Raw genomic sequence first — 57671 nt, forward strand, 5'->3', positions numbered from 1 at the left:
AAGTACTGAAAGAACTTAGGCGACTTTTCCGTTGAAACGTTTATTACTCTTTTATTATATCGTTTATCAGGTTGTTGATTTTGCCAATAGGGTGATTGCATTCTGGGAAATCAAATAATTCCATTCTTTACGCAAGTTTCATTCTTTGTGTGATTTATTTTGTGTCCATACCGAGGGATTCTATCGTTTGGTTGATGTCTTTTTCGATCTCGAAGCGGGGAGTACTTATCAGAATGATAGTTATGTCTTTGAAAAATCAAGGGATGATATCTTTCAGGAATGAGGTTCTTCTTTATCTGATGTATTGAAAATCAGTAAGATGGAGAATATGGATTTTGTTGTTGAAATACTCGTTTTAACATGGCTTTAAAACAACTGTTTGGATAATAGGTAACAAATCTTTTAGACGCAAAAGACTTGTTGTTTGCATATAAGGAAGAAAGTGATATGCAAGCGGCATTAACAATGTTAATTGAGAAGAGATTTCTTAGTCGGCAGGTTCTTGTGCGGTACAGGACAAAAAAGAAAGGCAACCCTTTTCAGAGTCGCCTTTCGATTATTTAAAGTTGTTAACTTTGTCTGATTAGAGTTTCGGTCCAGCAGCAACCAACTTCTTACCAGCTTCGTTTCCAGTGAATTTAGCGAAGTTCTTGATGAAACGACCTGCAAGATCTTTTGCTTTTTCGTCCCACTGTGCTGAATCAGCATAAGTATCGCGAGGATCAAGGATCTTCGGATCAACACCCGGAAGTTCTGTCGGAACAACAAAATCGAAGAAAGGAATAACCTTAGTCGGGGCTTTGTCGATAGAACCGTCAAGGATAGCGTCGATAATACCACGAGTATCTTTGATAGAAATACGCTTGCCGCTTCCGTTCCATCCTGTGTTAACCAAGTATGCTTTAGCACCGGTCATTTCCATCTTCTTAACCAATTCTTCTGCATATTTGGTTGGGTGCAATGATAAGAATGCAGCACCGAAGCAAGCAGAGAATGTCGGAGTCGGTTCAGTGATACCACGTTCTGTACCAGCCAATTTAGCTGTAAACCCAGACAGGAAGTAATACTGAGCTTGTTCCGGGTTCAAGATAGATACCGGAGGCAATACACCGAAGGCATCAGCTGACAAGAAGATAACTTGTTTAGCGTGAGGACCTTTAGACACCGGTTTAACGATGTTTTCGATGTGGTAGATAGGATAAGAAACACGAGTGTTTTCTGTTACAGATTTGTCAGCGAAATTGATTTTACCATCAGCAGCTACTGTTACGTTCTCCAACAGAGCGTCACGTTTGATAGCGTTGAAGATGTCCGGTTCGCTTTCTTTATCCAGGTTGATAACCTTAGCGTAGCAACCACCTTCGTAGTTGAATACACCTTCGTTGTCCCATCCGTGTTCGTCGTCACCGATCAATTTACGTTTCGGGTCAGTAGACAAAGTAGTTTTACCTGTACCAGACAAACCGAAGAAGATAGCAGAGCTAGTTCCTTCCATATCTGTGTTAGCAGAGCAGTGCATAGAAGCGATACCACGAAGCGGGTTCATGTAGTTCATGATTGAGAACATACCTTTCTTCATTTCACCACCGTACCAAGTATTCAGGATAACTTGTTCTTTAGTCTTCAGGTTGAAAACTGTAGCAGTTTCTGAGTTCAGACCCAGTTCTTTGTAGTTGTCAACTTTTGCTTTAGAAGCGTTGAAGCATACGAAATCAGGTTCTCCGTAGTTAGCAAGTTCTTCAGCTGTCGGGCGGATGAACATGTTAGTTACGAAGTGTGCCTGCCAAGCTACTTCCATGATGAAACGTACTTTCATGCGAGTACCTTCGTTAGCACCACAGAAAGTATCAACAACAAACAGGCGTTTGTTAGAAAGTTCTTTAACGGCTTTAGCTTTCAGGTCAGCCCAAGCTTCTTCTGAACAAGGTTTGTTGTCGTTTTTGTATTCTTCAGAAGTCCACCATACTGAATTTTCAGAAGCTTCATTCTTAACGAAGAATTTATCTTTAGGAGAACGGCCTGTGTAAACGCCAGTCATTACGTTTACGGCACCCAATTCTGTTACTTGACCTTTTTCAAAGCCTTCCAGACCTGGTTTTGTTTCTTCAGCGAACAAAACATCGTAAGACGGGTTGTGCAGGATTTCAGTAACACCTGTAATACCGTACTTGCTTAAATCTAAATTTGCCATTTTCTTTTGAATTAATTAAAATTGGTATATTGTTTATTATCTCTTTCTGGCATTTGGAGAGGAATGTTTTTAAACATACCCTTGTAAATCGACTACAAAAGTAATGCTTTCTTTGGAAACAAAGAATATATTAGAGAAATTTTTCTTTAATAGAAACCGTTTTATATTTACGTAACAATATCTGCAAACTGAACGTTGCAAATTGAAAGATTATCACTTACTTTGCACCGTATAAAACCTGAATATTAAAACGCAGTTGAAAAGATGAAGATTATTAATTTAAGTGAGACAAACTCAATATTGAATCAGTATGTATCAGAGATAAGGAACGTTGAGGTTCAAAACGACCGCTTGCGTTTTCGCCGTAATATTGAACGTATCGGCGAGGTAATGGCTTATGAAATGAGCAAGACGTTCGCTTATTCGGTAAAGGAGATACAGACACCGTTGGGAATAGCACCTGTTAGTACACCGGACAATCAGTTAGTTATCAGTACGATACTTCGTGCCGGCCTGCCTTTCCACCAGGGTTTCCTGAGTTACTTCGATTATGCTGAGAATGCGTTCGTTTCAGCTTATCGCAAGTACAAAGATACGCTGAAATTTGACATACATATTGAATATATCGCTTCACCGCGTATTGACGGAAAAACTCTTATCATTACAGACCCGATGCTTGCCACAGGTGGCAGTATGGAGCTGAGTTATCAGGCTATGCTGACCAAGGGGCATCCTTCTGAGATTCATGTCGCTTCGATTATTGCCAGCCAGAGGGCTGTAGACCATATAGCCTCTATTCTGCCAGAAGATAAAACTACGATCTGGTGTGCCGCTATCGATCCTGAGATTAATGAGCATTCGTATATTGTTCCCGGTTTGGGCGATGCGGGCGATCTTGCTTTCGGTGAGAAAGAGTAAAAAAGATAGAAAAGGTGATGACCGGACAGCCTGCCTTCTTGCTCTCTGATTATGGATCGGGGAGAAGAAGGCAGGCTGTTTTTTTATAAAATGGTTTCTGATGGCAAGCAAGAAAGAAGAGATTTATGTATCTTTGTCACCACTATAATGAAACGTGGAAAGATATAATTAAAGTGAAAAATAAATTTTCTAAAATATTCTCAATAGCTGTTTATACGTCTTTTGCTTTATCGGTCGGGGCTTGTAAGAGTGATCCCGTCCGGCTGCCGGAACTGAGCGGGCACCGGGGAGCCGATTGCATCGCGCCGGAAAATACGTTGGCTTCAGCGGATTCTTGTATAAAGTATAAGATTGACTTTATGGAGTGTGATGTCTGTATCAGCAAGGACAGTGTATTTTATTTGTTACACGACTCTACTTTAGACCGTACGACGAATGGAACAGGACCGATTTCCGGATGGCTTTCGGCGGATATTGATACGCTGGACGCAGGTTCGTGGTTCGGAGAAGAGTTCAGGGGGCAGCGTGTACCCCGGTTGGAGGTTTTATTGCGCAAGGCTAAACAGAACGGATTAAAACTGACCCTCGATTATCGTTCGGGGGACTTCGGACAATTGCTCGGCCTGGTGCGCAGAGAAGGAATGCTGGAAAATTGTACATTCACTTTTTGGTCGGACAAACAAGCAAAAGCATTTCGTGAGGCGGCTCCTGAAGTACGGACTTTGCAAGCGTATGTGGGAGGTGGTGCCGAACTTGATAAGGTTATAGCGGAAATAAACCCTGATATTGCAGTTATCCGGATCGATTCATTGGATAAGCATTTGGTGGAGCGTTGCCATAAAAAAGGATTGAGGGTGCTTGCGTTGGCATTGGGCACCGACAATGTGGAAGAGTCCGACCGGAAAGCTATTGAACTTGGGGTGGATGTGTTGGCTACGGACAGACCGGAATTGTTTGTGAAGAAATACAGACCAGAGCATACATGGAAGGAATGAAACGATGCTGGGACAGATATGATCTAAAAATAAGGGGTATCGTTCAACGATACCCCTTATTTTTAGATCATATGAATTAACGGGAAGGGTGTTTTATTTTACTTCCCATGTTTCATTGGTCATCAGTAACTCCTTGAAGTTGTGATACTTCTTTTTGCCTTTCACTTCGTCGATCTGTTCAACGATTGCATCGTTATAGGTTGGAGCTTCCACGTCACGAATCACACCGAGTGCAATCGGGAAATCCGGTCCTTCCATCAGTGCTAACTTCAGTTGCAAAGTGTTGTCTTGGCTGTGGGCATCGTGAACCAGGATGTCTTTTTCCGTAATGCCGTTTTCGCCTACTTTCACCACTTTCAGTCCGAAACCTTCCTGCATCAGTCCGAATTCTTTGTTCTCACCGAAGAGCATCGGTTTGCCATGCTCCAGATAGATTGCATTCTTAGAACGTCCCTCTTTGGTTGCTACCGATTCGTGTGTGCCGTCGTTGAAGATGACACAGTTTTGTAAAACTTCTACGACTGATGCTCCTTTATGGTTGGCGGCAGCTTTCAGGACTTCGACAGATGCCGGTCCGTCTACTGCTACACAACGCGCAAAGAAGCGTCCGCGCGCTCCGAAGCAGAGTTCTGCCGGATGGAACGGGTCTTCTACGGTTCCGTAAGGAGACGATTTGCTGACGAAACCACGGTCGGAAGTCGGAGAATATTGACCTTTAGTCAGACCGTAGATACGGTTGTTCAACAAAATCATATTCAGGTCGATATTGCGACGTACCGCATGGATGAAGTGATTGCCGCCAATGGCCAGCCCGTCACCGTCACCGGAAATCTGCCAGATGGTTAAATTCGGATTAGCTACTTTGGCGCCTGTTGCGACAGCAGCTGCACGTCCATGAATGGTATGGAAACCGTAAGTGTTGACGTAATAAGGCAAACGGGAAGAACAACCGATACCGGAGATTACGGCAATGTTGTGTGGAGCTACTCCCAGTTCGGCCATGGCCTTGTGCAGAGAGTTCAGGAAAGCGTGGTCACCACATCCCGGGCACCAACGAGGCTGGCCTGATTTATAATCTTTTGCTGTATATACTGTTTCGCTCATCTCTTATTCCTCCAATAATTTAGTAAATGCTTCTACAAGTTCTCTCGTTACGAACGGCTGGCCCTTTACTTGGTTGAACTGGCTGATATTCAATCCGGGCACTTTCATGCGCAGATATCCTGCAAATTGTCCCAGGTTCTGTTCGGCCACCACGATCTTTTTGTATTTCTTCAGTACTTCAGCAGTGTTCTTAGGCAGCGGATTGATATATTGGAAATGGGCAAGTCCCACTTTCTTTCCGTTTTTGCGCATATGTTCCACAGCTGAATAGAGATGTCCATAAGTACCGCCCCAGCCAACTACCAACAGGTCGGCATCAGTATCGCCCTGTACTTCAAGTTCGGGGATGCTGTCGGCTATCTTTTCTATTTTAGCCTGGCGTAGAAGCGTCATTTTCTGGTGGTTCTCAGGTTCTGTAGAGATCACACCTGTTTCATTACTCTTTTCAAGTCCGCCGATGCGGTGCATGAATCCTTCTGTTCCGGGAACGGCCCAATAGCGCGCGCCGCTCTTTTCGTTACGTTGGAACGGAGTCCATGTTTCGGCCATCTCCGGTGTCACATACGGAGGTTTGATAGCCGGATATTCGTCCAGGTCAGGAAGTTTCCAGGCCGCAGAACCGTTGGCGATGAAAGCGTCGGTCAGCAGTACTACCGGAGTCATGTGCTCAAGAGCTATTTTGGCAGCCATATAGGCGGCATCAAAGCAGTTAGTGGGCGAAGTGGCTGCAATGACGGGCATCGGGCTTTCGCCATTGCGTCCGTAAAGGGCTTGCAACAGGTCGGTTTGTTCCGATTTGGTTGGCATACCGGTAGAAGGTCCCCCGCGCTGTACATTAATTACGACCAATGGCAGTTCGGCAATAACAGCCAGGTTCATGGCTTCGCTTTTCAGGCAGACACCCGGTCCCGAAGTCGTTGTTACAGCCAGATCGCCTGCAAAAGCCGCACCAACGGCCGAAGCACATCCGGCAATTTCGTCTTCACACTGAACGGTTTTCACCCCCATTGATTTATGTTTTGCAAGCTCGTGCAGGATGTCGGTAGCGGGAGTAATAGGATATGATCCTAAATAGAGTTCCAACCCGGCTTTTTCCGCAGCGGCGATCAGGCCGTACGATGTAGCTTTGTTACCATTGATATCGGTATAGAGTCCTGCGGCTTTCGGAGTTTTACTTTCAATTTTGTAAGTGGAAGTAGAAGCGTGCGTATTGGCTCCATAATTGTAACCGTCGTTCAGCACTTTGATGTTGGCAGCGGCAATTTCCGGTTTCTTGGCGAACTTCTCGTTCAGCATTTTCTCTGCGGCGGACAGGTTACGGTTGAACAACCAGCATACTAATCCGAGGGCGAACATATTTTTGCAACGCAGCATGGCTTTGTTGTCCAGTCCGGAGTCTTTGAGGCTCTCCTTGCACATCGATGAGATGGGCACTTCGAGCACTTGTTGTTTGATTCCCAGCTCTTCAAAAGGGTTGCCTGTTTTAAACTGTGCTTTTTCCAGATCTTTTTCTCCGAAGGAGTCGGAGTCAGTGAGGACCAGTCCCTGCGGTTTACAGAATTTAATTTGAGTTTTCAGTGCGGCGGGATTCATGGCTACCAATACGTGGCAATGATCACCGGGGGTGAATATTTTACTTGCGCCAACGTGTACCTGAAAACCTGACACACCTGTCAGCGACCCTTGCGGAGCACGGATATCTGCCGGATAATCGGGAAATGTACAGATGTCATTTCCAACCGTAGCCGACACGTTCGAGAAGATGTTGCCGGCCAACTGCATACCGTCGCCGGAATCGCCGGAGAAGCGAACAACCACTTCCTCCAATTCTTTAACCATCATTTCGTCTGCCATAATTCTATTTATATATTTAAATTTAGGATTAACATTAACCGGTGTTAGTGTGTTCTTAGAATATTAACCACCAGCGTGTCTTTTTTGTTTGTCACTTCCTTGTATATGTGGCAGGCAAAGTTCGCAAAGTTAAGTGACTTAACAAAATCTTTTCTGATTTATCTGTAGGGCTTTATTAAAAGATACCCGTTTTGCTGCTATTTTGTTCTCCGGAGTAAGCAATATGTCTGCATTTTGTCCGAATATAGGCATTCTGACAAGCAGATTGATATTGCTTCTTCACCCTTCTTCTGACGAATTGCTCTTCAATCGGCTTGATAGGTAGATATATGATTGTATTTTAATTGAATTTTCTTTCATTTTTTGTGTTTTGAGTTTATTCTTGTGATCGCTCGTCTATTCTTTATTGATATAGGAGGTATTTGCATATTCTTCTTGTATAAATCTATTCTTCGGGGTTTGCCAAATCGGGAGAATGCGTTATCTTTGCAGTCGATATCTATCATGGCCCTGTAGTTCAACGGATAGAATAGAAGTTTCCTAAACTTTAGATAGGGGTTCGATTCTCCTCGGGGCTACCATAAAACAAAAAGCCTCCTTCGCATAATCGCGAAGGAGGCTTTTTTATACCTTATAATATATCAGGCTTTATTCTTCTGTAGTAGTTGCCGGTGCCGAACCTTTTTTGTTTTTCAGCATCATATAAGCAATTGGAGAAGCTACGAACAGTGATGACAGTGTACCGATAACAACACCCAGAATCATTGCGAAGGCAAAGCTGCGGATAGAATCACCACCCAGGATGAAGATACACAGCAATACGATCAACGTACTCAATGAGGTATTGATGGTACGTGCCAGAGTTGTGTTCAGAGAGTCGTCGAACAACTGTTTCACATTGCGTTTCGGATACAGACTGAAGAACTCACGTACACGGTCGAAGATCACCACCTTATCGTTGATTGAGTAACCGATGGCAGTCAGGATAGCGCCGATGAAAGTCTGGTCGATTTCCAGAGAGAATGGCATCCAACCCCAGCACAGAGAGTATGCACCCATGATCATCAGCGTATCGCTGGTCAGAGCCGCTACCGAACCCACACTGTAAGCGATGTTGCGGAAACGGAGCAGGATGTACAAGCCGATGGCGATCAGGGCGAATACAACCGACCAGATAGCAGCTGTCTTGATATCGTCGGCGATACTCGGACCTACTTTCTGTGAACTGATAATACTGCCGCCTGTGTGGTTGTCACGGTCGATGAATGTAGCCAGGGTGATGTTCTGAGTCAGCATGGGTTTCAATGCTTCGTACAGGTAAGATTCGATTTCCGAGTCCACGTTGTTACCTTCGTCCTGAATGCGGTAGTTGGTACTGATACGTACAGTCTTCTTGTCGGTACCGATAGAGATGACACTTACGTTGGCGTCGCCGAATTTGTTAGAAATCAGCTCACGTACCTGTTCCGGTTCAATCGGATTTTCGAACTGAACCTTGAAGTTACGTCCACCGGTGAAGTCGATACTCTGGCTCAAACCGCGGGTTACCAATGAACCGATGCAGATCAGCAGGATCACGCCTGTGATAGTCAGCCATTTCTTGTTGCCACCCATAAAGTCGAAGTGGGTATTTACCAGCATCTTCTTTGAGATAGGTGAAGTAAATGTCAGATTCAGCAGTTTGTCTTTGTTCATGAAGTGTTCGTAAACCAGACGGGTCATGAACACGGCTGTGAAGAATGAACAGAGGATACCGATGATCAGAGTTGTGGCGAAACCACGGATCGGACCTGTACCGAAGTAGAACAGGATGATACCGGTGATGATAGAAGTCAAGTTGGAGTCGAAGATAGCAGAGAAGGCATTTGAATAACCGTCCGCCAATGCTTTCTTCACGCCCTTACCGCTACGAAGCTCTTCTTTGGTACGTTCGTAGATCAACACGTTCGCATCCACCGCCATACCGAGTGACAGCACCATACCGGCAATACCTGACATAGTCAGTGCGGCCTGGAAAGATGAAAGGATACCCAGCGTGAAGAAGAAGTTCAGCACCAAAGCGCCGTTGGCAATCATACCCGGGATGAATCCGTACATAGAGCACATATAGATCATCAACAGGATCAGAGCGACAACGAATGAGAAGATACCTGCGTTAATGGATTCCTGACCTAATGACGGACCAACGATGTCTTCCTGAACGATGTGTGCAGGAGCCGGCATCTTACCGGACTTCAATACGTTAGCCAAGTCCTTTGCCTGTTCCGGAGTAAAGTGGCCGGTGATCTGTGAGTTACCGCCTGTGATTTCGTTACTTACGTTCGGTGCGGAATATACATAGTTATCCAATACGATGGCGATGGACTTATTGATGTTCTGTTTGGTCAGCAATGCCCAACGGCGTGCACCGTCAGAGTTCATCGACATGCTTACAGACGGTTTGCCATATTGGTCGTAGTCGTCTTTGGCATCGGTTACAACGTCACCTTCCAGCGGTGCTTTGCCATTACGTTCGGTCGATTTGATAGCATACAATTCGAAAGTCTGTCCTTTCGGATCGTATTCGAACGGAGAAACACCCCATTTTAAACGGAGATCTTTCGGCAGTTCGGCAGCTATTTCCTTCATAGCGAGGTATGAATTGACAGTAGCTGTATCTTTGTAGTTGGCGTAACCTACTACGGGACCTCCGTTGGGGTTTACACTCAGGATGGCCAGTAGCGGATGTTCTTTTTTCAATTGTTCCAAATCGGCAGAAGAAGCCTGCTGTTTCTTTTCTCCGCCTTTCAGTGCGGCAGCAAGGCTGTCGGCGGCGCTGATTGCCTGATCGGCTGTAGCTTCCGCTACGGCTGTAGCTGTCGAATCTACTGCGGTAACAGTATCGTTGGCAGTAGTTTCGTGTGCCAGGACTGCGCGGAGTTTAGAGTCGGCAGCCTGCAAGTAAGGAGCTACTTCTTTGGCGTTGTATGTTTCCCAGAATTCAAGGTTAGCCGATCCCTGGAGCAACTTTCTTACACGTTCGGGTTCTTTGATACCCGGAAGTTCCACCATGATACGTCCCATTTTGTCCTCGAGGCTCTGGATGTTGGGCTGAACCACACCAAAGCGGTCGATACGTGTACGAAGCACGTTGTAGGAGTTGGTTACGGCAGCTTTTACTTCTTCTCTCAACACCTTCTCAACTTCGGCGTCAGATGATTTCTGGTTTACTTTGTCTTTGAGCTGTTGTGTTGCGAAGAGTTCAGAAAGCTTGGCACCCGGGGCAGTCTTGTGATACTCTTTAATAAAAAGCGTGATCACGTCGTCCTGGCTGGTAGTAGCTTGTTTGGCAGCTTCGGCCAGTGCTTTGTTGAAAGCTTCGTCGGGCTTGTTGTCAGCCAATGCTTTGATAACATCGGGTACAGACACTTCGAGGATAACGTTCATACCTCCCTTAAGGTCCAGACCTAAACTGATTTCCATTTCACGACACTGTTTCAGCGTATAGTTACCCAACCATACTTTCTCGTTGGAGAGAGAGTCGAGGTAGTCCTGCTCTACTTTCACATCGCCTTTCGCAAACTCTTTTGCCTTATTGGTATAATGGCGAGTCACGAAGGAGAAAGAGAGGTAGAACACGCATACCAGCGTGAGTAATACCGCAAAAACCTTTACAAATCCTTTGTTTTGCATTTTACTTTTAATTTATTATGATTACATTTTAATTGATTTCTGTCGCATACAAGGCTGCAAATATAGTTTTTTTTTCACATTCAGAAGTAATTAGGAGGCAAATATTTGAATGTGAAGGGGATTTTTGAGACGCTTTGGCGGATATTGGTGGAAGTATCGTTTGTCATTTTGGCAATATGTCAAATGAAGGCTCTCAGATTTCATTTTTTCGGCTCTTGACACAGGTTGCCCCGGAAAAACGGCTCTATTTCGTTCCGGAATTTATCGCATTTTCGGTTTTATCTTTCATTTTCTTTCAGAAAGAAAGCTGTGTGGACGTAAATGTTCCCGATACGTCTTCCGGGGAGGATAATCTGTCTTTTTGATGTTCCGATAAGGACTGTTGAGAGAAGGCTGTTAGAAGATTATAAGGTCCGGATAAGTGTTATTTTTCGGGACAATAGATGTAATTTGAATAACATATAGAGATATGGGGGAAAAGAAGTAAGCATTTTCCGAAAATGCTTACTTCTTTTGGGGTAAATGCTTACTTCTTTTCCCGAAAAGAAAGGGTCTTTTTGCTCTAAACCCCGGCTCATGTTGATGTAAACCCCGGCTTTCCGGTTCCAATTCACCGTTTTTTCTTCTGTCCGGCTCCTGGTTTGAGACTTTTTTCACCGGGTATGGTTAGCGAATAGCGCTTTTTACTGTCTTTTTGTTACTGAATCGGATCGGTGGGAAACAAAAGCGCACATTCCGCTTGTTGTGTCCCAAAGGCAGTACTGACGCATACGGGGCTGTGTGGATGCTGTAGGAACGAACTGTTTCCTACGATTAATCGGGGAGCGTGATGTAGCACCAGATGGGGTAATGGTCTGAGTCTTTGATCGAATTGTCTACCGTACATCCCGATGCTTTCAGATTCTTGCTGATCAGGATATTGTCGATCCGGAAGTAGAATTTATTCTGGTTGTACGAGATACCCAGTCCCCGTCCCGATTCGGTGAATGCGTCATCCAGATCTTGCGAAATAACTCGGTGGGCATACGATATGGGAGAGTCGTTAAAGTCGCCGCAAACGATGACCGAGGGGTAGGGAGAACGGGCTATTTCCTGAGCAATGGCGCGTGCCTGTGCCGAGCGGATAGCCGAAGCTTCAGCCAGTTTATTGACGAGTTGCCGGATACCGCTTTTCACTTTTCCTGCTTTCGGGTCTTTCAGCATGTCTTCGTATACTACTTTATCTTCGCGGGTAAGCTTGTTCGATTCAAGATGATTGTTTATCAGCAAAACGGTGTCTTTTCCTATTTTTATATCGTAAACCATGCTGCCGTTGTAGTTGCTCTGATAGTCGAGCATACGGGCGGAAAGAATGGGGAACTTGGAGTAACAGGCTATCTGGCTGCCGGCTCCCGTTTTTCCCACCTGTTTGATGTGACGATACGGGTAGTCTTTTAAGGCTTGTCTGATCTCTTTTTTGTTGAGGTGTATCTTGGCTGTTTCGGAACCCGCATACTCCTGCATGCAGACAATATCGGCTTTGCTGTTCTTTATATAGTTCAGAATAGGGTTCTGTCCATTCTCTTTCTTCATGTTGCCGAAGGACATGATGTTGTACGAAAGGAGTTTAATGCTGTTCTCCGGCTGTCCGGACGGCTCCATGTTGATGGGCATATACGTCCTGATCTGCGGATAACAAAGCAGGAATCCTAAAAGAGGTACTAACGCGAGACGGTAGCGCACGATAAGCCAAAAGATCAGAAAGCAGAAATTGATGACGAGAAAGATGGGGAATGTCAGTCCCAGACACGACTGCACCGGGTGTACTTCAGGGTTGATGTACGGACTGTAAGCTGTCAGCAGCAACATTCCGATGAAGAATGCGTTGACGGCCAGGAACAGGAATAGGGCTAATCTGCCTATATGCTTCATGCGTTATCTTTTGCTTGCGTCGAACAAGCTCTTTTTTTCTTCCGTAGTCAGGCTCTCGTAACCCGATTTCTTCAGTTTGTCGAGAATGCGGTCTATCTCGTCCGACTGTGCCTTTTTACGGGCATTGTAGTCGTAATCGTTCTGACGGGTATTGTTTCCGTAATGCACCTTCATTTTGGGTTTCCGTTTCCAGGTTTTGGCGCTGAACAGGGCGGCGATTGCGTCGAGCGCTTTGTTAACCCATGAAGTGATGTCTTTCCCTTTGTTCAGGCTGGCCGCAAACCAGAGTCCTGCCAGTGCCCCGCCCAGGTGGGCGATGTGCCCGCCTGCATTGCTTGAGGTGATAAAAAACAAATCGGTCAGCACAACGATCAGGGCCAGATACTTCAGACGCACATTACCGAAAAAGAGAAGGCGTACAGGATAATTGGGCTCCCGATAGGCGGTTGCCACTACGATGGCCAGCACCGAAGCCGATGCGCCTACCATGGTGGAGTAGGCGGTCATTGGGCGAAAATACGGAAAGACATTATAAGAGATCATATACAGCAGCCCGCCACAGATTCCGCCTACAATATAAAGGCCTCTCAGGTGTTTGCCCGAGAAGAAATACAGGAACAGCGAACCGAACCAATAAAGCCAGAGCATGTTGAACAGGATGTGCAGGAATCCTGCATGCATAAACATATAAGTAAAGATGGACCATGGTTGCCACACAAACCGTGTGAAGGATGCCGGCAAAGCTAATAATTCAAAGATTCCTGCCGCGCTCCGGTTGAATAACTGCAACAGGATACCGATCAGCGTCGTAACAACGAATACACCGACGTTGATGAATATCAGTTGGATATAGACGTTTCCTCTGCGAAACGCTTCTTTCAGGTCAGTTATAATATGTCCCATTGTTTCTGTTCTTTTTTCTCCAGTACATGATCAGGATAAATCCGAATATCATTCCTCCGAGGTGTGCAAAGTGTGCCACGTTATCACCCGGATTGTTGGCAAAGCCTGCGTACAACTCTATCAGGGCATATCCGATGACGAAGAACTTTGCCTTGATGGGGAAGGGCAGCGGGAAGATGAACAACTGCTGGTTGGGGAACAACATTCCGAAAGCCAGCAAGATGGCATATACGGATCCCGAAGCTCCCACTGTGGTCATCATGTTCAGGTATTCACTCATGGGGATAATGCCCGTACCGATGTTTACACTGGTATATTGCGACAGTTCGGTCACGTACTGTATGTATTGCACCACCTCCTGAAGTAGGCCTGCGCCCACGCCGCAGAGGATATAATAGAATAAAAAACGTTTCGGTCCCCATACTTGTTCAAGAATCCGGCCGAACATCCATACTGCGAACATATTGAAAAAGATGTGGCTGAATCCTCCGTGCATAAACATATAAGTGAATAGCTGTGCCGGATTGAAGTTGTCGGCGAGGAAAAAGTGGAGACCCAGATAATCGGATAAGTTAATCCCGTAGCTTTGCGCTACAAGTTGACCGAGGAATAGGAGGACATTGATAATTATCAGGTTTTTTGTTACAGTTGGCATTCTTCTAATTTGTTAATGTAATTAATGTGATAATGTGTGCATTAGCTCCTTTACACATGATAATAGACGCAAAAATACGAATAAATTCTGTTCTACAGCAGAAAAATAATCTACTATTAGTTCTTTTTCAATAATTTGATGTGTTTTTTTGATGTTTTTATTTGATATGTTGTTTTGTTACTCTATATTTGTGAGGATTTTAAGGATATCTTTTGTGTAACATATATTAATTAATCATTTACGTATTATGAATAAGGCTGAACTTATTAATGCAATGGCAGCAGAATCCGGTTTAAGTAAAGTGGATTCTAAGAAAGCACTTGAAGCTTTCTTTTCTTCGGTTACAAAAGCTTTGTCAGCTGGTGACAAAATCTCTTTGGTTGGTTTCGGTACATTTTCTGTAGCTGAAAGAGCCGAAAGATCAGGTATCAATCCTTCTACAAAGAAAGCGATTATTATTCCCGCAAAGAAAGTTGCTAAATTCAAGCCAGGTGCTGAGTTGGCAGATGCTATAAAATAAGCATTTATAGTTGAAAAGAAATTAAGAGAGGAGACGCTGATACGTCTCCTTTTTTTGTATCTTTGCGCGCAGAATAATAACTTGGATATGAAGATAGAAGATAAACTTGTGGCGTCCGTAATCAGCGGACTCAAAGCGCTTTACGGACAGGATGTGCCTGCTGCGCAAGTGCAGTTGCAAAAGACAAAGAAAGAGTTTGAAGGACACCTCACCCTTGTGGTATTCCCTTTCCTGAGAATGTCGAAGAAGGGCCCGGAGCAAACCGCACAGGAAATCGGTGAGTATCTGAAAGCCAATGAACCGGCTGTAGCAGCTTTCAATGTGATCAAGGGCTTCCTGAATCTGACCATCGCGTCGGCTGCCTGGATCGAACTGTTGAATGAGATTCATGCCGATGCACAATACGGCATTGTCTCAGCGGATGAAAATGCTCCGCTGGTAATGATTGAATATTCGTCACCCAATACCAATAAACCTCTTCATCTGGGCCATGTGCGCAATAACCTGTTGGGTAATGCACTGGCCAATATCGTCATGGCGAACGGAAATAAGGTAGTCAAAACCAATATCGTCAACGACCGTGGTATCCATATCTGCAAGTCGATGCTGGCATGGCAGAAGTATGGCAATGGTGAAACACCCGAGTCGTCGGGTAAAAAAGGCGACCATCTGGTAGGCGATTATTACGTCGCTTTCGACAAGCACTATAAAGCCGAGGTAGCGGAGTTGATGGAGAAAGGTATGACCAAGGAAGAAGCCGAGGCAGCCTCTCCGCTGATGAATGAAGCGCGTGAGATGTTGGTGAAATGGGAGGCGGGTGATCCAGAAGTGCGTGCACTCTGGCAGATGATGAATAACTGGGTATACGAAGGCTTTGATGAAACCTACCGTAAGATGGGAGTGGGCTTCGATAAAATCTATTATGAATCCAATACATACCTGGAAGGCAAAGAGAAAGTGATGGAAGGTCTTGAAAAGGGTTTCTTCTTTAAGAAAGAAGATGGCTCGGTCTGGGCTGACCTGACGGCGGAAGGATTGGATCATAAACTGCTGCTTCGTGGAGACGGAACCTCGGTATACATGACTCAGGACATTGGTACGGCCAAATTGCGTTTTGCCGACTATCCTATTAATAAGATGATTTATGTGGTAGGAAACGAACAGAACTATCACTTCCAGGTATTGTCCATCTTGCTTGATAAGCTCGGATTTGAGTGGGGCAAGAGCCTGGTACATTTCTCTTATGGTATGGTGGAACTGCCTGAAGGCAAGATGAAGTCGCGTGAGGGTACGGTGGTAGATGCTGACGACCTGATGGCGGAAATGATTGCGACAGCCAAGGAAACTTCTCAGGAATTGGGCAAGTTGGACGGGCTGACACAGGAAGAGGCAGACGACATTGCACGTATCGTCGGACTGGGAGCACTGAAATACTTTATCCTTAAAGTGGATGCCCGTAAGAACATGACCTTCAACCCGAAGGAATCTATTGACTTTAACGGTAATACAGGTCCTTTTATCCAGTATACTTATGCACGTATCCAGTCCGTTCTGCGTAAAGCAGCCGAAGCAGGCATTGTGATTCCGCAAGTGCTTCCGGCCAATATCGAGCTGAGTGAGAAAGAGGAGGGATTGATTCAGATGGTTGCCGACTTTGCCGCAGTAGTGCGTCAGGCCGGTGAAGACTATAGCCCGTCAGGTATCGCCAACTACGTTTACGATTTGGTGAAAGAATACAATCAGTTCTATCATGACTTCAGTATCCTGCGTGAAGAGAATGAAGACGTGAAACTGTTCCGTGTCGCTCTGTCTGCCAATATTGCCAAGGTTGTCCGTTTGGGAATGGGATTGCTGGGCATTGAAGTACCGGACAGAATGTAAGATATTCTTTGAATAAAAATAGAAACTACGGGATTTCTTTAGTCAGAACAACTGCTAAAGGAATCCCGTAGTCGTATTTGCCTCATAAGTTCCGGAGAAATTATTGCAGATCCTGATAGTCCCAGATTTTATGTGACTTGCCATCTTCGCTTATGATGCCACCGGAACAATATTTGTAAACGAGTTCCTTTTGGAAGCTGCCGATGGAACTTGCTTTTCCGTTTATCCAGTCGCTAAAACCGGGGTAAGTCTCAAAAAGACTGTTCTTTTCCTGCGGATAACTGAACGTACCGTTACCACTCGCTACGGCAAGGCCGTAAGGCATATTCTCCTTATTTACCATATCGTATACTTTGTAATCGATATCTGAACTGGCAGCGTACATCCGTTTTCCGTCTACTTCGATAAACCAGGCTACCCATGCTGCTTTTTGTTCTGTTTTGGCGAAAGCATAGTTTTGTATATTGGTTGAGGAGAGCCTATAACGTATGGGAGTATTGTCGTCAACCGTATTGATGAATCCCTGTTTTCCTGAAAACAAATCAGTCCTTACGTCATTACTGATAATATGTTCGGAACCATCGGACAAGATGCATCCCAATTTTATCGTTTTAATACTTCCTAAAGCAATCGGTTGGATTTTTATGCTTTGCCAGGTTTCGTCAGGGTGTTGGTAAGCGTGATTGCTTGCAGTGTTTTGTACGTGAATGATTAAGTCATTGTAATCATAATCACCGTTTTGCGTATCTTCAAACATGACTGCCTGCCAGGTCTTGGCGTAAGTGGTCTCGGCACCTTCTTTTAGAACATCATAACTAATGTTGATCCCATCTCCCGCACGGGTCGAAACTGCCGTATTTTTAGGTATACGGATGGTGATGGGTTCATTGGCTACGGCTATGGTGTCTTCTCCGTAAGTCACAAAGGTCGTATACCCTTCTTTGATAGGCACGTCGAAATCCTGAGAGGTTTCGCAGTTTGCCACACGTGTTTCAATAATCTGAGAATAATCTTTCTCGTCTTCGATGCAGGAAGCCCACAATGCAATAGAGGCAACTGCTAAAATGACTTTCTTCATAGATTGTTTGTTTTGTTTGTCCGGCAAAGATATGCAATAAAAGTGATAACTTGCTGAATAATAGTTGGGAAAATAAAAAAAACACAAATGATACAGATGCTGCACACTTCTCGGGAAAGTTGGCAGATTCTGTATCATCCGTGCTTTTTAATCGGGGAGCCTTGAGTATGGCTATTTCTTCTTGGCATAGCGTCCGCGTTTCGGAGCGCTTTCTGCCTTTTCGCTTTGCAGTTTAATGATTTCCAGACAAGTCTTGTAATTCAGGTCGGCCGGTACTACATCTTTCGGGATTTTATAGTTACTTCCTTTATAAGTAATGTATGGGCCATACCTGCCGTTAAGGATTTCCATTTCCGGATCTTCATCGAATTTTTTGATGTGCTTTTTCGCTTCTGCTTCGCGCTTGCCCAGAATCAGTTCGATAGCTTCGTCCAATGTAACTTCCAGCGGATCGTAGGTTTTGGGCAAAGACACATATTTAGAGTCATGGTATACATAAGGTCCGAAACGTCCTGTACCGATGGTTACGGTTTTTTCTTCAAATTCTCCTACTTTGCGCGGCAATTTGAATAAATCCAGTGCTTCTTCCAGTGTGATGGTCTCCATGGACTGCCCTTTCTTCATCTGTGCGAAGCGGGGTTTGTCCGTATCGTCGGCTGTGCCGATCTGTACAACGGGACCGAAGCGTCCGATTTTTACCGATACGGTTTTTCCGGTTTTAGGTTCTTCTCCCAAGATACGTTCGCCTACCTTATGTTCGGTTTTAGTAGCCAGTGTCGTTTCCACTGACGGATGGAACTCCTTGTAGAAGTCCTTCATGATGCTTGTCCATTTTTTATCACCTTCGGCTATTTCGTCGAATTGCTTTTCTACGTTAGCTGTGAAGTTATAATCCAGGATGTTGGGGAAATATTCGGTAAGAAAGTCATTTACTACAGTACCGATGTCGGTCGGCAACAGTTTCGATTTCTCCGCCCCGACAACTTCCGTGTGTTTGACATCTGTAATTTGATCATCCTTCAGAGTCAGTATGTCGAATGAACGTTCTTCTCCGGTTTTATCGCCCTTCTCTACATATTCGCGTTGTTGGATGGTGGAGATAGTCGGTGCGTAAGTTGACGGACGTCCGATTCCCAATTCTTCCAGTTTGCGCACCAGGCTGGCTTCAGTGTAACGCGAGGGGCGTTGTGTGAAGCGTTCGGTAGCTACAATGCCCTGATGTTCCAGTATCTGTCCTTTTTTCAGGGGAGGCAGCAGGTGGCTCTCGTCTTCCTGTTCGTTATCATCGTCATACGACTCTTTGTATACGCGCAGAAAACCATCGAATTTAATAACTTCTCCAGTAGCGGTGAATTTGTCGCTTCCGCTACTGATACCAATGGTTGCCGTTGTTTTCTCCAATTCGGCGTCTGCCATTTGTGAGGCTATGGTACGCTTCCAGATCAGGTCGTATAGCTTTCTTTCCTGCGCCGATCCTTCGACAGTCTGGTTTTCCATATAAGTCGGACGAATGGCTTCGTGCGCTTCCTGAGCACCCTTGGTTTTTGTAGCAAAGTGGCGGGGATGCACATACTGTTCACCCATCATCTGTGCGATGGCGGCCTTGCTGCCTTCTGTGGCGTATTCCGACAGGTTGACCGAGTCGGTACGCATATAAGTGATCAATCCCGATTCATAAAGTTTCTGGGCAACCATCATGGTCTGTGCTACAGTGAACCCGAGTTTGCGGGCTGCTTCCTGTTGCAAGGTAGAAGTCGTGAAGGGAGCCGCCGGACTTTTCTTTACCGGGCGGGTTACGATATCTTCAATGGAGAATGTGGCAGCTTTGCATGACTCGAGGAACTTTTGGGCTTCCTTTTTCGTCTTCAGGCGACGAGCCAGCTCCGCTTTCATCTCTACCAGTTTACCATCGGCATCCGGTACCAGGAAAACCGCAGTGACACGGTATGAGGCTTCACTTTTGAAAGCCTGTATCTCGCGTTCGCGTTCTACAATCAGTCGTACTGCTACCGATTGTACCCGGCCTGCAGAGAGCGCCGGTTTCACTTTCTTCCACAGCACAGGTGAAAGTTCGAAACCTACGATGCGGTCTAAGATGCGGCGGGCCTGCTGAGCGTTCACCAGGTTTATGTCAATGTCGCGCGGCTGTTCGATAGCCTTCAGTATGGCTGTTTTGGTGATTTCGTGAAAAACGATACGCTTCGTATTTTCAGGTTTCAGTTTCAGTACCTCGTAAAGGTGCCATGAAATAGCTTCTCCTTCACGGTCCTCATCGGATGCGAGCCATACGGTTTCCGCTTTGCTTGCTTCCTCTTTCAGTTTATCGACCAGCTCTTGTTTCTCTTCCGGTATTTCATATTTGGGTTTGAAATTCTTTTCTATATCGATAGAAAATTCTTTTTTCTTCAGGTCGCGAATATGTCCGTAACTTGAGAGAACTTTAAAATCTTTCCCAAGAAACTTTTCAATCGTTTTTGCTTTTGCTGGAGATTCGACAATGACAAGGTTTTTCTGCATATCTGTGATATTAAAACATATAAATTGCCCGCAAAAGTAGAAAAAAACGTTTTCTTTACCTTATAATATAGAGAGAATCTGATATTTTTTGCAAAAAAAGACCTTTTTTATAAGAATCTTTTAAAACTGGAAGCTCAGTCCTCCTACAAAATTGATTCCCTCAACCGGATAATACAAGTAGTACTGATATTTCTTATTCAGCAAATTGTCAGCCTTTACATATGCCGAGATTCCCTTGAAAATTTTATATGTAGCTCCCAAGCTCAGATTGCTGACGGCAGGAATACTTTTCCCGTAAGCTACGCTGTATCGTTCGGCTCTGCGGGTATATTGGTAGCCTGCGTTTAGCCAGAGTGCGGGTATCGGATGAACTTCTGCATGAATACCAAAATCAAACTCCGGTTTCATCAACAATGCTTCATCGTAGCTGGAAGCTCCCGAATCGGTTCCTTTGTTGTCCGTATCCCAGTGATAATAGGTTCCTCCTGCCGATAGGGCGAATAGGTCCTTGTATTCGTAGCTGGCTTTGATGCCTGCGTAAAAGTTATCCGTATTGGTTTGTCCCAAAGCGATATAATTTGCTCCGCTTCCACCAATCCATTGGTCTGCCGACTGGTACAAATCATCTTTCAGATTCTGGTATCCGCCGAATATATCGAACCAGAGGCCCGGTGTCGGACTGGCTTTGAATCCTAATCCGGCATTCAGTTGCTCATAAGTGTCTCTGACTTCCTGTCCCGGATCGAGGTATGGATTGTAAGTCTCCAATCGGCGGAAATCATTCAACTGTCTGCCTCCGGTTGCTTTGGCGTATAGTACGTAACTGTCGGAGAACACATATTGAGCTTTTACGTCCGGAGAGACACGTACTGCTTTTCCATTTCCGAAAGAGAGGTCTACGTTGGCTCCGACATGTACTCTCCAACTGTCATCATTCAATTCGTAGTAGGGATTCAGATCAAGCGTTGTACGGCTCTTGAAAATATTCTTTATCTGGTCTTTATTTTCTTTCAGTTCGTTCCCGTAGATCAGATTGTTCATCGCAAATCCGATAGCTACTGTCTGCTCGTCGCTGATTGAACCGCTTACGGTTGCCAAGGTGCGTATCAGCGTTTCGTTTACTCCTCCGAAGAGCTGACATTGTTGGCGTCCGTATAACATCAGGTTGGTCTCCGCCCGGTATTGCAGCGGTAGGGTCTCGTCAGTCGATTTCACTCCGAAGTGCACATCACCGGAAGTAAACTTCTGCTTCTTGAATCCGTAGGGTTCGTAATTGAAGTTGCTCAGGCCGAAATTACCGGCTACGTTCAAATCCAGTTTGGCAAATTGGTGAACATAATCTACGTTTGCCCTTGTGCGGTAATAGAAGGCATTCCATTTTCGGGTATCACCGAAAGGCATATCTAACTTTCCGTCCATTCCGTCCATCTTGAAGTTTACGTTCAGTTTGTCCTGATCCGAGAGCCGGAACAGGTAATTGGCCAAAATATCCAGATTGCCATAATTACCGTATCCCAGACGGACGTATCCCGGAATGAAGCCCGGTTGTATTTCCTTGCCGGTGTAAGCTCCTATTGTCCCCATCGGAATTGAAGTGGCGGGCGTAGTGAATGTAGCATATTCCACCTCTTTTTTACTGACAGTAGGCTCTTCTACTTTAGGGAGGACATTTACTTTGGAAGCATCCATTATGTCCGGGTTATATTGCTGCTCTACCACTACGGTGCGGTTTACAGTCGTATCTTTGGGTTGCGTCTGAGCCAGTATCGAAACAGGCAGCGCGGTAAAAGCAATTCCTAAAAGGATATAATTGTTATATTTCATACTCTGTTACTTATTAAGGTTGTTCAGTCTGCTTTCAATCATATTCTCGATATCATCGTCAGCATGGTAATTCTGTTGCAGGCTCAGTAAGTACTGGCGGGCATCCAGCTTTTTATCCATAGCTACGTATACATCCGACAGGAGGATGAACCCGCGTGCCAGCCAGTAGGCATGTGGTGTGCTTTGGTCGATGAAGTTCAGCAACTCTTTCTCTGCGGCTGCATAATTCTGCGTGTTGTACAGCTCTTGTGCAACCAGGAATTTTGCTTCCGCACCATACAGGTTGCGTGTATCTTTGGCCAACTCTTTTAAATCTGCCATGGCTGCCTTATCTCCTTTCTGGTTCAGGTAAGCCTTTGCCCGATAATACAAAGCTTCATTCTTGAGTTCAGGACTCAGTTTGGCTTCGGATAGCAAGGCCGTTGCCGCATGGATGGTTTCCGTATCGTCTTTCAGCAAATAAGCTGCACGGAGCATACCCGTTTCAGCAAGCAATCTTCGTTCGGCAGTGGTTGCTTTCTCTTTCAGCATTTTGTAACTTGCCAATGCATCGGCAAACTGCACTTTGTTGAACTGAACTTCCGCACGCATAATCAGTGCTTCTTCCGAGAACGGATTGTCCGGATATTCAAGCAACTTGCCCGAGTGTTCCAGAATCATATCATAATTTTTCTGTTCTTTACCTATCAGGCAGAGATAATAGTGGGCATTCAGTCCGAATGCTCCGTCCGGGAAAGTTTGCAGATACTTTCCGAAGCTTTCTTTAGCCTGTTCCACCCGTCCGCGCATATAAATCTTCTCAGCTGCCATGTAGGTCAGTGAATCCTGTTCGCTGGCATCGAAGCGGATGTTGCCCGGCATGGCCGAAGCCAGTGCGGCAAATTCGTCGATGCGGTTCATGTCTACATAGATCGACTTCAGGTCGCGCATGGCCAGGCGGGCTTCGTCGCTTCCCGGATATTTCTGTACTACCTGTTTATAAGCGTCAATGGCCTGGTTATAATCTTCATTCTGGTAGTAGAGCAAACCGATTTCCGCTGCTGCCTTGCGGCTGACTGGGCTTTCGGGATATTTGGCCAATAACTCCTTGAAAGAGGTGATGGCCTGTTGGTTATTATCCATCAGGACATAAGAACGTCCTTTTTCGTACAGAGCACTGATGGCATAGGGTGAAGCGGGATATTTACCTGCCAGGCGGTTCAGCCAGGTGATTTTGCCTGAATAGTCTTTTTGCAGTCCCGATACCAGTGCGAGTTGGTAGAATGAATAATCTCCCGAGGGAGTATTCATTGCTTCTGCCTGTGAATAATAGTGTTTGGCTTCATCGAAGTTACGTACATCCAGGTAGCAGTCACCGATGCGGTTGTAGGCATCGGCCAGTGCCGTTTTATTTTCTCCTTTCTCCAGGCTGATGTATTTTCGGAACCAGTTTTGTGCTTGTACATAATCTTTTTGATGAAATGCGATATAGCCTAAGTTATAATGTGCCAGGGCATACATTTCGTTATTGGTCTGTTGAGTCAGTTGCAGATAATCGGTGAAGTTACGTTTAGCTTCTTCCATCCGGTTCAGGCGATAGTATGCTTCGCCCCTCCAGTAGAGGGCGTCTGCTTTGGTCTGCCGGTTGTATTGTCCGAGTCCGAGTGAGCGGTCGAAGTAGCCGATGGACTGTTCGAATTGCGTGTTGGCAAATGCTTGTGTACCCAGTTGGAATAAAATACGCTGTTTGGCTTCCAGAATACGTTTGCCGGGGTGGGCGATACGGTCGATTGACTTCAGTGCCGCTTCATAGCTCCGCGTATTCATATATACCTCTACCAGATAGCTGCTTACCATCTCGGCATATTCGGAGGTGGGGAATTCATTGAGGAATTTTTCAAAGACAGTCACCGATTCTCCGAAAGCCGAATAAGATGTTTCGTGGATACATAACGCATAATTGTAGGCAGCTTGTTCTTTAATCTTCGGATTTGCGTTCGAAGCGGCAGCCTGTTCGAATGCCATGCGTGCTTTGTTCTTTTCAGCCAGATGCAGATAGGCAAGTCCCATATGCAAGTAAGCATTCTGTGTCAACGCGTCGTTTTCGGTAGTGACTTCTCCAAGTGTTTCGGCAGCTTTAGAGAAAACACCGGTCTGGAAATAAGACAGGCCCAGCATATAGAGTGCATCTCTTCGGGGTGCATTTTCTTTTTCCAGATAATTTCGGAAAGAAGTGACCGCCTTGTGATAATCTCCGAAATGATAATATGCATCTCCCAGAATCCGGTACATTTCAGCGGCGTGTTCGTTTTGCGGATAGGCAGACAGGTAATTCTGGGCCACGATCTGAGCCTTGTCATAGTTCTTCTTGATGGCATAGATTTCAGCAATGTAATAGGGTACCAGGGCTTTGTATTTAGCGTCATCCTGTAATGGGAGAAAGCCTTTCAGTGCTTCATCGTACCGTTTCTGCGTGTATCGGATGTATGAGATATAGTATGAGCAGTCATTCGCATACTTGGGACTGCTTGCTTTCAGGGTTTCGAACCAGATGGCCGCTTCTTTGACATTGCCTACTTTCAGGTAGCAGGTAGCCAACTGGTAGGTCATGTCGTCCCGTTCTTCATTGCCCAGCAGGTCGAGACGTGAAGAGTTGAACAGGGCAAGTGCTTCGTCATAGTTCCCCTGGTAAAAATAAGCGGAAGCTATCAGTGCATAAATCCGGTTGGCGTGAGGAGTGTCCGGATAGGTATCCAGATAGCTGCGCAGTTGTGCGATGGCATTGCGGTCTTTCAATTCATATGCCGAGCATACCAACATGTATTCAGCCTCTTCTTTCAGGTTCACATCCGCTTTCTGGCGGACGAATGTGCGTAGGGGAGGCATAGCGGCTGCATAGTTCTTTTGCAGAAACAGCTCTTTCCCTTCTTTATACAGATTTACGGGAGACGTTATTTTCTCGCTGGTTTGTGCCTGCAGAGCGACAGGCACACAACATGCCACGGCACATATCAATCGTGATATCTTTTTTTTCATAATTCAGAGTTTTGACAAAAGTACTTGTTTTTATGTATTTTACCTCTCTTTCAGGAATCTTTTTAACCCTTTTTTGATAGAGCCGAGTCCGAACTCTTCGGGATTAATTTGGTTCAATGGGACGAAAAACGAGTCTGCTACATCATCCATTGCCTCAAAGTGACTTGTGTTTTCCACTTGGCAAAGGAAAAACATGTCGAGCGTATGTACAGGAAACCCGGAATAGATATAAATGTTCGGAAGTGAAAACAGGTAGGTTGCCTTTTTCACTTTTAGTCCGGTTTCCTCTTCTACTTCCCGAGCCACTCCTTCTTCACCCGTTTCGTTCATGTCGATGAAACCGCCCGGAAGGTCCAGCGTGTCTTTAGCCGGTTCTTTGGCACGACGACATACCAGTAACTCGTCTTGCTCATTCAGAATCAGTGCCACTGTAGCCGATGACGGGTTGAAATAATAAACGAACCCGCAATCGGTACATTGTTTGGACTTCTCGTTGTGAATCTCAAAATGGGCTGAACCACATTTCGGACAGTATTTGAATTGGTTAAGTGGGTGTTCCATCCTTCTCATTGTTTTTGTACGGGCAAAAATAATGAAAAAGAAGCAGTTTCAGGTGATATGTCCGTCAGTATTACATGTGTTTTAATATAAGATGTTGATAATGAATGGAAAATGGCTGCTATAATGTCCGCTTCCTTTTTCTTTTTTTCTTTTTTCTTTATCTACCTTTGTCATTGATTTATTCATTAATACACAAACTATGAAATCACTTCATTTTCTTTTATTTTGCGGAGTACTTCTTTTGCATGCTTCTTGTTCGGGAATAAAAACATCTGATGAGAAATCTCTGGATGATTGTCCTTTGGTGGGCACTTGGAAACAGGTCGGTATTGACAGTATAATGGTGTTGGACGTCGGGCTAATAAAAGATACCATGCAGATACGGCTTAGTCAGCTGGTAGATGGCCTGGAGATTATCAAGCTTGAAACCCGGGATACGGCATTAGTCAAGCCCGGATATATGGTGGTCTCTGATCGGTACATGCTTCTGGGAAGTTATTTGATGCCCTATAAGTTATTTGATAAGAATGGGACTTTCCTGCATCAGATTGGCGGACTTGGGCAAGGTCCCGGTGAGTATACCAATATTTATGATGCTCAGATTGATGAAGTGAATAATCGGATTTATATGCTTCCGTGGACCTCGAATCAACTATTGGTTTTTGATTTGGATGGAAATTTACTTCCTCCGATACCTTTGCCTGCCAGAATTCCTAAGGGAGTGTTCCGGGTAGATACGAAAAAGAATCGATTGACTATGGGTATCTTACCTTTCCGGGATTTGGAAAATGAGCTTGTGCTTTGGCAACAAGATCTCAAAGGAAATGTGTTGCAGTCCATCAGTTCGACTCCTTATTATACTTATGATGATTACAGCAATGAAGTGAGCAGTAATCGGAATGCGGGTTCTTTTGACTTTTTCATCTTTAATTGGTCTGCCGTACAAGACTCTTTGTATCACTATGATGCGAAAGAAAATCGTTTGGTTCCTGTTTTTACCGCCAATTTCGGGACTCAGGATATTCCCAAGCATACATATACGGAGTTTCCCGGACATTATTGGGTCAACATCATAACAGAGGTGGTTAATGGGCAGGGTATGCCTCCAATGAATATCCTGATAGATAAATATAGCCTGAAAGGGACTTATTGTACATTGGTGATTGATGAACTTGGAGGTATTCCGGTCGAGTATCCGTACGATTGCTTTCAGGACGGACGTTTTCTGATGAATCTCGATCCGGGAGATTTGATTGATGAATTGGAAAAGGTTCTTGCCAAACCCGAACGTTTTTCTAAAGAAGAATCAGATCGACTTACAAAATTAAAGAATTCAATTTCCGTTGACGATAATAACTACATTCTGGTTGGTAAGCTTAAGTCAAAAGGAGAAGGTCTGATACTTTCTGCTATTCCGGTTCAGGAAGAACCGACACAAAAACAACAACCGGCAAAAGAAGAATTGATAAAGACTGCCGTTCAGCCCGGAGTAGCTTCAGAGGCGGATACAGTGTGGAGTGCATCTCCTTATTCAGCTGAACTTCCTGATGCGATTAATTATTTCCGTACTCATAATAAATATAAAGATTGGGACCCGAAAAAGGGTAAGCGTGTTCTTGTGCATGGCATCGCAGAAAAAGACGGAACAATTAGCGGTGTAGGCATCAGTTATGGATGGGATCTCGACCCTCAGAGCGGGGCTATGAAGAACAAGGGGAAGGGAACTTGTGGCCTGAAGGAATTGGATGAAGAAGCTTTAAGACTGATCCGGCAAGCTAAATTGTCACCCGGAATGTCAGATCAGGGGGTGTCGGTCAGAAGTAATTTCGTTGTTATAGTCGATTTTCCTCCTAAATGACGAGTTAGTTTCATTTTGTCAAATTTACAATTTGTTCGGTAAACTCTGTCTGTAACCGTATAAATCCGGATGGAAATTAATGCAGCGCATTTTTTGCGCTGCATTTGGCTTTTGTATTTGTCTATATCATAGACTTTCGCTGATTTGTATCAATTTGTGGTTGGTATGCCTTGCTTTATCTGTCCAATTGTCTTCTATGCTTGTTGTTTGCTTTCTATTGTCTATTTGAACTTCTTCTTCTTTTAGTATGCGACCGGCATTTTTTTTCCAAAATTTTATCAGTGATTTATCCTCCGTTTTAAGGAAGTTAACTTTCTGCTGACAAAGAATTAACTTTCTACCGGAGGTAAGTTAACTTACTCCTTCCATGAAGTTAACTTACCATATCCTGTTTGTTCATATCCTGTTTGCATGATTATGCTGTTTTTCCGGATTTATCCATTTTTGTTGTATACTTCTTCTTTTTTTATTCATTTTCCTTTCTGTTTCTCGTTTTCAATAGAAAAGTCCGGTTAGCAGAAATCTTGTAACTCCAATTTTTCGTCATAAAAATGATAGATTCTCTGACATTGTGTATTTCTCCGTATAAAGTTCTGCAACTGAATATGCTTTTCCCATTAACGAATTGTTCAATATTTGTCTGGTTATCAGTGGGGATTCTACGATATATTCGTATAAGTCTGATAAACATATCAATACATCTTCATTTTTTAGTGCGGAAGTTTGTTCCTTTCAAATATATTTCCTATTTTTGAAGAACCGATTCCGAACCTTATATTTAATAAACAGGCAGGATTATGAAAAAGTATATATGTCTTTTCTTGACGCTTTGGGGATTATTGCCGGGCTTTGCCCAACAGACCGACACTGTAGTACTGAATCTTTCGGAAGCCATTACCCATGAACCCAAGGTGATAATGCTTAGCGAAATAGCTTCCGATATTCACTTTATTTCTTTGGAAACAACGGATGACTTTTTCTTGTGCGATGAATATCGCATCATCTATACCGGAGATGATATTCTGGTATATGACCGGCAGATGAGAAATTATTTTCGTTTCGATAAGAACGGGAAGTTACTCAACCGGATTGGTGAGTATGGTCAAAAGACGGAGAATTATCTTGTGGGACTGTCGTTCTCTTATGATTATTCGGAGAAAAGAGTATATGTACATGATATAAGAATACTGGTCTGCTATGATCTGAATGGAAAATTTATAAAACGTATACCGGTTCCGCATCTCAATGGCGATGCCTGTGCGGTATTTGATAAAGGGCATATCCTTTATAGTGATAGCCGGTTTTACATAGATCGGGATAATCCGTTACAACTCTTTCTGACAGACGAAATCGGTAAGGAGTTAAAAGTGTGGCAAGGCTATGTTGAGAAATATAAGTCTTATAAAGCTCTGATGTCTACTCGCGATTTGATGTACAATTATCAGGGAGCTGTTTATTTTAAACCTGCATTTGAGAATCTTATTTATAGGATAGATGGACAGGGAGAAAAGACGGTTGCCTGGCAGTTTGATTGTTCAGGTTATGAGATCAATGTTTCTGTCAATGAAGCTGATCCAAAGAATCGTTATCAGGCTATTTCTGTTCAGCAAGTGTTTGAATCGGATCACTACTTATTCGTTTCCTATATTTTAAGGAATAACAATTTCACAGGTTTGTATGATAAAGATCAAAGGACGTTTTCGAATGTAATTGTAAAGGATGACTTATCCGGAGGTTTTGATTTTATCTTTTCCGGTATAGGTTTTGGTAATCAGTTGATAAACGCTCATGCTGTTTCCTATGCAAAAAAGGCAGAACGCTATCCGGAAGCTTTATTACCATCCCGCAGGCAAGAATTGGATTCATTGGTCAATCAATTACGTATGGGAGATAATCCGGTGATATCCATAACGACTTTAAAATAATAACGACTAAAACGAACGATATGATACAGAAAGACTTTTTTATCAGTGTGTTAACTTTAGGGCTGATCCTTTGCTTCACTGCTTGTGGAGAGAAAAAAATAGCCGTAAAGTCCGCGCTTGAGAGGGTGGAAGCTTTTGCTTTTGATGTAAATGACGATTATCTACAGAGCTACGCCGGTAGTTTTTGTTATTCCACATCAGCCCGTATTGATGGTAAACAGTGTTTAGTAGCTTATAATGGTAAACTTCACTCTGTTGATATTTTGAATCTGACCGATTGTCAGCCTTTGCGGCAAGTAATTTTGGCTAAGGAGGGGCCGGATCAGATCCTTACTCCCAAAGGGATTGGCTATTATAAGGATTCATTTATTATATTTACTACCAATGGTTTGTATCGCGTTGGTCAGGACGGGAAAGTATTGTCTAAGAAACTGCTGAATGATTTGTCTCAGGTTAAGGAAGATGGATATGGCATAGCCGTACCCGGTCTTTCTATTTATTTTAGTGTGTATAGTTTCTTTGGATTTGATGCCAGTAAGGGGGTAGTGGCATTACCTCTTTATTCTTATGAGAAAGATGCTACAGGAGAATATCCTAAGAAAGTATTGGTCATTTCGTGCGATGATTGGAGTATACGGAATGAAGTGGAAATAGATTGTCCTGATATCATAAAGAAGGAGGGAGACATGCAATTATTGAGTTGCATCAATGTACTTCCTCACGGAGACTGGCTGATTTATAATTTTCCGGCATCTTCCAAAGTTTATGTTTACGATTTGTCGGCAAAGAAGAGTAAAGAATATGATTTCCCTTCTACCTTTACAGATTCTTTTTTCCGTTTACCGGATATGAACGAAGAGGAACCCGGTTTCGGATGTCTGAAAACCGGTTATTATTTCCCATTGTGCTATGATGCGTACCATGACGTATTCTGGCGAGTTCAGCAGGGACCATTGGATGGGCATGGAGTAGCAGGCAAGCCTTTTTCTGTCATGTGTATATCTACTGACCTGATGAATAGTGCAGAATACGTGATTCCTGCCGGTTCAAAAATTTATCCGGATCTGGCTTTTACGGATTCATTGGTTTTATTGCCTTATACGGGAGGAGATAAGATAGGTGAAAACAATATGTGCTTCTATGGATTGAAGTATTAAGGCTTTCCATCTTCTCCTCTCATACGAAAAGTGCATTTCGATCTTCCATCTTCCACCTTTTTTGAGATTACCGATTGATTATCTGTAGTTTAATAGGGTGGAAGATACCGTTTTAAGGCCATTTATCTTCCACCTCTATCTTCCATCTTCCACCCTCTTTTTTAGGAGGGATATTCGTTTTAATGACTTGATATATAAATAGATAATGTTTGTTTTTTAACTGTTTAAGTCTTTAAAAGCATTTTGTATTCCTTGCTATCTTTAGTGGAAATGGTTGTTTCTTTATCTGAGTCCGGGTATGGGGGCTAATGGGCCCGGGTATGCGGGCTGATGAGCCCGGGTATGTAGGCTGATGAGCCTGGGTATGCGGGCTTAGGTAAAGATACCGTTTGTAATGTAAATGTTCTTATTAATAATGGTTTATGAAACGAATAAATTAGGTTTGCTTCCTTGTAAATGATTCGTTTGATACTTAATTGATTACAGCTTATTTATTGCGGTGTGTGCTTGATGTGGTTGATATTTAATTTGATATGTGCAGGTTCTTGTACTAAAATTTGTCTTGATGAAATGTAATTTTTATCTTTGAAAAATGAATTTCAAACCTTAAATATAGTAGATAAACAGAAGATGCGCAATTTAAGACTGATAGTAGTTTAAAATTTTGCATACATGAAATCTGATACTTCTTTTGAATCTTTTGCTCCTTTTATGCAGAACTATTTTTGCCTTATTGAGGGATATCGAGCAACTTTTGTCGTCATTTCAAGGAATGCTGTTATTACCTTAGGAAAGATTATGATATAACTGACGTATTAAAAATGAATTATGTATGAAAATATTATATGTTGTTTTTATTTGTGTTTTATGTTCCTGTGCGAAGGGGGATGAATTGGATAATAAGATAAATGTGTGTGCAGCAATGAATTCTTTGGGGAAAATATCGGCACAAACAATATCTTCTGATGTGAAATATGTAGTATTGGAAACAAATGATAGTACTCTTGTGGGGCAAATGCCCGATGTATGTGTTCTTGATCATTTTATACTTGTATCTTCTGTAAATCAATGTCTGAAGCTCTTTGATCGATTTACTGGTAAATTTATTCGAGATATAGGTCATGTCGGAGCAGACCCACATGGATATGCTAAAGACTCTTGGGGAAAAGTAAACTATTGGGTTGATTATGACCAAAACATAATATATATTTTAGGTTGGGCTAATGATTTAATATCTTATGACTTATCAGGAAATTATAAAGATAGAATTGGAATAGAGAATAATATCCGTTATAATTTGCAGCAAAGTTATTTATGCATTGGGCATGGCAAACTATGGGGGCACAATAAACTCTATACTTCCAATCAGACATCTCCCTTATTTTGTATAGACAAAGACTCTAACCATATTAAAGATATAACAGGTTTGCCGGTAGATTTACTTCCTATGGATGATTTGCAGTCTGTATCAGAGCTTTTAGGGGATTATGCATCTTATGGTGGTGATTTGACAATGGCTTCATTTACAAATGGTGGGAAGTATTACACAGCCATTAATAGTCCTTCTTTATGGCGGTTTGGAGACGATATTAGGTTAAAGCAAGCATTTAATGATACAATTTATACATTATCCGATAATGGAATTGAACCCTATTTAATTTTTGAACTGGGAGATTGGCATTGGCGATATCAAGACCGGTTAGAGGAAGATGGATGTGAAAAGAAAATGATGTTTGATTATATTTTGGAAAATGAGAAATACATTTATTTTCATTTTCATACAGGATTCTATACAAAAAGCAGGCAGGCTTTTTGTGGATTATATTATAAAGCTGATCATAAAGTTGTGTTGATGCATGGAGATAAACTTTTGGATACAGTTAGTAGTCAATCTTTCAGGATTAGAGGAGTGAGTTCTGATGGTTGCTTTGTAGCTCTTCTGCAACCTGATGAATTGTGTGATGAGGTAAAAAAGAAAACGGATTGTAAAGAAGAAGACAATCCCGTAGTGGTTATTCTGGAGTAATAAGCTGATTAATTATAGAATTTGAGGAATAGACATTCATCATCAGATATTGTTTATTGGGGGCAGTAATTTGAATGGAAAATTGATAATTCTTTGTGAGGATTTTAGTAGATAGAGACTGATATAGCACTGAGAAATGCATTTTAACCGACATGAACGATTTGCCATTGTCCGGGTATTTTATAATGGATTATGTGTATTGTGTTTATATACAGGTGTTTGTGGCCAGTTTTTTTGATTTATTTGTCCGGGTCTATAACTTGCGAATTTGTTTACCATGATTTAACTTTGAACCAAGGAGGGAGGTCTCTTTTGAGTTATATAATTTAAAACGGTTAGTCATGGATAAAATCGAGTTTGGAGAAGGTAAGATAACGTTTTCATATAAGAAATCGTATGGGGATTGTTTGTATCAGGATTTGATTGCCGTGGAATATGGCAAGCCTTATTGTATGATACAAATAGAAGGAAGAGGTAGTATTCTGTTTTTGATAAGTTTGCATGATGTTCTGGAAAAATTGCCTGCAAATTTTCTTCTGATAAATAGGGGAATAATAGTAAATATAGAACATGTTACAGATCTTGTATGTCTGGATGGAGTATATCATGTAAAGATGGATAATAATAAAATATATAGGATTAGCACTCGTAAAGTGGCTATACTCAAAAGGACCCTTATGGCAAAAAATGACACGATCCAAGTTTAGTCTTTAGAAGAATATATAGAAGAAAAATTCTAAAAAGTTTTATATACTACGAAAATGTAGTATATTGTAGCCGTGAAAGTATCATGTAGGGAGATACTCGTTTCTAATATGGGGTAAGTGGGATCCTTATGCACAAACAATAAATCTTAATTTGATTGTGGCTATGAAACACATGTTCTTATTATTGATCGGTGTATTTGTATTATTGGGATGCAGTTCCAATAAGAAGCAAGGACCTATATCCAAGTCAGGAATACCTGTCATTAATCTTTCTGAGGATGTATCGACTGTACCTTCACTTCTTTTGAGTGAGGTGGCGGAGAAATTGGAAATCGTTCTTTTGGAAATGACAGATCAATCTATGTTAGGTGAAATAAGACGAATACAAGTAACTGATCATAATATATGGATAGATCATGGACGCGAATTCTATATTTATCGTTTTTCCCGTTCAGGAAAATTTCTTAATAAAATAGGTAGCATCGGCCAGGGTCCGGGTGAATATACCACTTATTCAACTTTTCTTGTCGATGAAGATAAAAAAGAAGTGTATATTATAGCCAATACTAACGGTGTTTTAGCATACGATTTTGAAGGAAACTTTAAAAGAAAGATTGTTGATATTCAAATAATTTTGCAATTGTTTTCTTCTGTGTATGATCAATATATCTTGAATAATCAAAAATTCTTTGCTACTCAAAATTTCGGATTGTATAGGCCGATAGATAAAGATTTATTGTGGTCATTCGTTTCTTTGAGCGACGACTTTCAAAAAAAGAAATATTTTAAAAATCCGGCACATGTAGGTAAAGAAGAACTGATTATAGCCAACCGTGCCAATATGGACCGAATGGTTAATTATTGGAGGGAATATCTAACCAGTATGGATACTTATAATGCCCAATTGACCCTTAAATATCCGGATACTGATACTATTTATTGTTATGATGATGCGACAAACCAACTTTTGCCTCAATATGCAATCTTTACAGATGAAGAAAAAGGGGATTATGAAGCGACTCATTTATGGTTTAAAGACAGAAAGGCTTTCGATTATTTTTCGATCAAGTCCTACTATCCGACTAAAGCTTTCATTTATTTGGTGGGTAGTAAAGGCGAGGAGGTATATACCTATTGCTATAATAAAAAAGATGGAAGTGTTAGATTGCAGAAGCGACAAAGCGCAATAACCGAGCGTGATGTGCCCTGGTTTAGCTTTCCTTTGCGCCAAATGAAACGTGATTTTGTGTTAGATAATGATTTAGGTGGAGGTGATTTTACTGTTGACAGCCGTTCTTCCGGTAAATACTGGATAGATATATTAGAACCCGGTGGTGATGAAAACTGGATTGATATAGACCAAATAAAATCAACTACTGTAATAGATGAATCCAAGAAAAAGGAGCTAATCCGAGTTTTGGAAAGTGCGACTGAGGATAGCAATCCGATTTTGATGATTGCAACTTTAAAATAGAAGAATTATTATTGAGAAGTTAGGGTACTCGTATTCACCTTTTTATTCATTAAATAGGTAGTGTAAATGAAGCCGATTTTTTATTCATATTTTTGCTTAAATATAAATAGGTATGGATAAAGTTCGATTAGTTTTGTATTGGGGTATATTGGCGTATCTGATGGGTTGCTCTTCTCTCCATTCAGAGAAAATAGATTTATTAGTTTAGGTGCCATCTGATTGTCCGATTGTTGAGATGACAAGTGTTTTAGATAGAGAGGACTCTATCTCAGTGAAGGAATTGGTAGATAGCATTTCGTATGTCCAGTTGGATAATTTTGTGAAATTGCCGGTTCGTGCAAGTATACTTAGTACGGCGGTAACATAGTTTCACTTATCAATCAGATGGGAGCATGTTGGTTTGGAATAATGGGGGAACTGTCCCCCCCCTAACAGGGTGTATTTCTCTCATTTTAGCAGTTAAACCGTATTTGCGGGGGAATATCTAAAGACACAAAAAAGCCAACTGGTTTATTACGAGTTAGTTGGCTTTTTGTGGTTATTGGGGGATATCTCTAATTAATGTATAGTGTATTAAGTAACATATACTCTTTATTCTTCAAAAAAAAGAGTATATGTTTTTATTTAAAATTTTATGTGCCGATTGTTCGTATATTGTAGTTTATATAATTTTACTTATTTTATACGATTTTCTTCTCTAAATTGTTTCGGAGTCACTCCTTTCATTTGTTTGAATGTTGAACTAAAATATCGGGGGTAAGTGAAGCCTACTTCACTGGCAATTTCATTTATATTTAAATTTGTATTAATAAGCAGTGATATTGCTTCTTCAATTCGTAATCTATTTATATAGTCATTTACACCTAATCCTGTTATAATCTTTATCTTGCTGTATAATGAAGATCGACTTATTGTCATGGTGTCTGCTAATGTTTGGACGGAAAACTCCTCCTCAGATAGATGTTCATGTATAACTGCATTTATCTTTTTCATAAAATCCTCATCGGCTTTACTATTTGTTGAAGTTTGGAGGGAAATTGTCTGGTTCGTAGTAATGTATTGCCTGTGTATTTTTTCTCTATTTTGATAGATGTTTCCAATGACGGCCTTTAGAGAGTCTATATCAAACGGCTTGGGAATGTAAGCATCAGCTCCAGATTTATATCCAGTTGTTATTCCTGTATGGTCATAACGTGCTGTTAAGAGTATTACGGGGATATGGCTTATCTGGATGTCATTTTTTATTTGACGGCATAATTCAAAGCCGTTCATTTGGGGCATCATAACGTCACTGACAATGACAGATGGCTGTTTCTCTCTGCATATTTCTAACGCTGAGATAGCGTTGTCTGCTGCATAAACTTTCTTAAAAAACTCTGTTAAAGATTCTATTAGGTATTCCCTTAATTCCTTTTCATCCTCTACGATAAGTATAGTCTTTTCGGTGCAATCGAAATGTGAATCTTGTATTATGTCAGTAAGGGGAGATTCTTTTAGTTGTAGCCTTGTGGATTCTTCTTTTTCATTTGTATTAAGAAACGGCAACTCTATATAGAATGTAGCTCCTTTGTTGATGTTATTATGTGCCCCAATATTTCCTCCATGCATTTCCATGATTATTTTGGCATAATATAATCCGAATCCACTCCCTTTTTCCTTGTGATTGCCTTTATAAAATCGTGTGAAAAGATTTGCCATATCCGAATCTTGTATACCGGTTCCTTCATCTACAACTGATATTCTGAACTTGTCTTCAAATCTTTGTGTGCATACTGTTATACAACTATCAGCCATGCTGAATTTCAGTGCATTCATTAGCAAGTTTGATAGTACAGTATGGCACTTTTGTCTGTCAAACCATACCTCCTCTATATTGGGGTCTAGTTGCAATTTTATATATATTCCTTTTTCTTTTGCTTCATCAGCAAAATATTTGATAATGTCGGTTAGCCATTCATTTAATTTATTTCTTTGTATTTTCAATTTACTATAGCTTGCTTCTATGCTATTCCAGTCCAGCACCATGTCCACTATTTCCCTCATATGTTGCGCTTGATTGAATATCGATTGTAATTGTGGTATCAGATATTGAGGCAGGTCTTGTGACCTACTTTTTTCTATTAGGCGTTTTAGCGGAGAATAAATTAATGTCAAAGGAGTACGTAATTCATGGTTTATGTGGATAAGGAAATCTATCTTCTTTTCATTAAGATATTGCCTGTATTCTTTTAATCTTTTTTGTATTCTAATTTCTTTTCTTGTATTAAAAATAAACATTCCTGCAATGACTCCCCCTGCGATGCAAATGCAACATAATACAACAAACCAGTTCGTTTTATACCATGGTGGGGTGACATGGATATCTGTGAGATGGATGGGGGTGGTATAGTTTCCATCTTTTGTCATACATGCTACTTCAATGTGATATTTACCTGGAGCCAAATTGGACAGCTCCAGCATCGGATTATATGATTCAATACTCTTATAAACATCTCCGTTTATGATGTATCGGAATGGAACGCGCTGGAAAATATCTTTGTTTTTAATATATATACGTAGTACCAGTGTATTATATTTCCATGGAATCTTTATATTTTGGATATCTATCTCGGATGTTTGTGGCTGTCCGTTTAGTTCTATACTATATAGCTCTATTTCAGGGTATGGCTCATTAGGGTTCGGGATATTTGTGTTAATTCGGACCAATCCTTCTATGCCGCCGAAATAAAGATATCGGTTATTTTTTTCAGTCCGTTGTTGATAAGTAAATATTATTTCATTGGGATGGAATCCGTCGCTTCTGTTCCATTGAATAAACTTGTTTTCTTTTATACAATAGGAAAACAGATGGTTTTGTGCGCAAATCCATATCCTCTCTGAAGATAGGTCATAGTGGAGCGCAGTAATGTCACTGAATAGCTGTGACCCAATTTTAAAATATTTTCTTTCTTTTATGTTGTAATATCCCATTCCTGCTGTTGTTCCCACCCATATTTTATTTTTCCCGTCATAATCAACTGCAGTGATGACTTCTTTTTTGTCTATTTGGAAAAGAAGTTTGATACTGTCATTTTTGTTAGTAATCTGGAATACTTTGTTCCCACTCATTGTCAGAGATATCCTTTCATCAGAATATGCCATGACTGAGGTTGGCAGTTGATAATTCTTATCAGTTTTGATCGGAGAGAATTTTTTATTATTTATATCATATACCCATATATCCTTGCTTAGTATATATATTTTATCGTTTGTCACCCGATGGGCGCGTGGAATATATCCGTAAAAGCACTGCCTGAAATTAATACTGTCGTTTTTTATCAAAAACGGTCGATAAAGTCCCGTATGCTTTTCGAATAAAAAAAATCCCTTTGTGTAAACAGATACCATTAGTTCTTTTTCTGATACTGGGGCTATAGAAACCACCTTATCTCCATAAGTAGACGGGAAATGCTTGAAACTTCCTGACTGAGGATCATACAGGTTTATTCCACCCCCATCCGTACCAATCCACAGTTTTCCATTAGGCTCTTCGTAAAAACTCGTCACTGATTTCTCGCTCAATCCGTTAATATATCCTAAGGGGGAGTCCTTATAGGTACGTATATAACTTTCTTTGATGTTGAAAACTCCTCCTCTAACACTTCCAGCCCATAAAGATCCATTGTCATCCTCGTATAATATAGTAATAGAGTTTACAGGGAGTGAATTTTCATCTCCAGCAATATGGTAAAAATTAGAGAATTTTTCATTAGACAGTTTTAAACGATTGATTCCCCCTCCATCAGTGGCTAACCATAGATATCCTTTTTTTTCTATTATATCCAATACATAATTGTTTGTTAATCCAGAGTTTTCGCTTGTATACTGTTTTATAAGTTTTCCTGTTCTTTCATAACAAAATAGTCCTTCTCCCCAGAAGGATAAATATATACATCCATTTGAAGACAGACATGCCCCTTGCAAAATATTGTTTGAGCAAGAGAAAAAATGTCGTAGCTGCATAGTCTGGTGGTTTAATATGTATATCCCATCTCTTCTGGTGGCAATTAGTACCTCCTTTTCAGAAAAGGCTATAATTCTCTGTACTCTATATTTTGTAATATCATTGTCTGTATCCCCCTGTGGGTTGATACAAACAGATTTGGAAGAGCGCTTTTGATAGTCATATTTATATATTCGATTCTCGCTTCCAAAAAGTATTCCCCCTTTTACACATAAAGAGGAGTAAATTATATTCTGGTTAATGGGAATGAAAATCCCGTGTTTTTCATCATATGTCACCATACCTTGTCTGGTGGATATCCATATATTATTAAGAGAATCCTGGGTTAGATGTATAATGTCATTATTGGGTAAAGAATATCTGTCGTTGGAGAGCTTTTTGAATACTTTTAAATTTTGTCCAGTATAAAAGTTCAAACCATTTTTGGTTCCTATCCATAATTTCCCTTTTTTATCTAACAGTATGGATTGAACGGTGGACTGAGATAATCCTTCCGCAATGGAAATAGACGTAAACTGGTAGTTTATGTCATGACCTAAAATTGAGAATGTATTGATAAATGTCAATATTATAAATAGGGTAAATGTTCTGTGCATTTTTGCTTTTTGTGATATTTTAAGTTCGTTTTTTGTTTATAAACAGCATTTGAATAAGAAATGTTCATTAATTCTTTATGCTAAGTAAAAAAATATGATATTGGATAATGCATAATTCTTTCTACATGATTTTTCTCTCTCTGTACCTAATATTTATAGGAATCAACTATTGGGGATTAGTTTGCAAAAGAAGACGTATGTTTCTTTTATGTTGGATAAAGTTTCAGCCAAGATTCTGCTGTTAAAGTTGATGGCATAGTTTTCTTTATACACTACATGCTGTTTTACTGGGAATATGACTCATAAATAAAAGGAATGGGCGTGCGTTATGCTGATGACGACGGCTCGGCCGCTTTCAGCATTCTTGATGTATCAGCATCTTATTTAAGGATAATTTAAAACGTGTAGGTGGTATTAACTATGATATTTTTTGAGGATATCATTAGAGAGCGTTATTAAAGAATCGTAAACCTGATTGTTTTTTGTAGACTGTAGAATAATGCTGTTTTACTAATTGGTTGTTGGCGTATAGTATGGTTGGGCAAATAGGAGTGTTTTATTGCCTATTTCTGGTGTTGGTTAGTCCAGATATCTCATTGATGTTGTTTGGTGATACTGTGTTAATTAGCGGTAAGCTTAAGCTGAGAGTCCTTGATATCTACAAAATATCTCTTCAAAAGCAATATGTAGGGGATGGAATTAGTGTTAGATTTTTGTCGCTTCTGTATTGAAGCGTTTTTTTATGTTTTTGGATGTTATAGGAGTTTTTTTAAATGATTTCTGACTGTTTTTGGATTTATGCACATTTCCTTTGCATCCATAAATAATCCTAAATTAATATATATGATTTTATTTACTCTTTGTGATGTTTTGGGGGTGGATATTTGGATGTCTCTTGTTGATGGACGTTTTAAATATGAACTTAAAAAAGTATGAAAAATAATTTTATTTGTTTTTTTCTTCTGTGCTCCTTGGTGGATGGCCTTCGAACTGGGATGACGGTGATGTCCTGCTGCAAAAGTCTGATGAGAAAAATAACAAGTGACATGCTTTATAGAAAAAATAGAGTTTATAATCTTTTCAAAATATAATTATATGAGACGAATCTTATATTATTTGCTATTTATTGCGGGTGGAATTGCTACCCATGTATGTGCTGGAGAAAAAGTAAAAGTCGGATCGAGTACATTGGACAATGTCTTATTTGTAGACGGTTTTGACGGGAGTTCCGTCGTACCTGATACAGCGGTATGGAAACTCTGCACGTACGCCAACAATGCCTGGTCACAGCATTTCAAGGCTGTGGATGGGTATGAAAATGTAAAAGTGGAAAATGGTTATTTGAAGTTGAGAGCCTGTAAAGATAATGGGATTTATAAAAATGGTGGGGTGTTTTCCAAAATAGGTTTTCCCTGTGATACCCGTTTAGAGGTTAAGGCTAGATTAACAGGGTTGGTTCGTGGTGGATTTCCCGCAATCTGGCAAATGCCCATAGGAGCACCGGAATGGCCCAGAGGGGGAGAAATAGATCTTATGGAATGGGTTCAAGGCACTCCCATGCAGATCTATCAGACGGTACATACTTATTATATAAATGGAGAAAGCGGCTCTGCGGGGGTAACCAACAAGAATCCTGACAAAAATTTTGATGTGACTGAGGAGCATATATATGCAGTGGAGCGGACTGAAAAGGAACTTATATTCTATGTCGACGGTAAAGAGACCTGGAGATATGAGAACCAATATTTGGATAAGGAGAAATTACAGTATCCGTTTTGTGAGTACACTTTCAATATAATTCTGAACTTCTCGTTGGGAGGCGATTTGAACGGTAGGGTGACATGGCCGGGAGAAATTCACGATGAAGATTTGCCGGGAGAGATGTGGGTCGATTGGGTACGTGTTGTGTCGTTGAACAATAAAAAACAGTCCGATACGACCAATCAATAAATATCACTTGTCGCAAGGCGATATTAAAGCTGGTCAGTGGAAATAACATGTGTCATTACACCCATATTCGACACCAATATTGGCGCCACCGTTTGCAGATGATGAAAGGAATGGGGTTCAATATCGTGGTGGCTTATATCTTTTGGAATCTCCACGAGATTGAACCTGGAAAGTAGGATTTTCCGGAGATAAGAATCTGGTGGAATATATAAGGATCGCTGGAGAGGAAGGGAGGAGGGGCATTCTTCGTTCTGGATCTTATGTCTGTGCCGAGTGGGAGTTTGGTGGTTATCCGTGGTAGCTGCGGAAGATATCTGGTATGGAAATAAGGAGGGATAACACGGGATTTCTGAAACATACGAAAAGATATATCGGTCGTCTGTATCAAGAAATGGGCTACTTACTAATGTGCAAAAGTTACTCATTTGTGGTATTGATTAAATAAGGAAGTTATTTGTAATTACTTTTCATAGATGTGCGTATTGATAAGCATGAGGTCTGAATTGATAAGCTTTATCTTGTGTGATTGTTGGATATTTGTAGAAATAATAAATATTAGAATTATAATGCACGAAAATAATAAAGTTCATAAACTGACCGCTGCCAATAGTTGTCCGATAGCTCATAACCAGAACAGTCAAACAGTAGCCAGTGACACTGATTCATTCGGTGTAAGTATCGGTGTGCTGACAAGAGTACCTCCGTCATGTTGTACGATGATATCGGTGATTCTTACTCTGCTTAAATAAAGGCGACAGCCATATTTTGCTGTATAAATGGAAAGGTCTTTTTCATAACTTGTAATGCTTCCCTCACGGTATCTCGGAGGCGGGTAAACGACTTCATATAAAAGTAATGGCTTCGATTAATGACAAAGAAGTTAACCGTATGGAGAAGGAGTATGCAACGGATGTAAATTTCCTTATTGAGAGTTTTAATGTGTCAACCAAGGAGATATAATATAGGAGAATGTAATTTATGTATTGAAATTTTGTAATGCCTAAGAGTATTTTTTTAATTAATTAACTTATGAATGCACTTCAAAAAACAGCGGGGGCAATTCTGTCGCTTTCGCTTTTGTGTGGGATGCAGGTTTATGCGTTCCCTGATCCCTCTTCTTCGGGGGGACAAATTGTACAACAGAATGATATCTGCCATGGGGTTGTCAAGGATTCCAATGGTGAAAGTATTATCGGAGCATCCGTGTTGGCTAAAGGAACAACTAACGGTGTTATTACGGGGCTCGATGGTGATTTTTCCTTGAAGAATGTAAAAAAGGGGGATACCATTGTTATTTCTTATGTAGGTTATCAGGCCAAGGAGATTTCTTGGACAGGGGGATCTTTGAATGTTGTTCTGAAGGAAGATACTGAAATATTGGATGAAGTGGTTGTAATTGGTTATGGTGTGGTAAGAAAAGCGGATATGGCAGGTTCCGTTGCCGTACTGGATAATAAGAATTTTAAAGATCAGCCGATAACTCAGGTTGCAGATGCTCTTCAGGGGCGTGTCAGTGGTGTTCATGTAGAGAACAGTGGTGTCCCTGGCGGAAGTGTGAAGATTCGTGTCCGCGGTGCGAACTCTATCAGTAAAAGCAATGATCCTTTGTATGTGGTCGATGGAATTGTCCGGGAAAGTGGTTTGGATGGTATCAATCCTGAGGATATCCGTTCCATGCAGGTTCTCAAGGATGCTTCATCTACGGCCATATATGGTTCCAGAGGTTCGAACGGGGTTGTTCTGATCACCACTAAAAGTGGTAAGGCTGGTGTGCGAGAAATTATGTTTGATGCATCAGTGGGCATTTCCAATGTTTATAAGAAATATGACATTTTGGGATCTTACGATTATGCTCTGGCATTGAAGGAGGTCAAGGGTATCGATTTTTCGGATGAGGAAATGCAATCCTATAAGAATGGTTCAGCCGGTATCGACTGGCAGGATGAGGTATTTCGGACCGGGATTACCCAAAATTATAAATTGGCTGTATCCAATGGTAGTGAGAAGACCCAATATTATATTTCTGCCAATTATATGAGTCAGGAAGGTGTGGTCATTGAGTCGAAGAACGAACGTTATCAGGCTAAGGTAAACATCTCCTCACAACTTGCAGACAGGTTGCATATTACGGCCGATGTCAATGCTTCCCATGGTATTCGTCATGGTGGTTCTTTTGCATCAAGCAAGGACAATCCGATATGGATTGCTTTGAATTATTCGCCGACAATGGCAATGATGGCCGAAAATGGGAACTATAATACCGATACTTATAATTCCATAGCTTCCAACCCGGTTGGTATCCTAAAGTTACAATCGGGAGAAACAATGACTAACGTTTTCAACGGACGTTTGGATTTACGTTTCGATGTAATGAAAGGGTTAACATTCACAACAACCAATGGAGTGGACTATTATGACGAGAAAAACTATAGTTTCAGTTCTAAAAGGGTAGGTACCAAGAGTGGAATGGGTAATAATGATATTTACCGCCTGATGTTGCAAAGCTCTAACAATCTGACATATACAGGTTCCTGGAACGACCACCATTTAACAGCTACGGCCGTATATGAAGTGACCTCGTCCGAAACCAGGACTATTGGTATAACGGGTAATAACCTGCTGACCGAAGGTGTGGGCTGGTGGAATGTGAGTATGGCTTCCTCTCGTGATGCAAACAACGGTTACAACCAATGGGCGCTGATGTCTGGAGTCGTCCGCGTCATATATAATTACAGAGATCGGTATATGTTGACTGGCACATTCCGTGCTGACGGCTCCTCTCGCTTCGCCAAGAAGAAATGGGGGTGCTTCCCTTCTATTGCCGCAGCTTGGACGTTGAGCAATGAGGATTTTATGAAGAACGTTTCTACGGTTCAGGATATTAAACTTCGCGCAAGCTATGGTATTGTGGGTAGTCAAGCCATCAGTCCTTATGCGACTATGGGGCTTATGAGTGCTACTGCATACAATTTCGGGACAACCAGTAATTTTACCGGTTATTGGGCAAATGAAATAGCGACTCCGGACCTTACGTGGGAGAAGACCAAACAGTTCGACCTAGGGGTGGAGTTTTCTTTGTTTGACAGAAGATTGAATTTCAGTGTGGACTATTTCTACAAGCGCACTACTGATGCGTTACTCAAAAGAAGTATCCCCGGATATGTCGGCGGTAACTCTTTCTGGGTGAATGACGGTGAGATCAGTAATCGTGGTATTGATTTGAGCGTGACCGCCCGAATCATACAGAATGATCAATTCCAATGGTCCTCCACCTTGAATGGCACTTATTTGAAGAACCGTGTAGAACGTCTTTCCGGCGGTGAGAATGATTTTATTAACGGATCCAGTCCGGCTTCCGGTATGGTCGATTATGCTACTATCATCAAGCCGGGTGAGGCTATTGGCACTTTCTGGGGTTATGAATGGACCGGTTTGGATGAAAAAGGACATGATACTTACAAGGATGTAGATGACAATAAGACGATAGATGGTGGAGACCGCAAAGCTATCGGTAAGGCTACTCCTGATTTTACTTTGGGATGGAATAATTCTTTGTCTTACAAAAATTGGGATCTGAACTTGTTTTTTAACAGTTCTTTCGGAGCCAAACGTTTGAATCTTGTAAGATACACAATGGCGTCTGCTGAAGGAAACTCCCGCTTCGTGACCTTGGCAGATGCTTATTTGAAGGGGTTTGACAAGGTAGGTTTGTCAGCAATTTATCCGAGTCTGACCGCAGGTGGCAATAATTTGCAGCCTGTCTCAACCAAATGGTTGGAGAACGCAGATTTTCTACGTCTGGAAAATATAAGCCTTTCATATACCTTCCCCAAGAAGGCAACGGGCTTTGCTGATTTGCGGCTTACTTTTAGTTGTCAAAATCTATTTACGATAACTGGGTATAAAGGAATGGATCCTGCCGGTACCACATTCTCAAACAATAGTGTTGATGTGGATGCAGGTATTGATATGGGTGCCTATCCGTCCCCGAGAACATTCACTTTCGGTCTCCGGATGAATTTTTAAATCTAAAAATGAAATACTTTATGAATATTAGAATAATTGTAGGCAGCATGCTTACCTTATCATTGTTATTATCATCATGTAGTGATTTTTTAACAGAGAATCCCAGAGGTACACTGACTTCTAAAAATTTTTTTTCAACACAGGATGAGTTGAACATGAGTGTATATGCCCTTTATCAGAAGGTTAATGCTTCTCAGGTATATACGAATATGCAATTACCTCAGTGGCAGGGGGATGATATAACAACTAACCCGGGGAGTAACAAGCAGCCGGCCGCTGAAATGGATAAATTTGCAGCAGTAAATAATAATAAGGGAGTGAAAGATGCATGGAACATGCACTACGCTATTGTAAAGGCTGCTAATTTAATCATACAAGGGGCATCGAAAACACCTACCACTCAGGATGAAATAAATATTGCTTTGGGACAAGCGAAGTATTGGAGGGCATATGCCTATTTTACTCTTGTACGTCTTTGGGGACCATTGCCGATGAATCTGGACAATGTCAATGACGATTATACCAAGCCTCTGACACCAGTGGAAGAAGTATATAGACAAATTATACAGGACCTGACCGAAGCCGAGGCCATATTGCCTACAGTGTATAGTGCAGCTCCTCGCTTTATGAATGGTGTAAACGTGTATGTAACCCGACAAGCTGTAAAGTCAACTTTGGCAGCAGTATATATGGCTATGGCCGGTTGGCCCATGAATAAAACGGAATACTATGCAAAGGCTGCTGAAAAGGCAAAGGAGGTCATTGATGGGGTGAACAAAGGTGAATATGAGTACAAGCTCGATAAGGATTACAAAGATGTGTATGCCATGAGTAATAATTATAACTTGGAAACAGTACTCGGTATAAACTATTCTCCATTCGTGGATTGGACCCAGGATTCGGAACTCACCTCCTGTAACCAGTTTGAATCGCTGGGTGGCTGGGGAGACGCTTGGGGGGAAATTCGTTTCTGGAAGGAGTTTCCTGACGGTCCGAGAAAAGATGCGACCTATGATCCCAAGATTCGTCTGAAAGACGGAACCTTGGTTGACTGGTGGGAGTTAAAGGAGGACGGTACCCCCGTCGTTCCGGAACACCACCCAATGTTCAGTATATTCTCCGTAAACTGGGATCCTGCGTCAAAGGTGAATACTGATGCCCCGTATGATTATACAAAGCCGGCCAGTCAGAACATGTGCAATGATCATCGGCATAGAATCATTCGTTATTCGGAGGTTTTGTTGTGGTATGCGGAAGCCAAGGCCAGGACGGGTCAGACAGATGAGTTGGCATTTAAGTGTCTGAATGATGTCCGTGGGCGTGCCGGACTGGGAGCACTGAATGGACTTTCTGCTGATGAACTTGCCGAAGCAGCTTATAAGGAACATGGCTGGGAGGTGGCAGGTTACTGGGTGGCTCTCGTCACACGTCGTGCGGATCAGTTCCGTATGAATAAGCTGAAGGACACTTTTGAGGAAAGAGTGGCTAACGAGTACGTAGAAGTCGGTAATGGCGTTAAGGTGAAAGAATCAGTGGAATATCCGAATAAAGTGTGGAATAATAACCTAATGTATCTTCCATATCCCGATACTGATTCTCAAAAGAATCCGAATCTGACAAGATAATTTCTTTATTTTTAGTTAAGAGGATGCCCGTCAATCAGTTCAGTGATTGACGGGTACTTCTCACTGATTTTTTTTATGTGTATTTTTTATACTTATATTGTAAATTATAATACTAATTAGACAATGAAATAGATATTCGTTATATAAATGACTGATAATTAGAGAAATAATATTGAACTCCAATAAGAGGAGAATAAGCTATGAAACTTTTTTATTTGAACGAACACAAGTCTTGTTACAATTATGCGAGATGTGTGCAAGAAGGGTTCCAGTACTATACATTTGATAAGGGACTGGAACACGAGGAAGAGTTGCAGAATGACTGCATACTGTTTGTACTGAAGGGAAGCCTTCGCCTTTCGTGTAACGAATTTCAATTTACGATTTCAGAGGGGCAAATGGTCTTTGTTTGTCGTGAGAGTCTGTTCAGCACCTACTCGTTGGAAAAATGTGAGGTTGTGGTTGCCCTGTTCGAGGGCGGTATTTGGCCTTGTCAGAAGGTCTCCTTTTCAGAACTGTTCCATTTGAGGGATGTTGTCGAATATCGTATGGAACCTCTTGAGATTAAGGATCGGTTATACAGATTTCTTGAACTCCTTGAGTGTTATCTGAAAGATGGGGCGAACTGTATCCATTTTCATGAGATAAAAATTAAGGAGCTTTTCTGGAGTATGCGTTTTTACTATTCTAAGCAGGAATTGGCAGGTTTCTTCTACATGATTATAGGTCGCTCTCAGGACTTTAGAAACAAGGTCCTGAATAATTACAAAAGGTGTAAAACAGTGAAAGAACTGGCATCGACCTGCGGGATTTCCCTGTCCGCTTTCAAGAGACAGTTTTTGGCAGAATTCGGGAAAACACCGTCTGTATGGATGGAGGAACAGTTAGTGCGAGAAATCAAGTATAAACTTTCGGTTACAGACATACCACTCGGAAGTATTGTCTATGAACTGAACTTTTCATCTTTAGCGCATTTCTCTAGATTTTGTAAGAGATGCTTGGGATGTTCTCCAAAAGAATGGAGAGAGCAGATAAAAAGTGAGTCGAAAACACCTTAAGTAGATAGTAGTAAGTGATTGGTAAATGATAGAGCCAAAATGAGAATAGTTATGTGTGTTGTTTTATTTATTATAAAAACTAAAGAATCTATTCGCTCTAATATTTTTTATACCGTCTCAGACGGCGAGTAATCTGAATTTCACACTATCATAAGATTTCTTTTGTGCTTTGGACTTACTTAAAAGAGGTTACAACAATGAGTATTCTTTATTTTCCGATTGTCTTTTCACTTTTTCTTGTATATTCTGTTTCATATTCCTTTTGGGAATTCCTGCTTACATAACAAGTCGATTAGCGACAATTAAAATAAAATCTGCTATTTTATTAGTATAGAATGATTCAGGTCCTTCAGAAATATCCTTTGTGTGTATTTGTATCTTAAAACTCGGTGATAATAGAAAACTTTGTCAACTCTAAAAGTCAAAGTATACCCGTGTGACTACATCAAACTAACGTTGAAGCAATCGGCAAGAAGTGTAAAATCACAGAGTTAAGAGAGGTTTTACAGCTCTTAGAGAAAGAGTTAAAAACAGATCTATTGATTAATAGCTTATGAAAAATTATATTTTATCCTGTAAGTGTGGCATGGGTATGGTGTTTTTCTCTAATGATAGCTTAATAGAATTAATGTCAGTAACCTGGCAGGAGCGGATTTAATGTGTGAATGGCGTAATTATTAACGTCAACAGAATATCCTTGTAAATGGAATCTGTAGCTTCACCACCATAACTACGAAATATCCACTGTGCCATTGTAGCTGTTTTTCATATCGAAAAACACTTGTAGAGTTTAGGCAACCGAAAATTTAGATTATCGTTATTGCAACTGGTAAATCCTGCTATATAAAAGAATAGTACTGCTATTCTTAACAACAGTTCTTTGATTTTCATTGCACTATTGATTAGTCACTTTCTTTAACTTATTATATAATTCATTGCCCTATTATTAATGCCAAACCGTTGTGTAATTCGACAAAATCCCTAACTAAATATACTTTTTTAGGAATATGATTGTTCCTTAAATCATAATGGTAAAAGAAAGAGCTGAAATGGAAATGGTGGATTTTGCAAAAACACCAATATTTGCAAGACAATTAAAACATAAAGCCTTATGAAGAAAATTTTTGTGAGTTTGTTTTTGGCAGGTATTGTTGTGTGTCATACAAATGCCCAGACTGCTGTAGAAGGTAACAAGTTCCTGGACAATTGGTCCATCGGCATCAGTGCGGGAGGGACAACCCCGTTGACACATTACTCTTTCTTTGGAAACTTGCGCCCAATTACGGGGATAGAATTGAATAAACAATTGACACCGGTTTTCGGTTTCGGCCTGGAGGCAGTTGGGAGCTTTAACACTTCACAAAGCAGGACCGCTTTCGACCGTTCCAATGTCAGCCTGTTGGGGCTGGTGAACCTAAACAATCTCCTTGGAACCTATACGGGAGTTCCCAGACCCTTTGAAATCGAAGCTGTGGCTGGGATTGGATGGTTGCATTATTACATGAACCGGAGAGTGGGTTCCGATCAGAACAGCATGTCAACAAAACTGGGACTGAATTTTAATTTCAATCTGGGAGAGAGCAAGGCATGGACATTGGCCCTTAAACCGGCTTTGGTCTATGACATGAACGCTATGGGGGCTGAAGCCGTGAGTTTCCATTCTAAACGGGCCGTATGGGAAATATCTGCTGGACTGAAGTATCACTTTGGGTGCAGCAACGGGAAACATTACTTTACAAAGGTGAAACCCTACGACCAGCAGGAGGTAGATATCCTGAATGAGAAAATCAACGAACTTCATTCACAAGTCGGGAAAAATACCGAAGCGTTGGAGGAAGCAGCCCGGAAAGTGACGGAACTGAAAACTGCGCTGGACAAATGCCGGAATCAAGAGCCGAAAATTGTGAAAGATACCATTGACAATAGCAGGAAGACATTGGAATCCGTCATAACTTTCCGTCAGGGCAGGACAACCGTTGACAACTCCCAACTCCCGAACGTCGAACGTATTGCGACTTATTTAAAGAACCACAAGGAAGCAAGCGTGGTCATCAAAGGATATGCTTCCCCTGAGGGAAGCGTGGAAGTTAACGATCGAATCGCCCGACAAAGAGCGGAGATCGTGAAAAAAATGCTGGTGAACAAGTATGGAATTGCAGAAGAACGGATTGTGGCCGAAGGTCAGGGAGTAGGAAATATGTTTGAGGAGCCTGACTGGAACCGGGTAAGTATCTGTACGATCAACGCGAGAACGGAATCACGCAACCGCTGAATGCTGCTCGGGAAATAACTGGGAAAGTGCAGTCACATGAACTGAATGTATTGACTGTATTTAATTCCACATGTAATTTGAAATGTTATGAACAGGTATGTGTTTGAGATGATCGGGGTGTCCGGCTGTCATATAAACCCAGCGATCACGCTGGGTGTGTACTGCTCGGAAGGAAAAGAAGGAAGGTGGCAAATTGGCAGACTTGGCCTCGGGTTGACACTTGTCCTCGTGCATATCGTGTGTATTCATAGTGACAAACAGCGATGATAGAAAGGGGATGACTGGAGAATGTGCTTTTTCTGTCATTCCTCTTTGTTTGATACATTAACAACTAAAATCAAGATATGTCAAAAAGTAGTTTTTTACAAGATTTCAAGGTGTTTGCTATGCGCGGAAACGTGGTAGACATGGCCGTGGGTATAATCATAGGTGGTGCCTTCGGGAAAATAATCTCTTCAATGGTGGCGGATATCATCATGCCCCCCATAGGACTGCTGGTGGGCGGGACCAATTTCTCGGAACTGAGATGGGAGTTGGAGCCTGCCCGGGTGGTCAACGGGGTTGAACGGGCGGCTGTCACGATAAACTATGGAAACTTTATCCAGACCATGCTGGATTTTGTAATTATCGCTTTTGCCATTTTCCTGTTTATCCGCCTGCTTTCCAACCTCAGGCGTAAGAAGGAAGAGGCTCCCTTGCCTCCACCTGCCCCGAGCAATGAGGAAAAGCTGCTTTCAGAAATACGTGACCTGATAAAGAAACAATAACCGTTTGTTCAAACGGTATTAACGATATCGGGCAGGGACATGCCTGAGGAACGGACTGCTCCTTGGTGGTGGGGATTTTCCCCTGCTCCTAAACGACAGAAATAGTACGAACATTAAAACTGTAATATGACTAAGGCTGATATTATAAACCGGATCTCCGAAGAGCAGGGGATTGACCGTAAGACTGTTGCTCTGGTAATCGAGGGTTTTATGAAATGCGTGAAGGATGCACTCGGCAGGCGCAGAATATCCAACAGCATATAACCATATGCATCCCGACTCGCAAGGTCCCCCATTTTAAACCCTCGGAATCTTTCCTATCTTGCCGGGAAGGAGATAATCGAAAATAGGTCGGTCGGAAATCGCTATCTTTTGTTGTTAGGGGGAGATTTGATATGATACATGGGGTTTTATCAATCACGTTTCACTCCTATTTTCCCGCGCTCGAAAGGTATAGATGCGAATCTTCATCACGGCAGCAATTTCTTATGTATTTGGGGGTTCCAGCAAAATATATTTGGGAAATCTTCCACAAAGGTTAGTAAAACTAATAAAATAGCCTACACATATAGAAATGATAAACAATAGAGCTGAAGTGGAAATAATAAGACGAGTCATAGATCTTAATTTTGTACCGTAATTAAAAAGAAGAGGATTATGCCACTCCATACGCATAAGAAATGTTTTAGATTTTTTCCCTGGAAGTTGCATTCCCGTTAATGCTTGTTATGTAAAAATAGTCCTTGTCTGTCCTCTTTTAATAAACAATGAAAATAAATGAATAATAGTATGATGAAACAGATTTTTCTTCTGGTATTTTTGCTTTGTTCGGTAGGGGCCTTTTCGCAAAAGGTCTCCATTAAGAACAATCTGGCGTATGACGCCTTGAAGACTCCGAACCTCTCCCTTGAGTTCTCAATGGGAAGGAAATGGACGCTTGACACCCAGGTGGGTATGAATTTCTTTTTTTATACGAAAGATGCCACCTCCTCCCGGTATAAGACAAAAAAGCTCAGCCATTGGCTGGTACAGCCCGAGCTCCGTTACTGGACGTGTGACGTTTTCAACGGTTGGTTCTTCGGATTGCATGCGCATGGCGGGCAGATGAACATAGGTGGCATTGACGTGCCTTTCGTCCTCCAAAAAGGGGATGGAAAAATGAAGGACCACCGCTACGAGGGCTATTTCTGGGGAGGCGGGTTGAGTGCTGGTTACCAGTGGGTGATTTCCAACCGTTTCAATATCGAGGCCTCTTTTGGAGTAGGTTATGTGCATACCCGTTATGATAAGTACAAGTGCACGACCTGCGGGAAAAAGGAGGGAAAGGGGGATGCTGACTATATCGGTCCCACCAGAGCGGCAATTTCCATTATTTATATGTTGAAATAGTTGATTTGCGTACCCGAGTTTTTATTCTTTTACACTAAAAAGTATATTATGAAATCGTTACAATATTACAAGAAGCAGATTTTTATTATTGGTTGCTTGGGGGTGTTTCCCCTGTTGACCTTTGCCCAGAAAACTTTATCGTTAGATGGTGGCTTGTATTGGGATTATTCCGGAAGCCGTGTAGAGAGACGTATGGATGGGAATAAACTGGATATAGAATTCTCAATAGGGCTTGTCGAAAAGTTGAAAAGCCAGCAAATGATGTGTATTTCTCCTCGCTTTGTTTCAGTGGATGGTACAAAAAGTGTGGAGTTGAAGCCTATATGTATTTCCGGTCAAAAGAGGTATAAGGTCATTAAACGTCGCAAGACCCTGCATAATCTGAAAAGTGACCAGCTTGGCTACGGAGAGGTATATTCAGTCAAGAAGTTGAAAGAAACACCTCTGACGTTCAAAAGCAGTTTTCCTTTTGAAAGATGGATGGCTGACGGTCATCTTGTTGTGGATGAAAAGTTATATGGCTGTGCCGAATGTGGTGTGAGTGAGAATGAAGGTGTTGTGTTTCAAGCTGGCATTCCACTTTTTGGATCGAAGGATTATGCCTACAACTTCATTGAACCGGAGAAAGTGCTGGTCAAGTGCTACAAGGACTCCTTTGACTGCAAGGTGGTCTTTCCCGTGGCACGTCACGACCTGCAGGAGCAGTTTGCCGGCAACGCTCAGGAGCTTGACAGACTGAAGGGGTTCCTTTCGGAGAACCTGAACATTCAGGGAACGGAACTCAAGGAGGTGAATATAAAAGGCTATGCCTCTCCTGAAGGAGGTTTCGACTACAACAAATCCCTCGCACAACGACGGACTCAAACCCTTTCAGAATATATTTCCAGTCAATACCCCGCCTTGAAAAAAGCATCGGTTTATCGTACCGAAGGTGTCGGGGAGGACTGGGAGGGCCTTAAGGCGGCGGTCAGCAGCTCCACTCTTGCCAACAAAGAAGAAATCCTTTTTATCATCGAACATAACGGGCGTGATACCGAACGCGAGACAGCCATCCGCGCTCTGGATGACGGCAGAAGCTATCAGGTGCTCTTGAAAGAGTTCTACCCGTCCCTGCGACGCACAACCTTCAGTCTCAGTTTTGACGTGAGACCCTATACGGTGGAGGAACTTCCTGGAATTTTTGAGATGAAACCCGAGTGTCTCAGCCAGTACGAGATGTACCAGCTGGCCGGACTGTATGCTTCCCAAGGTGAGAATCCTCTACCGGTGTACAAGAAGGCATACGAACAGTTCCCGGATGACACCGTGGCAATCCTTAACTATGCCAACGCTCTGTTGAAGTACGGGAAGGATGCGGACGGTGCGTTGCGGGTATTGGAGGCGGTGAAGAATGACAGCCGTGCCCTTTTCCCCATGGCTGTCGCCTATAACATGAAGGGTGACTGGAGACAGGCGGAAGAATTGCTGAAGAAAGCCGGTGTGAGCGGTGGCTCCATGCAAAAACTTTCCGAATAGCCGAAGGACGAGAAAATAAACAAGGGATACAGATGTAACTCAGATATATATAGTATTAGTATTTTAAATTTAAAAACAATTCAAATCATGAAAGTAATGAAGTATTTTGCAGTGGCTTCGCTGGCGTTGTTTGCTGCATGTAGCAATGAAGAAAATCTGGTTGTACCGGAGGGTGCTAATCAGCCGGTTGATGTGATGATGTCAGTAGCATTGCCCGGTCCCGGGACACGTGCCGTCATGGGCGATTTGCAGGACACTGCCAACAATGGTGATCCGGCAACGGTTGAAAAACTGCATGTGTACTTGTTAAATGGAGATAGTATTGTCTTTGCGAAAGAGTTTGCGAAGGGGTCTGATGATTTTAACAAGCTGACTTCAACTATCGCTGTGGGAGCCGGTGAAGCGACAGGAGGTTATAAATTCCTTAACGTGGACAAAGGTGCAACAAAAGCTCTTGTTATTGCAAACCCTCAAGGAGCGTTGGTTGAGAACAAACCTGTGTCTGATATTAGCAAACAACTGTTGAAGGCAAAAATTAATGAAGTGATTTATGCTGGTTCCGAAGTACTTACCACTGTTGGAGCTGAACCTTATGGTGTCAGTCCTCAGCAGGATAAGCGTACTGTTAAGAAAGCGGAACTTACCTTGGCTGCCAGCATGAACCGCTTCCAAGTGACTGGAACCAAATTTATCAAAGTTACTTGGAAAGACGGAAAAAAGGCTGAGGCAGAACTGTGGTGCAAGACATGGCTGGGTAAGGCTGAAAACAACGGAAAAACCAGTGATGATGCATGGACGGCTTTCAAGGCTGCTGCCGATGGCTTCAATAAGGAAGTGTGGGATGGTAAGTCTGACCTTAGCAAGAAAGCCGCTTTGAGCAAATGGTTGCAGGTTGTTGACGTGACCTCTGCGAACCAGGGTATCCTGATGAACCGTTTCAGTAGAACGCTTTCTATTCCTGCACTTACAGTGGAAGAAGAGGCAAACTGGTTCTGGGCCAAGACTTATGCAGGTGACAGATATAATTTTACCAATGGAACATTCAAACCTGATGGCAAGACAGACCTGTCCGATGTATCTTCCTACTTTACAGCAACTGCCTTTGATTTCGGAGCAGGTAAAAAAGCTGCGGCATTTAACTTTTTCGCAAATGGAATTACCGGTTACGGAAAGACTAATAATGCTCCCAAACTTGCTTTCGTTTTCAAAACAGGTGATGCGGGCGTATCTGCAGACAGACGTTTTGTAGTTATATCCGGTTATGCGAAGACAGAAGGTGCGACAGACGGTACGACTGATGTTCCGGCCGGTAAGGGTGGTTACCTGATTAATCTGAATCTTAGCACATTGAACAACGGACAAGGTATCCTGGTGGATACAGATCCGACCATTCCGGAAGGAGTGACTCCCGAACCGGGCGGTCAGGAAGATTTGGAAGATGAAAATGTGAATGTTATTGTTCGTGTTCAAGTACAAGCTTGGACTGCTGTGAACGTATTCCCTATCCTTGACTGATAATAGATAGGAGAGTAATAGCCACTTGCCGGAGCGGTTCTCCCGTGTTGGCTCTGACAGGTCAATACCGGATCCGCCTGTACTCTCGGGGAGGGGAAAGGTTATCCCCTCCCTTTTTTATTATTCCCGGGAGAAGTATATGTTATCTATTCGGGGAAGTTATCTGTATTGAATTATAATAATTAGTATAAAGTATGAACATAAGATACATACCCACTTGGCTGGGGCTACTACTCACTTTATATCTCGTGACCGCCTGTGATCGGGTATATGACGATTTGAGCGGCTGTCTTGGCAACACGATTGTCTTTTCCTATCTGGCTGATGACAATCAGGAACATCTACAGGAATATGTGGATGGTATTGATGTCTTTATTTTTGATGCCAAAGGCGAAGTTCTTGTAGAAAGGCATCACTTGGAGAGGGAACGGTTACTTTCACCGCTGGAGGTCACGCTTCCGGAAGGGGATTATAAAGTGGTGGCCGTAGGCAACGCTTTGACAGAAACGATTATTGGTAAAGAGGACAGCTACAAAGGTTCGTCGGTTTCCCGCCCCGAACTTATGGAAAAGGACGGACGGGCATCCGGTACGTTTGACAGGTTATACCTGGGAGAAACAGCTATTACATCTAAAGTTATGAACGAGTCCCGTGACGTAGTTCGCCTTTATTCCCAGCATGTGAAAATCCATGCGGTAGTCCTTTCCGATGATGATAACAATTCGCAGACTTGGTTTGAGCAGAACAAGGAGGCAGGTTTTCGCCTGACAATGGAATCACTTTCCGCACGTTTCTATCTTTCCGGACAGCGGGCTGGTGAAACTTCTTTTGACCTTCCGTTTGTCACAGGCGAGGAGAATGATCGCTTCGTGCTTGACTTCAATACCCTGCGCTTTGATGACAAGGACCCGTTAACGATCCGTCTTATGCAGGGTGACAAGGTTCTTTGTACTGTAGATGTGGCACAATATATCGCACAATATCCCGAGCAGATATGGATAACGGGACGGCAAGAAGCGGTTCTTCCACTGTTTTTCCGCCAGAATCCCCTCTCACTGAGTATAAGTGTAAAACCATGGGAAGCTGTTGATGTGGTTCCTATAACTGATTGATTAATATTATGTTGAAAAATATTAAATATATTCGTATGATGAAGGCTGTGAGGTATTCTATGATAACGATGTCATTGGTCCTTTGCTTTATTTCGGTATCCTGCCAGAAGGAAGATACTGTTTCGGAACAGTTTTCCGATGAGGATGCTGTGACTGTCAGACTAAATCTTACAACCAGAGGTGTTGAAACCGGTGACAGCGATCTGCTGGATGAACTTTCCTCTGATCCTTTTCAGTGGTTTAAGACCGGTACGCTGTTTCCTCAAGCTCCCGCCCAGCCAAGGATAGCACTTATGATCTTTAACAGAGATTTGAACCGGTATGTGTATAATCAACTGCTTCCCTTCAATTCAACCGGGGTGGACGGACAATATCAGATCAATATACGTATTCCTAAGGGGGAAACCGAGTTTTATGCATTGTATGCTCCTAACCAGACAGGAAAGGATCTACCTTATTATACTCCTGAAGGCAATCTTCAGAATAAGATTCCATGGGACTTCTTAGGATCTGGTACGGAGGAAATCTCCAAAGAGGAATTTGCAGGTGCTGCTTTTCCTGCTATTATTAAGGAACAGCAGGATGGAAGTTTGGGATTACCTGTGAATAATCCTTATGACGGTGTAACTCCTTCTCCTGCAGATGAAAAGATTATTGACTGGAAAGGAACTTCTGTTGTCGCTTGGGCAGATTTGCCCGGCGTGTCTAACAGACTACATTTGAGTTTGCTTTCGGGGAAAACGGTGGCATCTGTTCTGCCCGCATCAGGAAAGCTGGCGCAAGAGATAACAGTTCCCCTATTCCGTGATTTTGCCCGTATCAGAGTATATATAGCAAGCGCACCCCGTTACGGTCAGGTTACGTATAATTACCAAGGGATTTCCTTTTTGAACTTTCCTGTATTGATGTCTCCCTCTTTCAGGGAAAATGATTCCGAGAAAACTCAGCTGGCCGCCTCCACCCCAGGAACAGGAAAGGCTATGGAACATACAGGTACATATTCTTATGGGGTAAAAAATGAAGGAGCACAATTGACTGTATACGAGGCTCCCCTTACTGCCGAGGGAGAGATTGATTATGTGGCAATGGAAGCTCGA

General features: G+C 42.1%; 36 protein-coding genes, 1 tRNA gene and 1 pseudogene (1 of these 38 running past the window's edge). 25 read left to right on the top strand and 13 right to left on the bottom strand.

Annotated elements, in window-relative coordinates; all coding sequences use genetic code 11:
* Nucleotides 1-583 precede the first annotated feature (583 nt).
* Nucleotides 584-2191 carry a phosphoenolpyruvate carboxykinase (ATP) gene (pckA, locus tag JZY04_RS18090; protein WP_122142302.1) on the bottom strand — a complete coding sequence of 536 codons (1608 nt, stop codon included), beginning with the start codon at nucleotides 2189-2191 and terminating at the stop codon, nucleotides 584-586.
* A 264-nt stretch (nucleotides 2192-2455) separates the two neighbouring features.
* On the opposite strand from pckA, the gene upp reads away from it, so the two are divergent.
* Both upp and JZY04_RS18100 read left to right on the top strand, forming a co-directional pair.
* Nucleotides 2456-3109, top strand: coding sequence for a uracil phosphoribosyltransferase (upp, locus tag JZY04_RS18095; RefSeq protein ID WP_005811733.1), 654 nt, complete (start codon nucleotides 2456-2458; stop codon nucleotides 3107-3109).
* A 125-nt stretch (nucleotides 3110-3234) separates the two neighbouring features.
* Nucleotides 3235-4104 carry a glycerophosphodiester phosphodiesterase family protein gene (locus JZY04_RS18100; RefSeq protein WP_227560282.1) on the top strand — a complete coding sequence of 290 codons (870 nt, stop codon included), beginning with the start codon at nucleotides 3235-3237 and terminating at the stop codon, nucleotides 4102-4104.
* A gap of 93 nt (nucleotides 4105-4197) precedes the next feature.
* Here JZY04_RS18100 and JZY04_RS18105 read toward each other — a convergent pair whose 3' ends face one another.
* Nucleotides 4198-5208: a 2-oxoacid:ferredoxin oxidoreductase subunit beta gene (locus JZY04_RS18105; protein ID WP_005781799.1), complete on the bottom strand. Its 1011-nt coding sequence runs from the start codon at nucleotides 5206-5208 to the stop codon at nucleotides 4198-4200.
* Nucleotides 5209-5211: 3 nt separating this feature from the next.
* Complete coding sequence (locus JZY04_RS18110; RefSeq protein WP_005811730.1) at nucleotides 5212-7062, bottom strand: 2-oxoacid:acceptor oxidoreductase subunit alpha; 1851 nt, start codon at nucleotides 7060-7062, stop codon at nucleotides 5212-5214.
* 506 nt (nucleotides 7063-7568) lie between these two features.
* Here JZY04_RS18110 and JZY04_RS18115 point away from each other — a divergent pair.
* Nucleotides 7569-7643 (top strand) — tRNA-Arg (locus tag JZY04_RS18115).
* Between the two features lie 67 nt (nucleotides 7644-7710).
* Here JZY04_RS18115 and secDF read toward each other — a convergent pair.
* From secDF to JZY04_RS18135, 4 genes are all read right to left on the bottom strand, one after another.
* Nucleotides 7711-10734, bottom strand: a complete 3024-nt coding sequence (gene secDF / locus JZY04_RS18120; protein WP_122142301.1) for a protein translocase subunit SecDF — start codon at nucleotides 10732-10734, stop codon at nucleotides 7711-7713.
* An 813-nt stretch (nucleotides 10735-11547) separates the two neighbouring features.
* Nucleotides 11548-12645 carry an endonuclease/exonuclease/phosphatase family protein gene (locus tag JZY04_RS18125; RefSeq protein ID WP_122142300.1) on the bottom strand — a complete coding sequence of 366 codons (1098 nt, stop codon included), beginning with the start codon at nucleotides 12643-12645 and terminating at the stop codon, nucleotides 11548-11550.
* A 3-nt stretch (nucleotides 12646-12648) separates the two neighbouring features.
* Complete coding sequence (locus JZY04_RS18130) at nucleotides 12649-13548, bottom strand: rhomboid family intramembrane serine protease (protein WP_005781812.1); 900 nt, start codon at nucleotides 13546-13548, stop codon at nucleotides 12649-12651.
* Nucleotides 13529-14203 (bottom strand): rhomboid family intramembrane serine protease, encoded by a 675-nt coding sequence (locus JZY04_RS18135; protein ID WP_005781814.1) that lies wholly within the window; start codon nucleotides 14201-14203, stop codon nucleotides 13529-13531. Before JZY04_RS18135 ends, JZY04_RS18130 begins: the two co-directional genes overlap by 20 nt.
* Before the next feature lie 247 nt (nucleotides 14204-14450).
* Between JZY04_RS18135 and JZY04_RS18140 the strand changes: the two genes are divergently transcribed.
* Entirely contained in the window at nucleotides 14451-14723 is a 273-nt protein-coding gene (locus tag JZY04_RS18140) for an HU family DNA-binding protein (RefSeq protein ID WP_005781816.1), read from the top strand.
* 87 nt (nucleotides 14724-14810) lie between these two features.
* The gene (argS, locus tag JZY04_RS18145; protein WP_032530971.1) at nucleotides 14811-16604 is read left to right on the top strand and encodes an arginine--tRNA ligase; all 1794 of its coding nucleotides are present in this window, start codon (nucleotides 14811-14813) and stop codon (nucleotides 16602-16604) included.
* Nucleotides 16605-16704: 100 nt separating this feature from the next.
* On the opposite strand, the gene JZY04_RS18150 is transcribed toward argS, so the two are convergent.
* The 5 genes from JZY04_RS18150 to JZY04_RS18170 form a co-directional block, all read right to left on the bottom strand.
* Complete coding sequence (locus tag JZY04_RS18150; RefSeq protein ID WP_032530943.1) at nucleotides 16705-17682, bottom strand: DUF4842 domain-containing protein; 978 nt, start codon at nucleotides 17680-17682, stop codon at nucleotides 16705-16707.
* Nucleotides 17683-17853: 171 nt separating this feature from the next.
* Nucleotides 17854-20199 (bottom strand): type I DNA topoisomerase, encoded by a 2346-nt coding sequence (gene topA, locus JZY04_RS18155; protein WP_122142299.1) that lies wholly within the window; start codon nucleotides 20197-20199, stop codon nucleotides 17854-17856.
* A gap of 120 nt (nucleotides 20200-20319) precedes the next feature.
* On the bottom strand, nucleotides 20320-22023 hold the full coding sequence (locus JZY04_RS18160) for a TonB-dependent receptor (protein ID WP_122142298.1): 1704 nt from the start codon (nucleotides 22021-22023) through the stop codon (nucleotides 20320-20322).
* A gap of 6 nt (nucleotides 22024-22029) precedes the next feature.
* Nucleotides 22030-25038 carry a tetratricopeptide repeat protein gene (locus JZY04_RS18165; RefSeq protein WP_032530941.1) on the bottom strand — a complete coding sequence of 1003 codons (3009 nt, stop codon included), beginning with the start codon at nucleotides 25036-25038 and terminating at the stop codon, nucleotides 22030-22032.
* A gap of 39 nt (nucleotides 25039-25077) precedes the next feature.
* A complete protein-coding gene (locus tag JZY04_RS18170; RefSeq protein WP_005822363.1) occupies nucleotides 25078-25599 on the bottom strand; it encodes an NUDIX domain-containing protein in 522 nt (173 codons plus the stop codon).
* 199 nt (nucleotides 25600-25798) lie between these two features.
* Between JZY04_RS18170 and JZY04_RS18175 the strand changes: the two genes are divergently transcribed.
* From JZY04_RS18175 to JZY04_RS18200, 6 genes are all read left to right on the top strand, one after another.
* Nucleotides 25799-27457, top strand: a complete 1659-nt coding sequence (locus JZY04_RS18175) for a 6-bladed beta-propeller (RefSeq protein ID WP_122142297.1) — start codon at nucleotides 25799-25801, stop codon at nucleotides 27455-27457.
* A gap of 797 nt (nucleotides 27458-28254) precedes the next feature.
* On the top strand, nucleotides 28255-29382 hold the full coding sequence (locus JZY04_RS18180) for a 6-bladed beta-propeller (RefSeq protein WP_122142295.1): 1128 nt from the start codon (nucleotides 28255-28257) through the stop codon (nucleotides 29380-29382).
* A 20-nt stretch (nucleotides 29383-29402) separates the two neighbouring features.
* Entirely contained in the window at nucleotides 29403-30539 is a 1137-nt protein-coding gene (locus JZY04_RS18185) for a DUF4221 family protein (protein WP_122142294.1), read from the top strand.
* Nucleotides 30540-31371: 832 nt separating this feature from the next.
* Nucleotides 31372-32565, top strand: coding sequence for a 6-bladed beta-propeller (locus JZY04_RS18190; protein ID WP_122142293.1), 1194 nt, complete (start codon nucleotides 31372-31374; stop codon nucleotides 32563-32565).
* 341 nt (nucleotides 32566-32906) lie between these two features.
* Entirely contained in the window at nucleotides 32907-33272 is a 366-nt protein-coding gene (locus JZY04_RS18195) for a LytTR family DNA-binding domain-containing protein (RefSeq protein WP_022011222.1), read from the top strand.
* A 163-nt stretch (nucleotides 33273-33435) separates the two neighbouring features.
* The gene (locus JZY04_RS18200; protein WP_220577440.1) at nucleotides 33436-34746 is read left to right on the top strand and encodes a 6-bladed beta-propeller; all 1311 of its coding nucleotides are present in this window, start codon (nucleotides 33436-33438) and stop codon (nucleotides 34744-34746) included.
* Between the two features lie 675 nt (nucleotides 34747-35421).
* On the opposite strand, the gene JZY04_RS18205 is transcribed toward JZY04_RS18200, so the two are convergent.
* Nucleotides 35422-39345 (bottom strand): two-component regulator propeller domain-containing protein, encoded by a 3924-nt coding sequence (locus JZY04_RS18205; RefSeq protein ID WP_122142291.1) that lies wholly within the window; start codon nucleotides 39343-39345, stop codon nucleotides 35422-35424.
* Between the two features lie 1095 nt (nucleotides 39346-40440).
* Here JZY04_RS18205 and JZY04_RS18210 point away from each other — a divergent pair.
* The 14 genes and pseudogenes from JZY04_RS18210 to JZY04_RS18280 all read left to right on the top strand — a co-directional run.
* Nucleotides 40441-41295: a glycoside hydrolase family 16 protein gene (locus tag JZY04_RS18210; RefSeq protein ID WP_122142289.1), complete on the top strand. Its 855-nt coding sequence runs from the start codon at nucleotides 40441-40443 to the stop codon at nucleotides 41293-41295.
* 23 nt (nucleotides 41296-41318) lie between these two features.
* A pseudogene (locus JZY04_RS18215) lies at nucleotides 41319-41731 on the top strand (beta-galactosidase); the annotation flags it as partial.
* A 130-nt stretch (nucleotides 41732-41861) separates the two neighbouring features.
* The gene (locus JZY04_RS18220) at nucleotides 41862-42044 is read left to right on the top strand and encodes a hypothetical protein (protein WP_005781856.1); all 183 of its coding nucleotides are present in this window, start codon (nucleotides 41862-41864) and stop codon (nucleotides 42042-42044) included.
* A gap of 280 nt (nucleotides 42045-42324) precedes the next feature.
* The gene (locus JZY04_RS18225) at nucleotides 42325-45321 is read left to right on the top strand and encodes a TonB-dependent receptor (RefSeq protein WP_122142288.1); all 2997 of its coding nucleotides are present in this window, start codon (nucleotides 42325-42327) and stop codon (nucleotides 45319-45321) included.
* 20 nt (nucleotides 45322-45341) lie between these two features.
* Nucleotides 45342-46946 carry a RagB/SusD family nutrient uptake outer membrane protein gene (locus JZY04_RS18230; RefSeq protein WP_122142287.1) on the top strand — a complete coding sequence of 535 codons (1605 nt, stop codon included), beginning with the start codon at nucleotides 45342-45344 and terminating at the stop codon, nucleotides 46944-46946.
* Between the two features lie 200 nt (nucleotides 46947-47146).
* Nucleotides 47147-48004 (top strand): AraC family transcriptional regulator, encoded by an 858-nt coding sequence (locus tag JZY04_RS18235; protein WP_122142286.1) that lies wholly within the window; start codon nucleotides 47147-47149, stop codon nucleotides 48002-48004.
* A 1111-nt stretch (nucleotides 48005-49115) separates the two neighbouring features.
* On the top strand, nucleotides 49116-50276 hold the full coding sequence (locus tag JZY04_RS18240) for an OmpA family protein (RefSeq protein ID WP_122142285.1): 1161 nt from the start codon (nucleotides 49116-49118) through the stop codon (nucleotides 50274-50276).
* 344 nt (nucleotides 50277-50620) lie between these two features.
* Nucleotides 50621-51043, top strand: a complete 423-nt coding sequence (gene mscL / locus JZY04_RS18250; protein ID WP_122142283.1) for a large-conductance mechanosensitive channel protein MscL — start codon at nucleotides 50621-50623, stop codon at nucleotides 51041-51043.
* A gap of 126 nt (nucleotides 51044-51169) precedes the next feature.
* On the top strand, nucleotides 51170-51307 hold the full coding sequence (locus JZY04_RS21355; RefSeq protein WP_250704449.1) for an HU family DNA-binding protein: 138 nt from the start codon (nucleotides 51170-51172) through the stop codon (nucleotides 51305-51307).
* Nucleotides 51308-51835: 528 nt separating this feature from the next.
* Nucleotides 51836-52432, top strand: a complete 597-nt coding sequence (locus tag JZY04_RS18260; protein ID WP_122142351.1) for a DUF3575 domain-containing protein — start codon at nucleotides 51836-51838, stop codon at nucleotides 52430-52432.
* A 48-nt stretch (nucleotides 52433-52480) separates the two neighbouring features.
* Nucleotides 52481-53947, top strand: coding sequence for a DUF3868 domain-containing protein (locus JZY04_RS18265; protein ID WP_122142282.1), 1467 nt, complete (start codon nucleotides 52481-52483; stop codon nucleotides 53945-53947).
* Nucleotides 53948-54034: 87 nt separating this feature from the next.
* Nucleotides 54035-55462 (top strand): hypothetical protein, encoded by a 1428-nt coding sequence (locus JZY04_RS18270; RefSeq protein ID WP_122142281.1) that lies wholly within the window; start codon nucleotides 54035-54037, stop codon nucleotides 55460-55462.
* A gap of 194 nt (nucleotides 55463-55656) precedes the next feature.
* Nucleotides 55657-56574, top strand: a complete 918-nt coding sequence (locus tag JZY04_RS18275; RefSeq protein WP_122142280.1) for a FimB/Mfa2 family fimbrial subunit — start codon at nucleotides 55657-55659, stop codon at nucleotides 56572-56574.
* 8 nt (nucleotides 56575-56582) lie between these two features.
* Nucleotides 56583-57671, top strand: the 5' portion of a protein-coding gene (locus JZY04_RS18280; protein ID WP_005781886.1) for a DUF5042 domain-containing protein. It continues 318 nt past the right edge of the window; 1089 of the gene's 1407 nt are visible here — the first part of the coding sequence; the start codon lies at nucleotides 56583-56585; its stop codon lies beyond the right edge, outside the window.

The sequence above is a fragment of the Bacteroides sp. 11BF genome (genome assembly GCF_019633765.1).
Classification (GTDB): Bacteria; Bacteroidota; Bacteroidia; order Bacteroidales; family Bacteroidaceae; genus Bacteroides; species Bacteroides hominis.

What these genes read in the sequence shown, in the direction of transcription:
- JZY04_RS18105 (WP_005781799.1), bottom strand. Translation starts at nt 5,208, where the DNA reads ATGAGCGAAACAGTATATACAGCAAAAGATTATAAATCAGGCCAGCCT.
- JZY04_RS18125 (WP_122142300.1), bottom strand. Translation starts at nt 12,645, where the DNA reads ATGAAGCATATAGGCAGATTAGCCCTATTCCTGTTCCTGGCCGTCAAC.
- upp (WP_005811733.1), top strand. Translation starts at nt 2,456, where the DNA reads ATGAAGATTATTAATTTAAGTGAGACAAACTCAATATTGAATCAGTAT.
- JZY04_RS18275 (WP_122142280.1), top strand. Translation starts at nt 55,657, where the DNA reads ATGAACATAAGATACATACCCACTTGGCTGGGGCTACTACTCACTTTA.
- pckA (WP_122142302.1), bottom strand. Translation starts at nt 2,191, where the DNA reads ATGGCAAATTTAGATTTAAGCAAGTACGGTATTACAGGTGTTACTGAA.
- JZY04_RS18200 (WP_220577440.1), top strand. Translation starts at nt 33,436, where the DNA reads ATGAAACACATGTTCTTATTATTGATCGGTGTATTTGTATTATTGGGA.
- JZY04_RS18190 (WP_122142293.1), top strand. Translation starts at nt 31,372, where the DNA reads ATGAAAATATTATATGTTGTTTTTATTTGTGTTTTATGTTCCTGTGCG.
- JZY04_RS18180 (WP_122142295.1), top strand. Translation starts at nt 28,255, where the DNA reads ATGAAAAAGTATATATGTCTTTTCTTGACGCTTTGGGGATTATTGCCG.
- JZY04_RS18195 (WP_022011222.1), top strand. Translation starts at nt 32,907, where the DNA reads ATGGATAAAATCGAGTTTGGAGAAGGTAAGATAACGTTTTCATATAAG.
- JZY04_RS18270 (WP_122142281.1), top strand. Translation starts at nt 54,035, where the DNA reads ATGAAAGTAATGAAGTATTTTGCAGTGGCTTCGCTGGCGTTGTTTGCT.
- JZY04_RS18210 (WP_122142289.1), top strand. Translation starts at nt 40,441, where the DNA reads ATGAGACGAATCTTATATTATTTGCTATTTATTGCGGGTGGAATTGCT.
- JZY04_RS18265 (WP_122142282.1), top strand. Translation starts at nt 52,481, where the DNA reads ATGAAATCGTTACAATATTACAAGAAGCAGATTTTTATTATTGGTTGC.
- JZY04_RS18260 (WP_122142351.1), top strand. Translation starts at nt 51,836, where the DNA reads ATGAAACAGATTTTTCTTCTGGTATTTTTGCTTTGTTCGGTAGGGGCC.
- JZY04_RS18175 (WP_122142297.1), top strand. Translation starts at nt 25,799, where the DNA reads ATGAAATCACTTCATTTTCTTTTATTTTGCGGAGTACTTCTTTTGCAT.
- JZY04_RS18130 (WP_005781812.1), bottom strand. Translation starts at nt 13,548, where the DNA reads ATGGGACATATTATAACTGACCTGAAAGAAGCGTTTCGCAGAGGAAAC.
- JZY04_RS18110 (WP_005811730.1), bottom strand. Translation starts at nt 7,062, where the DNA reads ATGGCAGACGAAATGATGGTTAAAGAATTGGAGGAAGTGGTTGTTCGC.
- JZY04_RS21355 (WP_250704449.1), top strand. Translation starts at nt 51,170, where the DNA reads ATGACTAAGGCTGATATTATAAACCGGATCTCCGAAGAGCAGGGGATT.
- JZY04_RS18240 (WP_122142285.1), top strand. Translation starts at nt 49,116, where the DNA reads ATGAAGAAAATTTTTGTGAGTTTGTTTTTGGCAGGTATTGTTGTGTGT.
- JZY04_RS18230 (WP_122142287.1), top strand. Translation starts at nt 45,342, where the DNA reads ATGAATATTAGAATAATTGTAGGCAGCATGCTTACCTTATCATTGTTA.
- JZY04_RS18160 (WP_122142298.1), bottom strand. Translation starts at nt 22,023, where the DNA reads ATGAAATATAACAATTATATCCTTTTAGGAATTGCTTTTACCGCGCTG.
- JZY04_RS18235 (WP_122142286.1), top strand. Translation starts at nt 47,147, where the DNA reads ATGAAACTTTTTTATTTGAACGAACACAAGTCTTGTTACAATTATGCG.
- JZY04_RS18135 (WP_005781814.1), bottom strand. Translation starts at nt 14,203, where the DNA reads ATGCCAACTGTAACAAAAAACCTGATAATTATCAATGTCCTCCTATTC.
- JZY04_RS18220 (WP_005781856.1), top strand. Translation starts at nt 41,862, where the DNA reads ATGCACGAAAATAATAAAGTTCATAAACTGACCGCTGCCAATAGTTGT.
- JZY04_RS18205 (WP_122142291.1), bottom strand. Translation starts at nt 39,345, where the DNA reads ATGCACAGAACATTTACCCTATTTATAATATTGACATTTATCAATACA.
- JZY04_RS18140 (WP_005781816.1), top strand. Translation starts at nt 14,451, where the DNA reads ATGAATAAGGCTGAACTTATTAATGCAATGGCAGCAGAATCCGGTTTA.
- topA (WP_122142299.1), bottom strand. Translation starts at nt 20,199, where the DNA reads ATGCAGAAAAACCTTGTCATTGTCGAATCTCCAGCAAAAGCAAAAACG.
- JZY04_RS18170 (WP_005822363.1), bottom strand. Translation starts at nt 25,599, where the DNA reads ATGGAACACCCACTTAACCAATTCAAATACTGTCCGAAATGTGGTTCA.
- secDF (WP_122142301.1), bottom strand. Translation starts at nt 10,734, where the DNA reads ATGCAAAACAAAGGATTTGTAAAGGTTTTTGCGGTATTACTCACGCTG.
- JZY04_RS18225 (WP_122142288.1), top strand. Translation starts at nt 42,325, where the DNA reads ATGAATGCACTTCAAAAAACAGCGGGGGCAATTCTGTCGCTTTCGCTT.
- JZY04_RS18165 (WP_032530941.1), bottom strand. Translation starts at nt 25,038, where the DNA reads ATGAAAAAAAAGATATCACGATTGATATGTGCCGTGGCATGTTGTGTG.
- JZY04_RS18150 (WP_032530943.1), bottom strand. Translation starts at nt 17,682, where the DNA reads ATGAAGAAAGTCATTTTAGCAGTTGCCTCTATTGCATTGTGGGCTTCC.
- JZY04_RS18185 (WP_122142294.1), top strand. Translation starts at nt 29,403, where the DNA reads ATGATACAGAAAGACTTTTTTATCAGTGTGTTAACTTTAGGGCTGATC.
- JZY04_RS18100 (WP_227560282.1), top strand. Translation starts at nt 3,235, where the DNA reads ATGTATCTTTGTCACCACTATAATGAAACGTGGAAAGATATAATTAAA.
- mscL (WP_122142283.1), top strand. Translation starts at nt 50,621, where the DNA reads ATGTCAAAAAGTAGTTTTTTACAAGATTTCAAGGTGTTTGCTATGCGC.
- argS (WP_032530971.1), top strand. Translation starts at nt 14,811, where the DNA reads ATGAAGATAGAAGATAAACTTGTGGCGTCCGTAATCAGCGGACTCAAA.